Source organism: Oceanobacillus saliphilus, from assembly GCF_023522835.1.
GTDB lineage: Bacteria > Bacillota > Bacilli > Bacillales > Amphibacillaceae > Oceanobacillus > Oceanobacillus saliphilus.
The window spans coordinates 115343-173013 of sequence record NZ_JALCZU010000008.1 but is presented as its reverse complement, the minus strand read 5'-3'; the positions used below and the strand labels follow the sequence as shown (position 1 = coordinate 173013).

The window sequence follows — 57671 nt, the reverse complement described above, 5'->3', positions numbered from 1 at the left end:
CGGCTGGTTATTTACATAGATACTCATATCCCATATTTGCTTTAAAAAGTCATAATTCAATGTATCATAAGCCGTTTGGACAATCTTTGTTTTATCATCATCCACTATTTGTTCCAATGTTTTCAGACGATTATTAACATCCGGTAATCCGTCCTCACCTAACGGGTAGAAAGCATATCCGCGGGAAGACCCTGATGCAAGTAAAAATAATCGATTACAGTAAGACGGATAATCAGCACAAAACTGCTGACAGACCGTTCCTCCCAAAGACCAGCCAACCAAAGCGAAATTTTTTAATTGCAATTTATCAGCAAAGAGCTTCAAATCGTCGGAGAAATCTTTAATGGCCGAGATCGGGCTTTCATAGCTGGATTCACCAAACCCGCGTAAATCTACCGCATACACCTTATAATCCGGTGAAATGTTTTCAATTACTAAGTCCCAGTGAACGGATGAAGTCATATTTCCATGAACGAGTACAACAACATCCTGACCACCTTCACGTTCTCTATATGCAATTGATTCTCCATTGGATAAGGTTACTTTTTTTAAAACTACATCTCGCATTATATAGACCTCCTCTATTTACCCCATTTAATCACGTTAGCTCCCCACGCATAACCAATACCTGCAGAAACAAACACTACAATATCTCCCTCTTTCAATTTCCCTTGCTGTTCGGCAAGTTCCAGTGAAATGATTTGATCCATTTGGCCGATATGTCCATAGTTTTCGAGATAGATCGATTTATCATGGCTCACACCAAGTTGATCAAGTACGTAATGATGTGCAGATCGTTTCATATGAAGCATGGCAACATAATCTATATCTTCCTTCGTATACCCACTTTTTTCCAAGGCCTTTTCCACACATAATATAAAATTACCCATCGACTTCTCATCCAGTCGCAACTTCATACCAGATGGATCAGGAACATCAAATTGGTATAGACCTGCTGCCAATGTTTCTGTTGTAATCGGGTTTTTCGTGCCTCCGGTAGTCACGATAACATCTTCTGAGAAAGAACCGTCTGTAATCATATGGGTTTGTAATAACTGATTTTCAGAATGTCCTTTTTTTAGAATAATTGCAGCCCCACCTGCACCCAGATTGAACATAAACCTTGTATTGGCGTTATCATAATTGATAAAGTCACCATTTCGATACCCACCAGCCAAAAGCACTGTTTTAATTTCCTCATCGGCAGTCATCAAATCTTTTGCCAGTTTTAATGCCATAATTGTCGTCCCACATCTTAATGCTGTATCAAAGGCCCAAGCATTAACTGCACCAATGTCATGCTGCAATTTTATTCCAGCTGTCCAAATCGGATATTCTTTATGTTCCTCTCCGATATAAATAACCAGATCAATCTCTTTTGGATTAATTCCAGCCTTGGCAATAGCCTTCTCTGCAGCTCGCACCCCCATATGGGCAGTATGATCATCATCCCCAGGGATCGGTTTTTCCTTTATCCCTAGCTTTTGTTCGACAACCTCAACCGGAAGCCCTGCAAGTGAGGCCAATTCATTTGAACGCATTCTTTTTTCTGGCAGATATACTCCTGTACTGACTATTCCAATAGCATCCATTTTTTCATATCCTTCCTTTATTTCCCAACAGTTTTACGGTTATCCCGCAATCCTTTAACTGTACGGTTCGTAAACTTAGACTGGATGGTCCCGACGATTCCTAACGGGAAGAATATAACTACTAATACATAAACAGTTCCATAAAGAATGATCCAACGCTCAAATATCCAATGAACATTGGATAATCCAGATAACCAATGGTGGGCAAACTCTACCAAACCAGCACCAAGTATCGGCCCAACCAATGTTCCTACACCACCAATGATAGTCATTAGCAGAACATCAATTGTCAGGTCTGTGGCAAATACACCCGTATTGACAAAGCGAAGCGACAGCGCGTATAAAACCCCCGCTATACTAGCAACCACTCCTGCTACCACACTCGCAATAACCTTATAATGCAATACTTTATACCCGAGCGATTCTGTCCGGGCTTCATTCTCACGTATTGCCATTAATACTCTACCGAATGGTGATTTCGTAAAGCGCCTTAATCCGAAGAAAAACAGGATTAGGGCAATGAGACAAAGCATGTATAAATTATGCGATTCACGCAATATCTCTGGCAAGCGGAAGGTAAATCCATCATTCCCTCCTGTTAGCGAACGCCATTTTTCTGCTGCCACGAGAAACAGTCCCGCAAGTGCCAAGGTCAGCATGGCATAGAAATGACTTTTTAATCGAAGTGTTAGCGCTCCAACTATAAAACTAACAATCGAAGCAATAATAACTGCCACTAAAATCGCTACGAAAAAAGACAATACGGTAGCATCCATGTTGTTCATAATAATCGCCGTTGAATAAGCTCCAATTCCGAAAAACATCACATGGCCAAACGAGATAATCCCTGTATAACCTAGCAATATATCATAACTCATAGCGAAGATCGCAAAAATGAAAATCTGGATAATAATAAATTGCATGCTTCGCCCTGTAACGATAAATGGAACGATAAATAACAATAAACTGAAGATGATAAAAATCCATGTACTCTTCTCCACACTACGAATATTCATTCACTCCTCACCCCTTTCCGAATAAGCCTTGTGGCCTGAAAATCAGAACTACTGTCATCAGTAGCATATTAACCGCTAATGAAAGTGCGGGAACATAATAAGCCATAAAGGCTTGTGCCAACCCTACTAAAATTGCTGCAAACAGGGAACCGGAGAAACTGCCCATCCCACCGATAACAACTACAATAAAAGCAAGGATTGAAAATTCAAGACCCATTTCGGCATAGATCACACCTGAATACACGGCATGCATGATTCCGCTTAATGCCGCCATAGCAGCTCCAACCATAAACACAAGCATGAATACAAGTTTTATATTTATACCAAGAGATTGAACCATTTCTTTGTCCATAACTCCTGCACGAACGATTAACCCAATTCGTGTGCGCTTTAAGATAAATGAGGAAACGATAAAAATAAGTATACCTACCGCAATGATAAACAGTCTGTATTTAATAAGTACAATGTCTCCTACCAGGAAACTCCCCTGCAAAATCTCAGGAGGGAAAACAGCCTTCTGATCAGGTCCAAATACAACCTTAATAAATTCCTGCAAAACGAGCATAAAACCGAGTGTAATCAGAATCTGCTGAATATGATTGCCATAGACAGGCCGTATAATCAACCTTTCCGTCACGAGACCAAGCAATAAACCTGTTATGATTGCTGTAATAATTCCAACAACGAAACTCCCGGTCATCTGAAAGCTCCATACACCGGTATATGCTCCCCATATAAATAAGCCACCATGTGCAAAGTTCAGTACACTCATTAAACCGAATATCAATGTTAAACCTGCTGCAAGAAGGAAAATCAACATACCTGTCGCAAGTCCATTAACTGTTAAACTAATGATCAAATCCATAGGTTCATCCCCCTTCCTACGCTATACCAAGGTATTTTTTCATTAAGACTTTATCTTGCTTCAATTCTTCCATTTGACCATCATGTACTGTTTTACCATCATCAATAATGTAAAATTGATTACCTATTTTACTTGCCATCATAAAGTTTTGCTCGACTAGCAGAATGGTAGTATTCTCTTTCATCTGTAGAATCGATTCGGTAACCTTGTCTACAATAATTGGTGCAAGACCTTTACTTGGTTCATCAATCAGCAGCAGTTCATTTTCATTCACATACGCCCGTGCTATTGCAAGCATTTGTTTTTGCCCGCCACTCAATGCTCCCCCGGGCTTTTTCCAAAACTTTTTCAAATCGGGAAATAAGTCAAGTACCCACTCCATCCGCTTTGTTGTTGCTTCGTCCTCTTTCTTCATTGCAACCCGCATATTCTCGCCTACCGTTAAATCACCAAAAACACCTTGGTCTTCAGGCACATAACCAATACCTTTATTTGAAATTTGGTGGGTTGGCAAACTTCCAATGTTTTCGTCTTTAAATGTTACAGTACCTTTAGAAACTTGATTCAGACCCATTATCGTTCGTAATGTCGTTGTCTTGCCGGCACCATTTCTTCCAAGCAATACAGTCACGCCACCTTTTTTTACGTCAAAGGAGATTCCTTGTAAAATATGAAACTTCTGGATATGCGCTTCCACCTGATCTAATTTAAGTAAGCTGCTCATGGTAACTACCTCCTAAATAGGCCGACTGAACTGTCTCGTTTTCAACTATTTCTTCTGGAGTGCCTTGTGCAATCAATTCACCATGAAATAATACAAGGACCTCATCCGACATGTCCATAATCATATCCATTTTGTGTTCAATAAGAACAATGGTACGATCTCCCTGCCTCTTAATTTCTTTTATCACTTCGATAATTGCTGGAACTTCCTCCAGAGACATGCCTGCTGTTGGTTCATCTAGCAGCAACAGCTCGGTTTCTAGTGCGAGCAACATGGCAATCTCCAACTTCCTCTTCTCACCATGGGCCAAATTGACAGCGAGTGAGTTTGCCTTATCATTTAAATAAACCCGCTCAAGGAGTTCATGTGCCTTCTGTTCGAATCGCTTATAATGGAGAAAGTGAGCAATCATCTGATAACGGACCTTTGCTTGTGACTGCACTGCCAGCCGAACATTCTCCAGGACTGTTAAATTAGGAAATACATTGGTAATTTGAAATGATCTCCCAATGCCTATTCGTGTTCTCTCGGTAGTTCGGAGCTTCGTAATATCTTGGCCCTTAAAATAGACAGAACCCTTTGTTGGAGATAATTGTCCACTGAGCAGATTAAATAAAGTTGTCTTGCCGGCCCCATTCGGACCAATAATCGAGGTGAATTTCTTTTCGCTTATTTGAACAGACACGGAATCCACAGCCACATGTCCACCAAACGCAATCGATAAGTCTTTTGTTTCCAATATTGCTTCCATCATTCTCCTCCTCTTAACCGTGATAGAGAACATACCCTTACCTTCACTTGGAGGTAAGGGTAATGTTCCAAATCAATTGTTACTGATTCATTATTGGTGGTGCTGTTTCTTCTGGTGTTAGTACCCTATTTAATACTGGAACTGGATAATCGACTTCATCACTTTCTTCCAACGTGATGGAGTACATTTCCTGCAATGCCTGATGGTCTTCTGGACGGAAAGTCATTGTGCCTTTAGGCGTATCGAAACTCATTCCTTCCATCGTTTCAATCAAAGTGGCCGAATCTGCATCTCCGTCATTTTGTTTAAGCGCTTCCACAATTGCGATAGCTGCACTCATTCCACCCGGTGTGAATAAATCTGGAATAGCGCCATCAAATCGTTCCTTATGTTCTGCAACCAACCAATCATTCACTTCATTATCTGGTAATGTATGATAATAAACAGTAAATCCTTCCATACCTACTAACTGGCTCATCGTAGTAAGTGCTGCAATATCTGGAGCACCTGTTGTAATGGATATACCTTGTTCCTGCAATCTCATATCAGAAATCTGATTCCAAGGTGAGTTCGCTCCAGCCCAAACGACATATAAGTAATCTGGATCTGATTCGATTATTTTTTGGATATTTGCTGTGAAATCGGTCGCAGCCTGATCCGCATATTCCTCATGGACAATATCTGCTCCTAAGTTTTCTGCAGCTGCCACAAATGCTGCTACACCATCATGTCCAAATGAATAGTCAGGTGCAAGTGTTGCAATTTTGACACCTTCCCCTGCAATAGACGCTGCTGCTGCTACTGCATCCTGTGCCGAGTTCCTTGCTGTCCGGAAAATGTATTCATTGAACTCTGAACCTGTAATACTGTCAGCTGCCGCTGGTTCCACTACCATAATTTTCTCGTATTCTTCAGCCAAAGGAGTTACAGCCAGCGTATCTCCGGAACTGGATGAACCTACAAGGAAATCAACTTCTTTGTCTTCCAACAATCCAATTGCTTTCTGCCTTGCAACGGTAGGATCTGTTTCTGTATCTTCAAAGAATATTTCAATTTTCTTTCCTGCAACTTCCATCGTTCCATCTGTTGCGTATTCAATCCCTAATTCAAACCCTTTTTTTGTCTGATCACCGTATGCTTCCAATGCTCCTGTCAGTGAAGCCAGTACACCTATTTTGATTGTTTCCTGCGCCTCATCTGATGACTCTTCTCCTGATCCTTCTGCTGTATCTTCTGCTGGTTCTCCTGAACTGCCTGAAGCGTCATCACTATCATTACATGCTGCCAAAATACCAATAAAGAAAATAACTAGCAAAAGTGACCATAATCGATTAACTTTCATTTCTTTTCCCCCTTAGATTTAATCATTTTCCTACTTCTATAATAAAAAGAAGAAGTTACAAGTAAGTTACAAATAGCGGTTGGTCAAAAAGGTTGGTCATCCGAACCATCTTAGTGCAGTTGCTGCCCATGTATAACCGGTTCCCGCAGAAACGATGACCGCGATATCACCTTTTTTCAGTAAACCACGCTCCTCTGCCAGGTATAAACCGTAGCATGGATCAAGAGCAGACATATGCCCATGATGGGTTAGATAAATGGCTTGTTCCTCTCTTAATCCGACTTTATCAAGCATTTCCTTAAACATGGATTTCTTCGTGTGGAGTGGTAAGAGTACCTTTAAATCCTCCAATGCCAACCCACTTCTTTCTAATGATTGTTTAATGACATTTGTAAAATTGGGTATCGATACTGGGTCCAAGCGCTCTTTCATACTGGCTGGGTTTGGGACATCAATATAGTGCATTTTTTGCTGAACTACTTCTGAGCTTACTGGATTTACGGAACCACCTCCTGGAACAAAAACGTCTTTACTAAATGAACCATCTGTAATGATTGAGGAAGCAAGAATTTCGCTCTTAGTCGCATTTTTCGTTACGAGCGCTGCTGTACCACCATCTGCAAAATTAAACATAAACCTTGAACGAGGATTTTCATAGTTGATGGTCATTGATTCCTTCGACCCACCTACAAGCAAAATATTGTTAATAGTTTCATCAGAATTGAGCATATCCTTTGCAACTTTAACAGCTATCGGAAAACATGAACTAACATTCATCAGCTCAAAGGCATACGCATTGCTGGTTCCTAGTTCATGTTGTATTTTGGATGAAGCCGTCCAAATTTGATAATCTTTGAAAGGACTCCCAAAATAAATAACAACATCTATTGTTTTCGGATCTACATTTTCGAGAATCTTTTTCCCTGCAGCTACCGCTAAATCCGATACATGCATATGGTCTGGCGCTATTCTTTTTTCATATAGCCCAAACTTCTCTATAATTACCTGTTCTGGAATGGTAGTTTTATGTGATAGTTCTGCTGCAGTTTCTTTCCCTTCAGGTTCATAAATACTAGTTGCTTCAATACCAATCATTTGCCTCGCTCCTTCTTCGGCAGTTTCATTACTCCCTCACCATCCAGTACAATACTCCCATTTTGATTTTTACACGTTGTTTTTAACGTTATTAATCTATTATCCTCATCCAACTCCATCACTTCTGCACGAGCGGTTATCGTGTCACCTATATAAACAGGCTTCGTAAAATGCAACGTTTGCGATACATAGATTGAACCTGGTCCCGGTATATGCATTCCCAATAATCTAGACAGGAAACTCGCTGTCAGTAATCCATGGCTAATGCGTTCACGAAAAAATGTATTTTTGGCATATTCCTTGTCAACATGAATGGGATTATAATCACCACTTAATCCTGCAAACATGACAAAGTCTGTTTCTGTTACGGTTCTAGAAAAACTCGCTGAATCTCCAAGTGCAAAGTTCATAACAACATCACCTCGATAGTAAATTCTTATTTAATTCTTTCTTATCAATTTTCCCTGTGGCATTTTTAGGAATATCTTCCATTACGATCACCTTTTTAGGAACTTTGTATTTGGCTAGTTTCATGAGGCAATAGGATTTAATTTCCTGTTCACTTATTATTTCATCCTTATTTAAAGAGACAAAAGCAATTGGAATCTCCCCCCATTTTTCATCCTCTACTCCAATTACAGCGACTTCATTGATTTGTGGTAATTCATTCATTACCTGTTCGACTTCCAATGGATAAATATTTTCACCACCAGAAATAATCATGTCCTTTTTCCTTCCAGCTACGTAAATAAACCCTTCCTCATCTTGTCTCATCAAGTCACCTGAATAAAACCATCCACCCCTTATCGCTTCATTTGTTTGCTCTGGCAATCCCCAATACTCCTTCATAACATTTGGCCCTTTTATGAGAAGCTCACCTATCTCTCCATTTTTAACTTGATTGCCTTCATCATCTACAATTAAAATGTCACAAAACATGGCCGGCTTTCCTATAGAGCCCACTTTAGATTGGTAATCTTCCCTGGAAAGCATAAAAATCGTTGGTGCAGTTTCCGTCATTCCCATTCCCTGTCCAAAAGGCAACCCCCTTTCTAAATAGGCGTTTATGAGTTCTTTCGGGCATGGAGCACCACCACTGTAAAACCATCTTACGGATGAGAAATTTGCTGTTTCAAATAAGGGATGTTTCCGGATAGCGTCATGTATCGTAGGCACTCCCATTACGACTGTTACAGCCGTTTCTTCAATTGTTTGGATTGTGTTGCCAGGATCAAATTTTCCAGGGATAATAACTGTTCCGCCGGTAAGTAATGTTGGAAAGGCAAATAACCCAATTCCACCGATATGAAATAAAGGCAGAAGAACAATCACTTTATCCTTAGACGTAATGTCTATTGCATACTGGCAATTAATCGCATTCCAAAACATATTCTCCTGGGTTAATACAGCTCCTTTTGGTCTCCCTGTCGTTCCAGATGTATAGCAGATGATAAAGGGATCATTTGCAGCATCTATTTTTACATGTTTTACTGTTGTCTCGATTCTGCTTTCTTCATCTCCAAAACAGAAAGCGTTTTCAAATTTTACATGATTGCATATAGCTTGATATAGATCAGCTGTTTCCTCCTCGTAAATGATTGTTTTGGTTCCACTATCGTTTAATTGAAATGTTAATTCCTGGGCAGTCAGCCGAATATTTAATGGCACTGCAATCAACCCAAGCTGAGCAATTGCAAAATAGGAAATCAGATACTCTTCACGATTATTGGAAAGGATAGCTATTCGATCCCCTTTTTGAAGGAGATATTTTTTCTGAAACAAAGCAGCCATCAATTCCACTTTTTCCGAAAGCTCTTTATACGTGTACTCATTTTTATCACTGATTAATGCGGTACGTTCAGGTGTTATAAAAGCTCGTTTATGGATCCAGTAGGAAATAGGTTCCAATTAATTTACCTCCTCTCGTTTCAGACCATGAAAGATTACCTCCATAACCTCGTCCAATACTTCATCAGGGACTAATCTCTCCTCCCAAAAAACCCAACGCATTCCGATAAATTGGCCGATTCCCATGAAACAATAGGCAATTGTCTCTGGGTTCAACGCTTTACATTCATGACTATCAACAGCTTCCTCGACCGATTTAATAAATCCATCTGCAATCTTCTCGTAATACCAACGATATAGATTCTTATCCACTAATACGGACTGCTGTACAATGCTGTACAAATTACGATGATTAATTACCCATTCGAAAAATGCGAGAAAGCCGGCCCGTTGTCTTTCTTCAAATGTTTCTTTGCCTTCCATTGCTAATTTAATATGATGTCGAAAGCTTGAACTCAATTGATATACCAGTTCATCATATACGGACTTTTTGGTAGGAAAGTAATTATAAAATGTACCTTGTGCAATACCAGCCTCTACAGTAATGTCAACAATCGATGCTTCAAAATAACCTTTCTCACCGATAATCTGCTCTGCGGTTTCTAAAATCTTCTTTCTCGTTTTCATACCTTTTGATGTTAATTGGTTTTCCTTCGTTTCTGACATGTGAATCACCTCTCAGTTTTAAATTATAAGTAACTTTCAGATAAATTGCAATACTTTTTTAATAGTTTTTTAAATTACTTACTTTCTTTTCTCATAAAATAGGTTACAACGTCTTTAGCTTAACATCTATTCCTAGGTGCTTCCTCTTTAGCTTGTATGATTTTTCTACCCCGTTGTTGGTAGGAAGTCTTTCATAAAATGCAGCCTTACTCAACTTCTCTTGATATTTTTACATAAAAAAAAAAAGCCAATTAACGCCACGTTTAATAACATGGTGAAAATTAACTTTTTATATAGAATCTATTAAAAATAATAGGAGATGAGATGTCAAGATATACAGAGAATGCATTTTAGAGATTAAATTTAAAAAAGTATATTGGCCGGTATGAAGGCCTTTCTCTATGTCAGTACGTATTCAATTCTTCCGACTCCATAATCATCTCATACATTTCCCTTGTAGATTCCATTGGTTCCACGCCAAGCTCTGTATCCAATGCTTCGTAACATTTCTCATACCATTTCATTGCCTGTGGGCGATTATTGTTCTGATAATAGCTGTACATCATTAGGCGATAGGCTTCTTCCCATGTACGGTCAATTAGCAATATCTTTTCACACCAGCCCATACATACATTAAATTTCAGTAAACGTACTGCAACTTGAGCCATCTTCTCCGCGCCTCTTAGAAATAACTGCTGAAGACGTTCCCTTTCCGTGGAACACCAGGTTGTAAAACGGAGGTCTGACATGTAATCTCCCTGATAGAGTTTCAACCCCTTCTCCAACAGCTCCATTGCACGTTTTGGTTCCACCTCACCCAAGCCGGCCGTAATCAGGTCTTCAAACATAATAGAATCCAATTGATAGCCGGAATCAGGGTTTAATCCGTAGCCACTGCCTTCCCTTGTAATGAAAAATGATTCTTCCCTCGCTTTCCTGTGCGGTTCCAAAACTTTCAATAGAGCATTTAACGCTACTTTAAAGCTTTTATTCACATTCGCTTCATCTTGATCAGGCCATAAAAATTGAAAAATCTCTTCTTTTTGTAAAAGTTTATCGCGGTTCGTAATCAGCAATTCGAGCAATTCTTTTGCTTTTCCACGCTGCCAATCTTGAGGCTCTATTTGCTTCGTACCAAGCCATATTCGAAATTGACCGAGTGTGTTTATTCTCAGTGTATAGCCCGGATGATTTTTAATCGATTCATTCAGGTTAAGTTCATACATCAATCGGGAAACATATTGTTGTGAAATACCAAGCTCGTTTGCTTTTAATAGTAATGGTGCCATATTTTGCATATCTGTCGGTCCAAAAACTGTTTTCTTTTTCAGAAAGAACTCATACTCCTCTGTCTGTACTTCATGGAGGAACCGTTTCATCTCGTTCTTAAATTGATGTTCCTCATCCCTTTCAAATGAAATGTACGCGCCCCAAAAAGCTGTTACCATTATTCCGTACCGATCTCCGCACGATTTCATATCAGCCCTTACTTGTTCCTTTATTGTCCAGGCCTGTTCGAAATTTTGATTATAAACTTCTGTTATCACCATCCCGAGCTTGATAAGTGCACTCAACCACCGATCATTCACTTTTTCTGTTTCTTTCAATCCTTTCATCGCATTATCAATCGACCGGTTATATTCCTGCCTCTTGCCGTATAGAATGGAGAGGCCCATATATGGCTCAGCTTTGCCCCTTGAAATATTAATTTTTCCCATAATTTCGAGCGCTGTTTCATAACATTTAATTGCCAAATCCGTATCATAATAATCGGTCAATTGAACCGCATGCCCCAAACGCATCCATCCACAGGCTTCTACAAAAGGCGCCTGAATCGAAAGACCTAATTGAATCCCATCAGAAGCAAGCGTCCTACTCACTTCGGCATTTCCCATAAATGCTTCAATAATGGATAGAAGTATATCTGTCTCGCGGTGTGATTGTGGCAAATGTTTTTGATTATTATTGTTCCTGTACTTTTTTCTGTCCATGAGGGTTGCTCTTGCCTTAGCGAGTCTGCCGGTGCGAAGGTAAATTCTCGACTGCAAATTGCTCTCCTCCAACGGATTGAGCTGCTGTGCCCGCTCAAACCAAACTTCTGCTTTGGACGCTTTGCCAGCATTTAATAAATTTTCTGCCATTAACAGATACAGCTTTGCCATATCCTCCGAAAGTGCACCTGTTTTTTCCCTATAATAAATCGCCTGATTCACAAAACGTTCTGCTTTGTCAGGCTGAATGGTATCGAGATAAATACGCGCCATTCCCTCTAAAGCGAGACTGCGGAGATAATGATTTTCCTTTGTTGGCTCAGGCAGTGAATGAATAATGCGTTCATAATTAGCGATTGCCAATTCATATAATGAGCGGTACCGTTCGATCTCACCTTGATAAAAATATAAAACCGGATAGGTTGCTTTATACGTATCTGGTATTTCCACTAATAAATCATACAGCGTTTTGAGACTGCCTGATTGCAGGATGTTCAATCCGTTATCTTCCAATAGATGAGCAATCGACTCATATTCTTTTACTTTCTGGTAATGGGTTAGCGCGGATTCCATATCTTCCTGATTTTCAAAGTAGCTTGCTGCCCGCAAATGCAATTCTTTGTATTCGCTTTCATGTTTTTTTAAAAAAAGGTTTTCCAAAAATGCTTTAAACAGCGCATGATAGCGGAAATAATTTTTCTCACCTTCAACAATAAAGAGGTTTTGCTCAATAAGACCTGCTAAAATATCTTCAGAACCATTAATTCGCAACACTTCATCACATATCTCGGGAGTAAATACCTCAAAGATACTAGATTGCATAAGAAACTGCTGAATGATAAATGACTGCTTGGCTAACACTTCTGCAGCCAGATAGTCAAATAAATCCCTTAATGACCTCTTTTGGTTATGAAAGACAGTCTCCAAAGATGTACCTGCTTCAATTTGCTGGATAATCATATTAAATGCAATCGCCCATCCTTCGGTAAGCTGATAGATTTTCGTTACCTCTTGTTCGGTAACTTTCACATAATAGATGTCTTCAAGGATGTAGTGTATTTCCTCCGGAGAAAGAACGAGATCAAATTGGGTTATCTCGAGCAAGTCTCCTCTAACTTTTAATTTAGGAAGGATATCCCACCTCGGTTTCTTCCTGCTGGACAATATCATATGGAGATTGGATGGAATATGTTCCAATAAATAAAGCATCCAATTTTCAACTTCACTGGAATTAGCCGCATAATGGAAATCATCCAACACGAGAATAACTTCTTCCTCCAAATTAATAATTTCATTAATAAACATAGTTGCCAGTGAATAAATATGCGCTGATCCAACATAATTATCGAGGCTCTCGAGTTCCTGTGCAATCGAATCACCAAACGAGAAATGTTTTTGTTTGACCGATTGAACGAGTTTGCTCATAAATGGCACGATAGCAGCATCGTTTTGAGAAACAGAAAACCAGCATACTGCTTTATTTACCGTGTGGACAAAAAGTGATAATGCCGTGCTCTTTCCATAACCAGCACCTGCATACAATAATGTTAGGGGGTACTTCTCAATATTCATAAGTTTTTTATTTAAATTGCTGCGCTGCACATATCGTTCTCTGATTTGCGGCGGAGCAAGCTGACTTTGAATGATTGGTATCGTTCTCAAGTGACGTCCTCCCCCTTGTTATTTTATCTTAATCTTCTATCATTTTATCACAAAATTCCCCTTTTTGATTCATTCTACCCAATATTATTCCTATTAAATTCCAGTTATGATTTACCTATGATAATCTAGTTAGTTTGATACGAAGAAAAATGGCTGTCACCAATTCCGTGACAGCCTTCGTTGCACATATACAGAAAGGAAAGTTTTATACGATCCTTCTGCTTAAAGGTCCTTTTTCCCTGGCATCGTTTCCTGGTTCACTTCAGGTTCCTGTTTAACAATAGTTTCCGTCTCAGCTTCTGCTTCCTGTTTAACAATAGTTTCCGCTTCTGCTTCCTGTTTCAGCGGTGCGCTATCACCTGGAGGCTTTTTCTTTGGATTCATCAATCTGCCCTTCCGTACTTGTTTTACCCAGAATCCGCCGTGTATCTGTTTCGGTTCATAAGAGATTATAAATGCTTTCGGATCAATTTCCTTAATCATCTCATAAAGCTTAAGCTCATATTTTCTCGGCGTTAAAATTTGCATCGATAAACGATCCCCATCCATTCCATAGGAAGACCAGCTTGTCACGCCGTATCCCTTTTCCCGTATTTTCCGAGTGAATTTAAGATCTGGATTCGTTGAAACAACATTAACAGTTATATAGCCCAATGCCAGTTTTTCTTCGATTTTCGTTCCTACAATGACACCTGTTCCGAAACCAACAGCATAGGCAACCAGGTTCTGAATTTGATTTAAGTTATCCAGCACCAAACCTAGTCCTACAACATAAATGACCACTTCAAACATACTTACGAATGAAGCTATATATCGGCGTCCCTTCAATGTAAGAATCATACGCACAGTTGATAAAGATACATAGACGACATTGATAATGAAGATGATTGCTACCATAATGAATGCATTTTCCAACAACGATATCCCTCCTAACTGTCTATTCCATTTAGCATACATTAATTCGACAAGGTTGGAAATATTCTAGAAGCATATGCTTTTAATGGTTGTTATATATCCTGTTTATATACCCCTGTTTTTATTACGTCAATCATGATGGACAGGTTACCCATTTGGATTGTGTTTAAAAACCACGCAATCTTTTTTTTAGCGTCCTTCTCCAAATTCCACCCAGAAGTAAACAGGAGTAGAGTTCGTCTGCTGCGCGTAAATCGTCTTTGTGTAAAAACGTGACTTCCGTACATGCTGCAATCGACCATTGTGGATAAGGACGTTCGAGCAGTTCCAAATCGGTTCCCTCCTGTATATATCCCTCCTTGACTACACGGAAGTACCAGCCTGTACGCAGGCCGTTTTGCAGATGCTTTGCCGAAACAGGTCCAGGCTGTGAAACTTGAATAATGGCTTCACCCATTCGGAACGTATCCCCAATAAATACAGTAAATTCGTCCATCTCAAGTACTGAAAAATTTTCTCCAATCGCGCCAATGCGATCTGTTGCATCGCCGACATCTTCTTCTGGTGTCGGATAATGTTTAATTGGGTAAGCAAAAATTGCCTTATCCAGTGTGCTGTTATTCGCTCCAGTCATTTCGGTAACGTGCAGAAATCCTTGCTTTTTCAAAAAAATAGGATCACTCACTTCATTGTTTTCCGCGAAAATTTTATGTACATATGGTTCTTCCATCATGTCACCTGCTTTGCATATATGTTATATTAGCTTTATTCTACTAAAATTTAATCTTTTTATATAATAATTACAGTTTGGGGGAAAACAATGATGGCAATAAAAAAAGCGACTTTCGCTGGTGGCTGCTTTTGGTGTATGGTAAAACCTTTTGATCAATGGGATGGGGTCCATAGTGTCCTATCCGGATATACAGGCGGCCATGTTGAAAATCCTTCCTACGAGGAAGTGAAACAAGGCAATACAGGACATTATGAGGCTGTGGAAATCACCTATGACTCCGAAATAATATCCTATGAAACGATGGTAGATCTTTTCTGGAAACAAATTGACCCAACAGATGACGGAGGTCAATTTGACGATAGAGGCGACCAGTACCGAACTGCGATTTTTTACCACGATGAAGATCAAAAAAACCTGGCTGAAACTTCCAAGCAACAACTTGCTGCAAGTGGTAAATTTTCCAAGCCAATTGTAACAGAAATTATTCCGGCTGACATATTTTATACAGCTGAAGATTATCATCAGGACTTTTATAAGAAAAACAAGAAGGAATATGAAGAGGATCGGGCTGAGTCAGGCAGGGATGAATTTATCGATGCCGTTTGGAAATAATTTCTAAACACGCACTACTAATAGTCTAAAATCGGAGCCGTCATGAAAGGCTCCGATTTTATTGTTTTAGGTTGGAAGCAACATGGCTAAGCTTTGCGGGAGCCAACCAAGTTTTCTAATGCTCCCTGCAAGCTTTGATAAATCCTTGGTAGATTTTAAGTGATGGATCATCTCTTTCATTTATTAAAGCTTCCGGATGCCATTGCAGTCCAAGTACGAATGGATGAATTTTGCTTTCAATCGCCTCAATGATTCCGTCACTCGCTTTTCCACTGACCTGAAATCCGTCCGGCACAGCCCTGTTGGCTTGATGATGAAAGCTGTTTATCCGAAATTTGCTTTTTCCAGTTAAATGATGAAGCAATGTTCCTTCCTTCACCTCAACAAAATGAGAGCAATAATCAAAAGGAGCCTTTTGAGAATGCTGCAAAAGGTTTTTATTAATTTGGGAATAGATATCCTGGTACATATCACCGCCAGCCGCGATATTTAAAATTTGGCTCCCCCTACATACTCCTAAAATAGGTTTTTTCTTTTCAAGCATTATTTTCATCAATGCCAGTTCAGCTTGATCACGCTCTGGAATAATCGTACCAAGTTGAGGATGGGGCTCCTCACCAAAGAGGATTGGATCGATATCATATCCTCCTGTAGCATATAACCCATCTATTCGGTCCGAAATTTGATTTATTTCAGCTTGTTCCATATAATAAGGCAGAATTATAGGGATTCCTCCCGCTGCCAGGATAGCTTTTACATTCCTGTTTGCAACTGAATAATATGCTTTATCTGTTTCCATGGAGGCTGTAACACCAATAATTGGTTTCATTAGACTTCCCTCTTTTCTAATCATCTTTTATGAGAGGATATTCAAAAAGCGATCAAATGATAAGCATCGGATATCTTCGCTTGTTGCTTTTTTAGTTACACACGTCGAATAGCATACGTTCCTCTGCTCATACTACGCTAATCTTAACCATCTCGCTTGTGATTTGGAACTTTTAAACTCGCACTATCAGTTTAATTTATAATTTAAAAGAAAACCAGTTCCTTTGATTAATCTCTATTTGTTCTACCAAGCCACTCTTTTTATCTGTTAATAGTCGTGATATAGTTAGTAATAAAAATAATTTACTACGGTTGCTCTATTAGGTCCAAGCATCGTTTTAATTACTTAGGAGAGCTGAATGAAGTTGCCAAAACAAGAATCACTAATACCTTTAAAAACGCTAATTTTTAGCTATCATGCTTCAAATACAATTCTCATTAGTTTTTTGCCATTATATTTACAGTTTCGTGGATTGACTGGCGCCCAGATAGGCTGGGTACTTGCGGTCGAATCACTGGCCTCTATACTTGCACAGCCATTTTGGGGATATTTGAGTGATAAATATAAAACCGTTAAAAAGATTATATTTGTTTGCTTAATTGGACTACTGGTAGGAGGTACGCTCTTTTTCCAAATGGAGACATTACCTACCCTTCTTATTACGGGGGCAATATTCTACTTTTTCGCCACCCCTGTCGGAGCACTTACCGATAGTCTCGCACAACGTCGATCATCTGTATTAAATGTTTCTTTTGGCTCAATTCGTATGTGGGGATCGGTCGGTTTTGCTTTATCTTCCCTGCTCGTTGGAGTGGTTCTTGCCAGGTATGGTATTGAGTATATGGTATGGATCTATTTATTATTTGGATCAATGGCGTTACTAACACTGTTTCCGTTAAAGGATGTTAAGGTTAAATCCCAACCAATTAAAATAAAAGATTTAAGCAGAATCGTTAAAAATAAACCGTTCTTGATCTTTTTATCCGTTATCCTTTTCATCACCGTTACACACAGGACCAATGATTATTATATGGCATTGTATATAGCAGAGCTCGGTGGATCGGAAGACTTGGTTGGACAGGCATGGTTTGCTGGTGTAATCGCCGAAGCGGCAGTATTCGCTTTGGCAGGCTTTTGGTTTAAAAAGTACCATTCGATGATATTCATCATTGGAGCAGCGATTTTATATACGTTGCGCTGGTTCCTCTATGCGGCTGTGACTGATCCTATGCATATTGTAGCACTCCAATTTATGCACGGATTAACCTTTGGTGTATTTTACACGGCTGCATTTGATTATGTGACAAGATTAATTCCGAGTCTATTACAATCAACCGGACATCTTGTATTTTTCTCCGTATATTTTGGATTATCAGGAATTATTGGGTCCCTTACCGGTGGACCAATTATTGAAACGTTCGGTGGAGGTGCGATGTACATGTCCATGGGATGGATTGCAGCAGCCGGCACCATTCTACTAATAGCCTATCACCTGCTCCCTTACGGAAAAGAGCTCCGTGAATAGGTGCCTGTCACTCCCCGAATTTTGTCGAACAGGGAACGTTTTTTGCGTTCAAATCTGCATAAAAAAAGAGCTGAACCCAAACGGTTTCAGCTCTTTTTACATTCTAGCTTAAGAAAATGAAATATAAAACGAAGATCACGAACAACCCATACATAATGGGGTGTATTTCTTTTGCACGACCTTTTACTAACATCGTAATTGGATAGAAAATAAATCCAATAGCGATTCCTGTTGCGATGCTGTACGTTAGTGGCATCATCAATACAGTCAGGAATGCAGGTACTGCGATTTCAAATTCATCCCATTCAATTTTTTTCAATGATGTAGCCATCATGACACCTACGATAATCAATGCTGGTGCGGTTACTTCCGCGGTAACAACACTCAATAATGGTGAGAAGAATAGGGCCAGTAGGAAAAAACCTGCTGCAACGATTGCAGTGAAACCAGTACGTCCCCCAACACCAACACCTGCTGTAGATTCCACATAAGAAGTTGTAGTTGATGTACCAACCGTTGCACCTACTACGGTTGCTGCCGAATCTGCAAATAAAGCTCTGCCTGCACGCGGCAGTTTATTATCCTTCATCAGACCAGCCTGGGACGATACCGCAACGAGTGTCCCTGCAGTGTCAAAAAAGTCTACGAATAAGAAAGTTAAAATAACTACCAACATTTCAATTGTGAAAATATCACCAAGATGCAGAAAAGCCTGACCGAATGTCGGAGCCAAACTTGGAACACCACTTACAATACCACCAATTCCCGATGGAACGGGAATCAATCCAAAAATCATACCTGCGATGGCAGTTATAATCATTCCATAGAAGATACCTGCTTTTATACCGAATGTAAGCAATACAACAGAAATTACTACACCAAATATAGCCAATAATACCGTTGGAGAAGTAATATCACCGAGAGCAAGCATTGTAGCCGGATCAGCGGTAACGATACCTGCATTCTGAAGTCCGATAAACGCAATAAATAATCCAATACCCGCACCAACAGCCATTTTCAAACTTGCTGGAATAGCATTAATAACTTTTTCACGGATTCCGGTTAATGTTAACACAATAAATATTAGTCCCGATGCCAGAACACCTGCCAAAGCTGTTTCCCAGGGAATTCCGAACCCAATTACAACCGTATATGCAAAAAATGCATTCAATCCCATTCCCGGAGCAAGGACGATAGGATATTTAGCTATAAGCCCCATCAAAATAGAACCTACTGCTGCGGCAATAGCTGTTGCTGCAAACACAGCCCCTTCATCCATACCCGCTTCACCTAAAATGGCGGGATTCACAAATAAAATATAAGCCATTGCCAGGAATGTTGTTAACCCGGCCATAAATTCAGTTTTATAGCTTGTTCCAAGTTTTTCAAACTGAAAATAATTCTTCATTCGTATTTCCTCCTAAAAATAAAATAAATACAAAAAACGCTCCCTGGATAATTTCCAAGAGCGCTACCTTTACTTAAACAGATAAAGTAATCTATGCTGACAGATTATTTATAATCAAAATCATCATATACTTTTCTCTGCGTAGTCAGACCGTTTAAGGCAGTCTGGTAGAAACTCTGGGCCATATTCCCGAAATTATACGCATTTCTATTGAATTACAATACTATACTACTAGCACCAGAAAAATATGTCAATAAAATACGAACAATTTATAGGGTTTGCTTTCTATCGTTCGCTTTATCAGATATTTTCATGCGTAAAAATGAAAAAAACCTTCATGACTACAAAGTAAAGAAAAATTAATGAACGATTACTTACCATCAATTCTCCTTCAGTCTTTTTAATATATTCAACTACGGTTTGGCCAACCCAAATGAATCCTCATTTTTAAAACAAACGAATCACCTTAGTTTATTATCACTAATTATATTGTATAATATAATTAGTAAAACAATTAAGAAATGTAAGCAAAAACCATCTTAATGATAGGGGCGAAGAAACATTGACCATATTTAGAAAGGTAACAAATAGCGATATTTTGGCTAATGTTATGGATTTACCGGAAGATCTCAAAAATAAAGAAGTTGAAATACTTGTCTATCCGCATGAAAAAAATAACGATAGCGATAATGAAAATAAAAAAGCGAAGAATGTTAGAGGAACGTTAGAGAATTATAAGAATAAGGAACTTCATTACTTGGAAAGTGATGCATGGGCGGAAGCGGTGAAAGAAAAAAATGAAAATAGTTGATGCGAATATTGTCCTAAGATATCTCTTGAATGATAAACTTACCCTCGGCATACAGTTTCAATGCTTCATTTGCCAATTGTCCTTCATTGTAGCATATACAACTCTGTGAATTTCAACCCCATTAACTACAGAGAAAACAGCATAATTCTTAACTGCTAAAAGCCTATATTCATTTTTTATGTCCTTTATAGGTTGAAATAAACCTCACTTTCAAACAATTTCCCTTCGTACGCCTCAATTGCTCCTTACCACCATGTCACCATAACCATTCTTAGTCAAAAAAATGGGTTCTGAGGATTCATGTACCACCCTTGAAATATCTGCAAAACTATTCCGTAAATCTGAAATTGGTCTAATATGTGGCATATTAGCACCCCTTCATTAACTTCGTATAATTTTATCATCATTACGCTAACCCATCAATCAGGCTTAACTTACCGATAAAAATTGTACCTTTTCAAATAGTTGATGAATCAATCAGATAAAGCTTTCCAAGTGCTCTTTATCTGCCATTTCCGGTCCAAGCAGGTGGTGAAGTTTTTGAAATAGATGATGCAGGATAACCTTGAAAATCTCGGATGATATATCTCCATTTTTTCGAGAAAGCTGTGATTGACTAGTGCTTTCTAAGCCTACCAGTCTTTGGACAGTTTTCTTGCGTTTAATCATATCGTTGAAGATTATCTAAATGTTTCAATTGTGCATAAATAAATGTGTTCATAAACGTTAGTTCATCAAGCTTTTTGACATATTTATCAATATGAGCAGTATAAAAATATTGATCCTTTCTAGAAAGCAAATATAAGGAAATTAGCCTTGTAATATAGAGCCATTCTTTAATATTAACGGGTTTACTTCAGAGGTGCAAACAAGCCATTTACAAACAATATCGCAGTGATATTCACAATGGAATTCACTGCGATAATTTTATTGCTATATAAGGATTTGTCGCTCTTTTGCTTAATTTTCGCATTGTAAAACACACCGATTTTCGCAGATATAGAAATAAATATTTTCGTCTTGCGAATTTCTTGTGATTTATGATGTGAATTGCAGTGACAAACAAAGGTATTTGGATTTCTATATTAAAATGATAATAGAGATTATACAGGGATTGTGTTTTGATAAATAATTCAAAATAATTGAAACTAAATGAATTTAATAACGTATTAAAATTGATATTAAAATGTGGGGAATTATAAGTTTGATTCTCAGCGTTATAAAAGTAAATATGGCATCTATAAATCTATAACAAAAGGGGTTTGTTGATGAATGCTCTAGAGGTCGGCCTTGTTATTTTGATAGGAATTACCATTCTGGTTTGGCATACAAATAAATATCATGTTTTGCGATTACTTTTATTTACCCAATGGATTGTATTATTTTTTCAGATGATCTTATTTGATTGGCGATGGCCAATGATACCCTTTTATTTATTTACGATTTATCAAAGCATAAAACTATTGATGAAAAAAGGTACATACAGTTTTAAATATAAATTACTTTCGTTATTTTTTCTATTACTTTTCTTCTTGTTACCTAGTTTTTTATTTCCTTGGAATACACTAAGTATGCCAACTGGAGCCTATAAGGTAGGGACACAATCATTTGAAGTGGTTGATACTAGTCGTGATGAGCGCTGGTCAAATGATGAAGAGCATAGAAGGCTAATGGTCCAAGTTTGGTATCCGACTGATGAAACCGCGAATCGGAGAAAAGCTCGATATCATGACCACCCTGATTTGTTTATGAAGGAGTTTACTGAATTAAATGGAATACCTGGTTTTTTGTTACAATCTTTTGTTAAACAAAAGATACCTGCTTATGCAAAAGCGCCATTATTAAATCGTAATCAACCATTTCCAGTTGTATTTTTTTCTCATGGATTTGGCAGTAATAGAAGCCAAAATCATTTTCAAGTATTAGAGTTAGCTAGCCATGGTTATATAGTGATAGGGATTGATCATACCTACTACTCACCTGGTACGCTTTTTCCAGATAGTACAAATCCGGGAGTAATTAACATAGAGTTTAGCGAAAATACAGAAGTGATGGATGAATATCTTTATGAATGGAGTAATGATGCTCAAAGTGTATTGAATTGGGTTGAAAGATTAAATAATGGGGGTCTTCAAGATTTAGAGTGCTTAGAACAGTTTGTAGGACAGATAGATTTAAATAAGGTTGCATATATTGGTCATTCGTTTGGCGGAGCGTCTGCGAGTCATACATTAGCGGTTGATCAACGTTTTCAAGTAGGGATTAATATGGACGGCTTTCCATATGGAAGAGCAGCGGAATTAGGTATTGAACAACCATTTTTAACAATTATAAGTGATACAGATTTACTTGTGGATGAATCAGATGGGGATTATTTAGCTGAATATTATAGAAGAATTACGGATATAAGTGGAGCAGATAATATAATATCTATAAAAGGTACGTCCCATCTGGATTTCAGCGATTTCCCCTTACTCTCACCAATTACTTCTTGGTTAGGGATGACAGGGAAAATACCTCCGTGGAAGATACATCGTATGATTAATCAAATCACCTTAGAATTTTTAAATGACCATTTAAAGTAGATTACGCGCGGGTAGATAAGGGAGGAGAACCTAACGAATGGAATTTAATTCCTTTAATCAAGGATATAGAAGCAATTATGGTGTAATTTATAATTTTTACCTCACAAGTAAACCCGTTATTTTAATAACAGTAGCTTTTTTGGTCTAAACAAAGTTTAACAAAATAAGGAGATTCCGTATTTTTTTATTTCTTTACCGAGGCATTGTAAAAAAGGTATCACTTTTATATCAGTGATACCTCTTTGTTATTCATAAGTCTAACACCTAGTGAATTATTCCCACTCAATCGTTGCAGGTGGCTTACTCGTAATATCATAAACGACACGGTTAATGTGCTCGACATCGTTTACCAATCTTGTTGATATTTTTTCAAGAACATCCCATGGAATACGTGCCCAATCAGATGTCATCCCATCAATTGATGTAACCGCGCGAATGCCGATTGTATGGTCATAGGTTCTTGCATCGCCCATGACACCAACACTTTTGATGTTTGGCAGGACGGTGAAATATTGCCAGATGTCACGGTCGAGACCGGCTTTCGCAATTTCTTCACGCAATACAGCATCTGATTCACGAACAATTTCAAGCCTATCTTCTGTGACTTCCCCTAAAATACGAATTGCAAGACCTGGGCCTGGGAATGGTTGACGCCATACAATATGTTCAGGAATTCCTAGCTGAGATCCCAATTCACGAACTTCATCTTTGAATAATGTATTCAAAGGCTCAATCAGCTCGAATTGCATATCTTCCGGCAAGCCACCAACATTATGATGTGATTTGATTGTTTGTGCTGTCTCTGTACCACTTTCGATAACATCTGTATAAAGCGTACCTTGCGCAAGGAAATCAATATCTTTTAACTTTGCTGCTTCATCATCAAACACATAGATGAATTCATTACCGATGATTTTACGTTTTTTCTCCGGATCAACCACTCCAGCCAGTTTAGAAAGGAAACGGTCTTTGGCGTCGACTTTAATAATGTTCATGTTGAAATCTTCAGCAAACACCGCCATCACATCATCCGCTTCATTTTTACGAAGCAAGCCATGGTCAACGAAAATACATGTAAGCTGATCACCAATTGCTTTATGAATTAATGCCGCTACAACAGAGGAATCCACGCCACCACTTAGTGCACAAAGTACTTTGCGATCACCGACTTTATTTTGGATATTTGCCACTTCCATGTCAATAAAGTTTTCAATACTCCAATCTCCTGAGCAATGACAGACATCAAAAACAAAATTATTCAATACATCATTTCCATATTCTGAATGTCGCACTTCTGGATGAAATTGCACCCCATATAGATTTCTTTCCGTATCACTCATCGCCGCAATCGGGGTTGAAGGGCTTGTTGCATCTACTTTGAATGAAGGTGGAGCTGCAGTCACTTTATCTCCATGGCTCATCCAAACAGATTGCTTCGTTGGCGTATCCTTAAATAATGTTGGTTCCTGGTTCAGTTCAATAAGCGCTTTTCCATATTCGCGATTTTTTGATTTTTCTACGGTGCCATTGTAGTGCAGTGCCATGAGTTGCATTCCATAACATATTCCCAGAATTGGAATTCCCAAATCGAAAATTGCCGGATCACATCTGAAACTATTCTCATCATATACACTGTGAGGACCGCCAGATAAAATGATTCCTTTAGGATTCATTTCCTTAATTTCCTCAGCTGTCAATTTATGTGAGTGTAATTCACTGTAAACCCCAAACTCTCTAATACGGCGTGTGATCAGCTGATTATATTGACTGCCAAAATCTAATACGAGTATTAATTCATTATTTTCCATCGTTGATCTCCTATCTGCTTTTTGATGTTCGTTTAGCTGTACCGGCTAGTTAGCTTTACGTACAGTATTCCCCACATCGTGATATCTTTATGAACGGCTGTTTTCTAAAAGATTGGAAGGCGGTTATTCATCGTGTTCGTGACACAAAATTACTAACTTCCCTGTTAATGAAAACAAGTTACTTCGGCAACCGCAGCCCGTGCATACTCACGGTTCGCGTCGCCAAAGTTGCTTATCTTATGTAGCACTTTATTTCAACTGCGATGCTTGAAACAAAACTTACGAAATTGCCTTATTAAAAAACCTGGATTCCCTTCTTGCATTCTATCTAGGATAACATATAGATAGGTGCAAAAAGGCAGAAATCCAGGTATTCAAACCAGATTCTGCCTTCATAGTCAGAGCATTTACGGTGCTCCGGTAGATACTTTCGACCCCTATTGTCGAGGATATACGAATGGCATAATTATTTACTTCTAGTTGTATGTTGAGATGCATCAAGCATGTATCTGCCTGTCCTTGCTTTTGTTCATCGATTACTTTTTTTACATGTCTTATTCTACTAACCAAGCTGCGGCAGGTCAACCCATTATGCGGTAAATTAAATTTTTCCATAATTGAGTCACTTCATTTAATCTGGAATGATTTGCTTCATTTTTATACAGCAATCGTTCATAATAACTTGTCAGTTCGCCCATTTCATCTGTGGAATATCCTGAATCGACCCGTTTTGCAAATTCACGTAGCGTTTGATCCGGGTCCTTTGTATAGCCATGATGATCGAGTAGTTTCATTAAATAATGATACGCATCCTGAAACGTTTCTGCGTCTCCATTTCTATTCAGTTTCACCATAAAAGCCCTTGTCTGCCATTTATATCTTGTTTTATATATAATGAAGCCCACTAAGATAATGACTGCAACTATTGACACGATATGCCACCATTTAACAGAAACTCCACCAGCATGATTGGTATCCGGTTCTGCGGTATCCATTGCTTCTCCTTCTGGCAATTCAGGCTGTTCTGGAGTTCTTACTTCCGGCGCTTCCAAAATATCATCTTCAGCGTCTTCAGTAGTACGATCTAAATCTACATGGAAGTCAGTTAAATTGGAAAATCCTTGAGTGGGCTCAAATGGCACCCAACCTGTCTCAGGGAAATATACTTCAACCCAAGAGTGTGCATTGGCATTCGTTATTTCATATATATTATTCTCACCGTCATTACCAATCACTTCCCCACTTGTAAATCCTTTTGCCCACCTTGCTGGTATATCGATGCTACGAAGCATAACGACCATCGCTGAGGAAAAGTTATCACAATAACCTACTTGTGAATCAAACAGAAATTGATCAACATAATCCACATTCCCTGTAGGTACAGGAACATCTGTTGTCTGATAAACGAATCCACTGCTGGCAAAATATCGTTCGATTGCTTTTGTTTTATCATATCTTGATTCATGGCCATTCGTAATTTCCTCAGCTAGATTCCCTACACGTTCGGGAAGTGTGTCAGGGAGCTGTGTGTACTGATCGATTATATCGGCAGGGTATTCCTCCGTACTAGTGCGCAATGCATTCAGCTCATAGGATGGATGATCATATCGTAATTGATATCCTGCCAAGTCAGCAATCTCTCCATTCTCCCTTGCCTCTAAAGCTTCGGAGTGGGTATCCAGAAAGATTTTCACTGCACCGCCACTGTATACTTCATCAATTCCATAAGGATAAACTAATTTATTAATCATCTCATTTTCGTAAAACTCAACAAACGCGTCCAGCCTCTCTGTTTCCACACTATCTCCAAACGTCTCCAATGCAATCAAACCGTTTTCCTGCTCGATATAATTGGGTTCATCAGAAGAAACCCAGCCTTTACCTGTATAAACATCTTTCGTTTCGATTCGCCAATAATGCCTCTCTGATGTGTATGCATTAAAAACGGGGCTATCATCTTGAATAAAAGAGCCTCCAAGCCTGGAATCATCTTCCCCATAGCCAACCTTTTGAATAGCTGAACTGCCACCTCCGGAATTTTCGGCTGCACTTTGAATAAATGGTACAGGATCAGGCCATTGCGGCTCTGCCTTTGGTGCTGTGAAACCAATCATGGCCGAGAAAAACACCATCGCAATCAGTGGCATTAACCAAACAAGTGAATTTTTGAACCACCCAAATCGAATAAATTCGCTATCCATTTCTTTTATTAAACTAGCAATTCCCAATGCCATAAATGAAATGACAAATGTCCTGATAATGGACACGGATGCATCATACACAGTGAACGTATCAAGGATTGTCAAATAGATGAACGTAAGCATTACAAAAAGGAAGACCCGCTTCATTTGCACAAACCAGTAATGCAACAAGTAACTCATAAGCCAGATCAAAACGAGGAATAGAAAGCTGCGAAACATTGGTGTCAAATAGTACCATTCTCTGTAAAGCAACGCCTGAAAATTAAAAGTTAGCTCCATCCTTACTTGTTCGATCCACAATGGACTTAAGATGGCTTCTGCAAAGTATAACCCGTTCAAGATAAACAACAATGCAAAACCTTTCAAAATAAACCCAATCCACCATTTCATTTGAAACAGAGAAATGAAGAAACAAAAGAATGTATATAGCACAAAAATCATACTATTCGTTGTGTCAGAAATCTTCTCCAGTGGATATAGCCACTCTAGAAACAGAAAAAAGCCACAAAGATATAAAATAGTGGTAAATAAGATTGTCGTATAATTTCTCTCTTTGGTCATCCTATTTCCACCTCTATCCTATTCTCTCCCAGCTGTTTCTCCGTCAGCAGCTGTATCCCCACGTTAGCATACCGGAGTTGTTGGATTAAATGATGTTCTTCATCGGAAATCAATTCACTGGACTGTATGAAAATAACTGCTACATATTTCGTCCGCTGTTTAAACTGTTGGATGGTCTGCTTTAAAAATTCATCAAGATGAGTGGTTATAAAAATGACAAAATCACCTTTGTCCATTCGCATGATCTCTTGTTTCACTTTTACGGAAAAGGGGAGATCACCACTAGGCTGCAGGCGAGTCAAATGCTGGTTAACCGGAGAGCTTTTTTCTGTACGATGCTCGGGCGTGAAATATACTGTTTTTTCTCCAATGGAAAGCAGACCCGCCTGATTATCCTGTTTACGGAATGCTTCCATTAAAGAAACACAGACTTCTATAGTAGCCTCAAATGCAAGGGGATTTATCCCTTCAAAATGACAACTATCATGCACAATCAAGATGTCCGTTCTTTTCTCCTGTTCGAACTCTTTCGTCATCATCGTATTTTTTCTAGCTGTCTGTTTCCAGTCTATCCAGGAAAACCGATCCCCAGGTGCATATTCACGAATTCCTACGGCTATATTCGTATTGCTTAAATTCTGGGAGTTGGAAGCAACAGAACCTTGTTCATAGCTACTGAAACTATCTACCAGTTTTAATTTGCGTCTGTTCGGGTATGCAATAATTTCATCAGACACTTCAAATAAATGCTCCTTGATGAGGAAACCGAATATATCTCCAGTTCTTATCCGGATTCTTTGTAGACGATGTTCTCCTCTTGGTACGTGCTGAATAGCGTACGGGATTTTCAGTGTCCGTTTAAAAAGTGGAAAAATCACTTTTTTGATTCTACGGTCCACATTTAATTTATAAGGCTGATTCATATATTGGTATTTATCCTTGCGATTGTCTACTGTCATCAATGTGGGAGGAAAAACCTCTTCAATAATACAGTAGTAAAGTGGAAAAGGAAGTGATCTTTCTATCTTTATTGTTGCGGAGATGCTATCACCGGCCTCGATAATATGATGTGAGATATCCCTTGTAACCTTCCATTTTTTTAATGGATACATAAGAAATCCGATATGGTAGATAAAGATAGGCAAAAAGCTAAAAAACAGAAACCAGCTGACAAAGCCACCCTGAAACATCGCATAGGAAAATAATACTACAAATAGCGCAAAAACAAACACAACATTTCCAATCACTCTGAGCGATCCTTTCATCAACTGAATTCCTTTCGTATTGGAATGTGCGTTGATTTAACAATGGAAGTAATTATATCTCCATTTGTAATACCCTCGTATCTTGCTTCCGAGGTTAATATAATTCTATGGGAAAGCACAAAAGGTGCGAGAAATTTCACATCATCCGGAAGAACGTAATCTCTCCCATATATATATGCATATGCCTTGGCCGCCTTCATTAAAGCAATAGATCCCCTCGGACTTACACCAAGATAGATTTCACGATGCTCTCTGGTTCTTGTAACTAGATTTACAATGTATTGCTGAACATTCCTATCAATATATACTTCTTTTACTCTTTCCTGGATTTCAACCAATTCATCTTTGCTCATAACCGCCTCAATCGTCTCAATAGGGTGATTTCCTGAGGTTTTTTCAAGCATTTTAAGTTCATCCGAAAATGAAGGATACCCCATTTTTAATTTCAAAATAAAACGGTCGAGCTGCGCTTCCGGAAGTGGATATGTTCCTTCATATTCTATTGGATTTTGGGTAGCCATAACAAAAAAAGGTTTTCCGAGATGTTTGGTTGACCCATCCACTGTTACGTTTTTCTCCTCCATTGCTTCAAGAAGTGATGATTGCGTCTTCGGTGACGTCCGATTTATCTCATCTGCGAGAATAACATTTCCAAAGATTGGTCCACCACGGAATTCAAATTGCATTTCCTTAGGGTTGTAAATGGAAACACCCGTGACATCGGAAGGCAAAAGATCGGGAGTAAACTGAATTCGTTTAAAGTCACAATCTAGTGATTTAGCAAGGGTCCGAACAAGCATGGTCTTCCCTACACCAGGGACATCCTCAAGCAGTACATGCCCCTCGGCCAATAAAGCTACCAGACTGAGTGTCGCAACATCCTCTTTGCCGATCATTACTTTATTTATATTATTCAATACTCTTTCAATCTTTTCATTATATAATTTAGTACCATGTATCAATTTCGTCGCCCCTCTCCCATAAACGCTTAAACGTTCTCTATCTCCTTTAACTATACAAGAAATAAGTGTGAAGTTAAAGATAATTGAAAGATATTTAAAACTATTATAAACATATAATAACTTTCTTATACGAAGCATTTTAAAAGTACAATAGATTAACTGACAGACAAAAGGAGAGGGATTCCCTGAAATCCCTCTCCTTTGATATGCTCTATTTTAAAGTTCATTTATGAATTGTTGTTGTTGCGTCGATTTCCGCCTTGTTGACCAATCTCTCTGTAGAAATCTTTGTCATGATTTTTGGATGTGGCTTCTCCACCTTTTTGGCCGATTTCTTCATAGAATTCCTGGTCATGGTTTCTTGAAGTGGTTTCTCCGCCCTTTTGACCTATTTCCTCAAAGAATTCCTGATCATGGTTTCGTGCTGTTTGATTGCCGCCTTTTTGACCTGCTTCTTCACGAGACATTTTGTTGTTATTATTATTTCTAGCCATTCTTAACATCTCCCTTTAGAATTAGTTAGCATGCACTCACAATTTAGAAATCTTACACACATATCCATTTACACAAATACACTCTATTGAATTTTCATTTTAATTAGGAATTGTTTCTCCCTTGGCCACCGTTGCTTTGTTTACCGCCTTTGCGTCCAATTTCTTCATAAAAATCCTGATCATGGTTTCTTGAAGTGGCTTTTCCGCCTTTTTGGCCGATTTCCTCAAAAAATTCCTGATCATGATTTCTTGCTGTTTTGTTGCCACCTTTTTTTCCAGCTTCTTCACGAGACATCTTACGATTATTGTTGTTAGCCATTCTAAATAACAGCTCCTTTCAATATTTTTAAGCGTCATCGCTTACGTTTTTTGTTTTCCACCTCATCATTTTACTAAACATAATAAAGGTATTTTAATCATTTTGTAATATATTTGATAATATAGGAGACCTATCTGCGAAAAAACCGCAAGCGAAATCAGTTGTGATTTCACTTGCGATTCATACCGTTTATATTGTACTCAACATCAGAACCTGTTAGGTACAGGCTTCTTATTTATTATACTTTTCATTTAACTTCTCAAATACTTTCTTTGCTGCCTGGTCTTTTTCTGCTTTCTCTTCTTCTTCCAAATCGAAATCTAGTTTATCATCCTTTGACAGGTTAAAGTACTCTTTTTTAGGCTTGTCTTCTTTAAGAGCCATTTCCTTCATCCCTTTCAGATCATTTAAAGTCGGTCGTTTATCACGGGGTCAATATAATTCTTCCGTTTCATCCAAACAAACCCATCTCCTTTCGTAATTACAGCCACATCTATTGGAGGTCCTACTGATTCGGTAGTCCTTGAAACCCTTCTCTTAAAGGACGTCAGGTTAACAAGTGCCTCAGCCATCTCCGCTAAATCTTCTTTTGGCAAGGAACGGACGATGCCCAATAAAGGATCAATATAGTTTTTTTCCTGATATTCCTCTACTGCGTCTTCAATCGATTGATACATTTCATTACCCATATTTTCAATATCTTTAACCTGCACATCCGTAAAATTAATATTTAAATATTTTTGAAGCTGTAAATGGTAACCGGCCAATACTTCTTTGATTATATTAAATACTGTTTCTTCCATATTAGGTTCTATCCCACCGATAAAGGAATCTACCATTTCTCTTTGTGCAAAAGCAGTAATCGCTGCAGTACCATCCTCTTGATCACTCGTATAGCTGATTTTCTTTTCCTTCAGCTTCTTATATTTCAATTGACCGAAGACAAACCCTTCCAATCGATAGTTCAGCAGGTGAGGAAATATTTCTTTCTCACCATAGCCTGCGAGAACAATTCCTGTACTACCCTGACTGAAATAATCCTTTCTTGTTGCTTCATATGCCAATTCATAAAGTTTCTTGTTAAGTTCATCAGGAAGTTCAAAAGAAATCAATTCCTCTTTGATTTCTTTAACTACCGTGGAGAATCTATCTTTAAACTTTTGATAATCCAAGCTTAAAAATAAATCCTTTTTACTCCTGTATAAAGACAAATTACTGTTAACACAGCCGTCTAGCCAATTGGTTACGATATCATTGTTCACGTCATGACCGTTGTTTTTATCATTTTCAATCTCTTCTTCCACTTCTCTGACAATACGTTTCAAAATATCGGAAAAAGTGCGATAAACAATAATCTCTTCTACTTCGGCATTCATAAATCTTTCATCCTGTCGTAAAAAATGAAGAAAATCCTCCAAATAATAGTTGAGATCATCAAATTTCCGTTCTCCAAGATATACCCGGTAAGACTTAATGATGACATCCCACGGTACCTCCATAAAGGAAGCAGCACCATATACCATAATGCCAACGGGATGATTACTGGACAATGAAAACAGCTTGTTTGCTGAATTATACACTTTTTGGACACCATCCCGACCACTAGTAATTGCGCTATCCGAAGCCAATGACATTCCAAGCTTATTCATAATCGCTACTTCTGCAGTCATATAATCCACCTTCCCATCATCACTCTACATATCTCCTTTCCCGAAACAGGTACCTGTCACTCCTCGATTTTTATCGAATAAAAAATAGCACCACTCGTGCGAGGAGTGATGCTACCTTCATTATTTACGATTATTAATATAATAGTGGTCCACCAGGTCCTAGTGGAATTCCGGCTATCATCCAAATAATAAGCATGATAGTCCATCCAATCAGGAAGAAAATCGAATATGGAACCATGACTGAAACCAATGTACCAATTCCCATTTTCTTATCATACTTCTGAGCAAACGCAATAATAATTGCAAAGTATGTCATTAGCGGCGAAATGATATTTGTTGTTGAATCTGCTATACGATAAGCCATTTGTGTTAGTTCCGGTGAATAGCCCAATTGCATCATAATCGGCACAAAAATCGGAGCCATCATTGCCCACTTAGCTGATGCACTTCCAATAAACAAGTTAATAAATGCTGTTATTAAAATAAACAATAGAATAAGTGGAATGCCTGTCAGGTTTACACTATCGAGGAACTCCGCACCATATACCCCAAGAACCAATCCCATGTTTGACTCATTGAAATACGCCACAAACTGACCAGCAGTAAATGCAAGCACAATAAACATCCCCATCGATGCCATTGTATCAGACATTTGGCCGGCGACATCCTTGTCACTGCGTATCGTCTTGGTAACGATTCCATACACCAGTCCTGGTACAAAGAAGAGGATTGCAATGATTGGAACTAATGAGCTCATAAACGGAGACTGAATGATTTGAGTCATCGTATCTCCTTCAGTTCCACGTAGAGGAGCACCTTCGGGAACAATCAGCAATGCCGTTAAAATCAAAGCTGCAGCCAAAGCCACTCCAGACCAAATAAGACCTTTTTTCTCAATCGGCCCAATACCTTCCAAACTTTCTTTCTGTTCGCCTTTGTATGCACCGAGGCGTGGTTCAACAACACGTTCTGTCACCCATGCACCTATAAATGTAAGCACAAAAACAGAAACCGCAATAAAGTACCAGTTCATTGCAATATTCATCGTTTCGGCATATGCAGGATCGATGATGGAAGCTGCTGCAATTGTGAGTTCTCCTAGCATAGCATCTGTTCCGGACAGGAATAAGTTTGCACTGAATCCTGCAGAAACACCGGCAAACGCCGCCGCCAGACCTGCGAGCGGATGGCGGCCAAGTGCTGCAAAGATTAATGCACCAAGCGGCGGCAATACAACATAACCTGCATCTGAAGCCACACTGGACATAATCCCCGCAAAAACCAACCCTAATGTAATAAACCTATTTGGTACGGATAATACAAAACCTCTTAATAATGCACTAATCAATCCAGTGCGCTCTGCGACTCCAATACCAAGCATTGTTACAAGTACAACCCCCAATGGAGCAAAACCTATGAAATTATCAGTCATACTTTCAAAGATATATTGAATGCCTTCTGTACTGAGCAGATTATCTATCTCCACCATCGTACCTTCTTCACCTGGATGTTCTACACGGATTCCAAGTGGCTGCAATGCTGCTGAAAGCAAGAGGACAAGCAAAGCTAAAATCGCGAATAATGTGACCGGGTGAGGCAATTTATTTCCAATTAGCTCCACTCCGTCAAGTGAACGTTGAAATAAACCCTTTCTTCCCTTTGCCATAAAATAGCTCCTTTCTTCTATTTATAACAAGTCCCAGAACACTTGTGACCTAAGTCATGAGTGATTCAGTTCGCCAGTATTCTGAAAATCGCAGCGTGAAATCAAACACGTTTTCCATTATACTTTTCTTGGTATCAGATTTAAATCACTGGAGAACAATTACTAATAATAATAGTTTTCCTTGGGTAAGATTATTTTAGTAGTGAAGAAAGCATAAAAACTTTCTTAACTGCCAACGTGAAGCTAAGCTGTCACTGAAAGACTAACAATCTATTAAATATCCAAATGAAAATTGCCATGTTAAAGACAAAACGATCTTCTCTACCGAAAGGATTCAGATTTTACATTTATTGCAATGCTTCGAAAAACGGATTCCCTTTCATCCCAATCCATAAACCTGATTGTTCCAATTTAGAAGCCAATTGCAGTAGCCGATGATCCTCCCCTTTTTGTGCCATAACCTGGACACCTAATGGCAAACCATCCTCTGACACGTGCAGTGGTACGGAAATCGCTGGCTGCCCTGTCAAATTGGCAAGTTGGGTGAAAGGTGTATACGTTAAGCTTGGTAGAAACATATCGTACACGAGTTCCTGCTGTTCGTTCTTCGTTACTTCTTTCACTCTCATTCGCAATTGTTCCTGCTCCTGATGGCTTAATGTCAGTTCTCCTATTTTAGGAGCAGTATAAGCAGTCGCAGGTGTAATGTAAAAATCATACGTCCGGTGGAATTGCGCCATTTGTGCCGCGGCTACGTCCCAAGAAGCAAGGCTCTCCGAATACGCAGCTGCAGAAACGGATTTTCCGGCTTCATGCAATATCCACGATTCAATTTCTACATCATCAGCAGTGATTGCTCGTCCAATTGCTTTTTCCAAGCCGCGAATCGTCGCGTTCATTTCCCCAGAATTCATCAAGTAGTAATCTTTCATCAATTGGATTCCATTCACATCATTTTCCTTTTCCTCTACATAATGACCCTGTTGCTCCAGCCACTTCACCGTTTTCTCGACAGCCATTTTTGCATCTGCAGAAACAGGAGTCCCTACTGGCGACTTCACAGAAAACGCGATATGTAAAGGTTTCTCGATATCTTCCAATATGAAATCCTTATAACTTCCTGGAAACAATGGCGTCTGAAAAGCAGCCTCCGGTTGTACGACTTGAAGTATATCGAGCATTGCAGCACTGTCCCGTACAGTTCGACTTAAAGCAAAATTAATGGATGCACCTTGCCACTGTCGACCAACCCCAGGACCTACCGGTGTACGCCCTCGTGTTGGTTTTAATCCAAATAGCCCTGTAAATGAAGCCGGAATCCGAATGGAACCCCCTCCATCACTTGCACCTGCCATCGGAACAATTCCTGCTGCAATTGCCGATGCCGAACCACCACTTGATCCTCCCGGTGAATATGCTGCATTCCACGGATTTCTGGTCGGTCCGTACAATTCTGACTCTGTAATATTTTTCAATCCGAATTCGGGTGCAGTCGTATGTCCCATAAAATGAAAACCGGCATCACGGAACTTTTTTACGAAATAGGAATCATGTTGGGAGATATTCCCTTTCAAAAGCTTGGACCCAGAAGTCATTGGCTCCCCTTCCACACTCTGGGAAATGTCTTTCATTAAAATGGGGACACCATTAAATGGAGCATCATCCATTGAGGTTTTCTCCGCTTCCTCCAATGCTTTTTCCCTTCTTGAATACGTAGTGATGTTTAAGCTGGGATCGACTTTTTCGAGTTGCTCGAAAGCCATTTCCAATAATTCTTTCGAGGTTACTTCTTTCTTTCGTACCAAATCCGCCATTTCAGTCGCATCTAATTTAGAGTATGTTTCCAAATTCATCTGTATTTCCCTCCACTGGACCTTTTACCATTCAGTCTAACACGAAGGTAAAATAGTTTCATTGGAACCACACTTTCAGGGAAGACCGCGTTCCATTATAAAAAATCCAATTAAAGATAATTAATTGGATGGTTGCTTTTGGATGGTTTGATTTCCCTTCTCTTTATTCAATGATTGCTTTTGTTTCATTTGATTCCTTTCTTCCACTTTCCATGGAGGATCACCATCCTTATGCAGCTTCGTATTTATCTTATATATCATATATGGCACAAAAAAAGCAATGAAGGTGAAGAACATCCCTCTAGCATCTGGTAATCCTTCCTTGATCATCTCCCACATACTATTTATCTCCTTTTGTTTGAATCTTAATGGTATTTCCTGGTTCTCTTACAATTGCTTCCACATTAAAGGTTGCATCACTTTTGGAAAAATAGTTTTTCCCATGATCCCAATCGTCCTTAATCTCTTCCCATAATTCATAATGATGCATACGAAGATGATTACCGAAAGTCAGTACATCTGCCTGCAATTCATCTTTAACTTTTTTTAATGCATCCTCTGACATTTTTTTAATTGCATCCTCTATCGACTTCTCAAATTTCTCCAAATTTTCTTGTTTGTAAAAATCGAGAGTTCCCTCATACTGCGACAATTGAGTTTCCACATCGATATCTACCTGAAATTTTAGATTTTCTTTGTTTTTATTCGTAAGTTTAATTTTGCTTCCCCCTTTCAATATTACGAATTCCGCCTTTTCTCCTTCAATATCAGCTACGATATTTCCCAATTGATCTTTACCAATAATAAAGTTCAACCCTTTAACTTCACCCCCGGTTAGTGTACCAACCATTTTGGTCTTGTCTCCCTCAAAAATTGAAACCCCTTCATAATTGACTCTGTCATCCGAAAAAAAGGCTAATTGAGGTATTTTAAAACTAGCATTCGCTAAAAGGTGCTCCTGTATTTCCCCTACTCGAACTTGTTCAATTGTTTCTGTGTTTCTAGGATTCTCCATCAGTTCACTAATGTATTGTGCAGGTATTTTCACATGTTCAGGTTCAACCTCCAGAAGGTCTTTTGCCTTCCCATCGACTATCCCAAGCAACATGCCTCTTCTCATGTCCGATTGACGTAGAAAAACATTAATGACATTACCAAACAGCTCTTCTTGTTCCACAATATCGGTTGATATCAATATCAACTTTAAATGCTCTGTATTTGTTGACCGATTTTCCTGTCTTGCTATATCCGCGTTAATCTCATATAAGCTCTCTCCAGTTTGGCTTAAATTACGAAACGCCTTTCCTCCACCGGCTTCTGTTGCTGTACCAAGGCCACCAGGAACAACAAACTGAAGCGTCATTTCAAAGGTCATGTTTTCCCCTTGTTCCTCAGCCAAATCAATAGCAACCCCGGATAGAAATCCCTTATCTTCTACTTCGATGGCATCCCAGCAAGCCGAAAGAACAACAGATAGAAACGCATATATACATATTAGCAATATTTTTTTACTTTTCATTTTGTTTGGCTCCTTTTATTTTAAACATGACCCATAGAATGATTAAAATCACCCCTACAAATCCCCAACCAAAATAACTCACATATCTTCCGAATAACCCTATTTCCAAATATGTATTTGGGATCATTGCAAGAAAAAATACGATTGGAGACAGCACAAAAATAATTTTTAATTTATCCACTTTTGGAAAGATGGAATTCAATGCCATGACAGAAACATCGAACGCCAGCGCCGTTGTATTGAAAATTGCCATGATCCATATGACAAAGAAAACTGAATCCAGACGTTCGAAAAAGCCTCCAGGGATTTCTATCGTTTTTGCCAGCTCGATAAGTGGAAAACGAATATTCGCTGTTGTATTTTCCCCAAACACAGCGATACACGTTAGATAGACTACTATGTATAAACCCACTACCCAGGACATTCCAAAAGCAGCCATTGCAGGTGCTTTTTCAGGCTTTTTTACCAATGATATATAGAAAAAGAAGATGCCAATTCCAACTCCGGAAAATGATATCGTACTCTCTATTGTACCTTGTACGTATCCTTGTGCATCTGTTTTAAAAACGGGTAATAGATGGTCTGTATTGATAAATACAATGGAAAAAAAAACCAACAAAGTTGTTATCAGAAATATAATCGGTAGGAACATCGAATTCAGGCGAAACAATCCAGCCCTCGACCCGGAAACAGCATAAACGACCACAAGTAAAAAGGATAATGCTACAACCTCTATTGGTGTTTGATCAAACAGATACTGATGTGAAATATCAGAAATGGCACGGACTTCAAAAGCAGAAAGTAAAATACCTTGAACGGAAAATAAAAACGTTATCACAATCGCGACAGGCTTTGTCACCAGATAGGAAGCATAGGAAAGAAAGGATTGATTAGGAAAGCTTGCAGCCAATTTAGTCACCAGCCAAACGGCAAGAATCGCTATCATCCCCCCAAATAGAATCGAAACCCAGCCATCAGCTGCTATCGTTTTGTCAGCAAGTTCTCTCGGAAAGATAATGATTCCAATAGCTATTAACATGGAAGGAACAGCAATCATAATATCGCGGGTTCTAATTTGTTCATCGCCGTATTTAAATGTACGCATATGCCATTCCTTCCTTTATTCCGGTTTTGTATCTTTTGATTGCTCATCTGTTGGTTTGAGATAAATTGGTCTTTGAATCAATTTAGTGATAGGAGCACGGATGATCAAATCTCTCCAGTCACTGACGAAGCTTGGAGCAAAAGGTGCAGTATAGGGAACGCCAATACTTTTCATGTTGACAAGATGAATATTGACCATAATGTAGACAATGATAATGCCATACAATCCGAGTAAGGCGGCTGCTATCATTAAAGAAAATCTTAGTATACGAAAGGTAATGGCGATACTATAAGAAGGGACACTGAAAGTTGCAATCGCCGTCAGAGCCGTCACAATAACCATAATTGGACTAACAATCCCTGCGCTTACTGCCGCTTCCCCTATTACCAATCCTCCTACGATGCCAACCGTCTGACCGATGACCTTTGGCAGCCTGATCCCTGCTTCATGCAGGATTTCAAAGGTCGCGGCCATTAATACTGCTTCAACGGCAGCCGGAAAAGGCACCCCTTCCCGTGATGCAGCAATAGAGAAAACAAGTGTACTCGGAATCATTCCCGGATGATAGGAAACGAGCGCAATATAGAGACCAGGCAGGAATACAGCAATGAATGCGGAAAAATAACGCAGCGTTCTCTGCAATGTTGCGGCCACCCACCTCTGGTTATAGTCCTCCATTGATTGCAGTGTTTCAGAGAGAGCGGTTGGAGCAAGCAGTACAAAAGGAGTCCCCTCAACTAAAATCGCCACCTTCCCTTGCGTTAACGCTGTAGATACCCTATCTGGCCGTTCTGTATTCGCTATTTGTGGGAATATAGATAGGAAACTATCCTCTATCCATTGTTCTACATAAGCTGAATCGGCTACAATATCGACATCAATCGTTTTCAGTCTACGATCTATTTCATCGACAATTTCCTGGTTGACGATTCCCTCAACATAACTGACAACTAATTTTTGCTTGGAACGTTTCCCAACTTCATGCTGCTTAAAGCGCAGATTAGGGTCTCTAATATCACGACGTATAAGGGCAATATTTGTTTCAATACTCTCCACAAATCCATCTTTTGGGCCGCGTATCAAACTTTCCGTGCTGGGCTCCTCGATGGAGCGGGTTTCTCCACCTGATGTTCCCATTAGTAAAACAGTGTCCATCTCATCCAAATAGAATGCTGTGCTTCCGTTTAAAATGGCTGAAGAGACCTCATCCATTGTGGTCGACTTTTTAATATCTGTAATTGCGATTACTTCCTGATAAATTTTTTCAAGTACATTCGATTCAAATTGTTTCATATTTAGTTGAATCGTCTTTAGAATATTATCGTTAATCAGGTCTTTATCTGTTAATCCATTTATGTATATAATCGCAGCTCTTGTTTCCAAACCACCTATCATCAGTTCACGAGTCACCAGATCACTTGGGTTTCCAAGCAATTTCTTTATCTCTTCCAGATTAGAATCGAGATTTTTCGTAATATTTTTCCCCGCTGCCGCTTGAGGTTGCTGTTTGTTCTGGCTAGCTTGCGTATTCTGTTTCTTTCGATTAAAAAGAGATCTCGCCATCTAATCCCCCTCGATTCCATAATGTTTCTCCCCCTTTTCTTTCCCATATCGGCCTTTTTTTATACAGTTCGTTTATTGGAGCAAGACCTTTTTGTCCGCTAACATGTACGATGCATATTTTAGTTAGATTCGGGGTAGAGACCTTACATAACTAGAAAAGAGGAGTGTTAGTCTTGGAAAACCTAAAAGCCTTAGTACTGAATTGTTCATTAAAAAAGTCCGATGAACTATCGAACACAGATGCACTGTTAAAAGATTTTATTAAAATTTTTGACAGTAAACATATTAAGTCCGAGGTAATTCGTGTAGTCGATTATAATGTCGCTTATGGCATTGCAGATGATATGGGCGATGGGGATGAGTGGCCAAAAATACTAGAAAAAGTCAAACAGGCAGATATTCTCATACTTGCATCTCCCGTGTGGCTCGGTGAAAAAAGCAGTGTTTCCAAAAAGGTGCTGGAACGATTAAATGGTTCCAGCAGTGAAACAAATGAAAAGGGGCAGCCTATTTTTTATAATAAAGTAGCCGGGGCTGTTGTTACCGGAAATGAAGATGGAGCCAAGCATGCAGCTGGTGATCTCATTTTTGGACTTGCACAGCTAGGATTTGCCATTCCACCAAATCCGATTGCATACTGGGTTGGAGAAGCAGGTCCCGGACCTTCTTATATTGAAGCTGAAGGATATAAAAGTGAATTCACACAATCAACTATTGAAACCGCAAGTCACAACCTTGTTCATTTGGCAAAAATCTTCCAGGAGCATCCAATTCCCGCTGAAGGAAATGTCTCCGAATAACAGCCCATTCTAAAAATGCGCCTCCTCATGTTAGTTGGACCTGACATTTGGGGGCGTATTGCTCGAATTCGGCTAAATGCCAATGTTTATTGGATATTAGCCAATGTTTTTTAAATAAAGCCATAGTTCACAAATAAAATGCCATTGTTCACATATTCAGAACTCCTGCCTCCTTTTCATTATGTTCCCTGATAAAAGTATTGATCTGGCCGATGAAGAAAGTAGAATAAAAAGCTTCCACTACCATTAAGGCGAGGAAGCTTTTTATGCTTATACTGTGGAATAAATTTGTGGCATCGCGCTAATCAAGCGACCTTTCGAGTCCAAGCAGTCTTTCCTTCATCGGTATACCCCCACGATAACCGGCCATCCTTCCACTTTTGGCGATAACTCTGTGACAAGGCACAACGATCAATACAGGATTAGAGCCGATTGCCGTCCCAACAGCCCTGACTGAAGCTGGTCTTCTGATTTGTTCTGCAATATCGGAATATGTAGCGGTTTTTCCAAATGGTATTTTTTGCAGTTCATTCCATACAGCCGTTTGAAAATCCGTCCCAATTGAATCAATCGGCAAATGGAAATGCTCTCTTGCGCCTGTCAGATACTCTAGTAACTGTTCCTTATAATCTGATAATCTATTCAAATCTTCAATTAATACTGCATTGGATCTGCGTATCGCAAACCAGCTTTTCATTTCCTCGTAACCTTCATCATGTGACCCTACAAAGCAAAGTCCTTTTTCTGTTGCAGCAATATAAAGAGACCAATCATTCGATACGATTCGTACGTAATACACGTTTTCCTGCACATTACTTTTCAAATTCACGACCTCACTTTCGTTTTTTTAAATATAAGAAAGTGTAAGATTTTCGCAGCAATTAATTCTTACACATAAACGGGCACTTACGCTTTTGTTCTTGCTAAATAGATCTATAGTCACCGTATTAAATAAATAGTAAACCATTTAATGAAAAGAATAAAACTATTTATCTATTGCTTTAGTTTTAATGATAAGAATCCGGGGTAAAAACTTATAAATTGTAGTAAATAGTAAAGGAGCAGGAAAATGACCCCAAATGAGATTGGATTCGCGTTATTATATCTTGGATTGTTTCTTCTGATTGGGAAATGGATAAGAGTTCGGGTAAAATGGCTGCAAAATTTATTTCTGCCATCATCTGTCATAGGTGGCTTTTTAGCTTTAATACTAGGTCCACAAGTTCTTGGTAGAATATTGGAACCTTATGTAGGAGAAGCGTCTTTTTGGGCGACTGGATTGATGTCACCTGAAGTAATGGATGTCTGGAGTGAATTACCGGGATTAATGATCAACGTTGTTTTTGCTACTCTATTTTTAGGAACCGTACTTCCAAGTTTATCAAAAATATGGCGGGTTGGTGGACCGCAACTTGCTTTTGGCTGGACACTTGGCTGGGGGCAGTATGTCGTTGGGATTCTATTGACATTACTCGTATTAACCCCGTTTTTTGGCATTCCACCAATGGTTGGCGCGCTTATTGAAGTATCCTTTGAAGGTGGACATGGTACTGCTGCCGGTCTTCGGGGAACATTTGAAGAAATGGGATTTCCAGAAGCTTATGACCTTGCTATCGGGCTTGCAACAATAGGTATTTTATCTGGTGTTATTATCGGAATCATCATTATTAACTGGGGTATCCGCACAAATAAAACAGCCGTTATCAAAGATGTTAAGAGTTTTTCCAGCTTAAAAAAGGCTGGGATTGTGGAGTTTGAAAATAGAGAACCTGCGGCGAAAATGACCGTACGGCCTGAATCAATAGAACCGCTTTCTTTACATTTCGCGGTAATTGGTCTGGCAATTCTTGTAGGTTATGTTTTACTGCAAACATTAATTTGGGCGGAAGGGACAATAATTGGTTCGGATTTCATGACATATGTACCGTTATTCCCGATTGCAATGATTGGGGGAATACTCGTACAACTATTTTTCAATAAAATTGATAATACGAATATTCTAGATCGGCAAATGGTTGGTCGTATTCAAGGGTTTTCTCTTGATGTATTAATATTGGCTGCAATCGGAACGGTTTCACTCGATGTGATTGGTGACCATATTATTCCATTCCTGTTGCTTGCAGTTGTCGGCATTGCTTGGAATGTAATTGGATTCTTTGTTCTCGCACCGAGAATCATACCTACCTATTGGCTTGAAAGAGGGATTGGTGATTTTGGACAATCCATGGGAATTACAGCGACAGGACTGCTCTTAATGCGTGTTGCAGATCCCGAAGCAAAATCTCCTGCTTTTGAAGGGTTTGGCTATAAACAGCTTATCTTTGAACCGTTTCTAGGTGGCGGACTTGTAACCGCACTGTCGGTACCCTTAATCTTTCAATTCGGTCCATGGCCATTTCTAATTTTCGCAACCATCATGTGCGTTTTAGGTTTATTGGTAGGACTTCTTTATTTCGGTAAAAAGACAACCTAATATTAAAATTAGTTAACCCCCATCCTGACATAGATGTTGGGTTGGGGGTTCTATTTAGTTCTCTGACATTACCGATAACAACGGATCACAAACATCTTTAACTCCTACGAGCCCAAGGATTAGCATCACACTTTTTTGAACAGCCATATAACCATTTTCAGGATCATACCACTCTGCAAGTGTATGCGCTCCCCCTGCTCTTCCACCTGTTCCAGTGGTGATTGCAGGAATTCCCAGACTCATCGGATAATTGGCATCTGTACTACTTGGGCCTGCCAGACGAGGAGTACCACCTGCTGATTCGATTGCAGCCCAGGCTGTTTGAACAATACTATCATTTTCTGATTGGTGTGCAGATGGACGATTTCCAAAGCGCTCGATTTCCACCGTAAGCTGATCACTTCCCCACCGATTATTTTCATCCCTACAGGCTTTTTTTACGATATCTAAAAATAGTTGATCAAGATCCGCAAGTTCCTGTTGGTTATTGGAGCGCAGATCTACCGTCATACTCGCTTCCTCGGCGATTGCATTTACCGAACTGCCGCCTTTCACTTCTCCAACAGAGAATGTCGTTTTCGGATATTCTTTCGTTTGCAGTTCAGCAATTTCTGCAATTGCTCTTCCTAAACCGTGTATTGCACTTGGGGAACCAAAGTCTGCAAAACTATGGCCACCTGGTCCTTTATAAGTAATTTTATAACGGTAGCTTCCAGTACCTAAATAAGTAATTGCATTCATATTAGGACCGTCTATCGAAATATAACCATCTACTTTATGGTTATGGAAGAAGGCTTTAACACCACGCAAATTACCTGCACCCTCTTCACCAACCGTTCCTCCGATTATAATATCTCCTATGTTCGGAACCTGGGAACTCTTCAGCGCGCGAATAATAGATAATACTTCAGCTAACCCCCTTGTATCATCCCCTATTCCGGGAGCATAGAGAATTCCATCTTTTTCTTTAACCGTAGTATCCGTTCCTTCTGGGAAAACGGTGTCCAGATGAGCAGAAACGAATAATTTCGGTCCGGTCCCTGTGCCCGGAATTATTCCGAATACATTTCCTTCCGCATCCATTTGTACATCTTCCAGGTCCAAATCTATTAGACGCTGCCTATAATATTCCGCACGGGTACTTTCCTTAAAAGGCGGAGCTGGTATTTCTGTGATTGTTATTTGATCTGCAACCGTTTTCTCGTGATCGGATTTCATCATTTCGAAAGCATATTTGATTCGCTCGTCATCCATCAGTTTTTTATACGTCTCTTTAACTATCGGCAATCGCATTTTGTCCTCCCCGTACTTCTACTTTTATATACTGTAAGAAATACTATTGTTTATATATTTTATTATATACTTTTATATTAACTATTCGTAATCTAACAAATGAATTAAATCATTCGACATCAGAATCTTGGGTATACAAATAGTGAAATTATCTGGGGAAATAGTTATATTTAGAATGTGAAGATAGTAATAAATACATTTTTACGTTTTAATTTGATTTGATACAATTAAAATTATTCTTTAGGAAATCGATCAAGGAGACATTAAATGAACTACTTGGAAATCGCACAGAAACATAACCTTAACCTTATTGAGGTAAGCATCCTGATTCAGCTTGAGCAAAGGTACCCGCAGGCAGTAGCAATAGAGGAAATTGCAGACGATGAAAATCTATATTGGAAAGTTAAAAAAAATGTGAATGGATTAGTTGAAAAAGATATTATTGAAAAAACAGAACAGAAGTACAAGTTTAAGAGGAGATAATCTGGACAATAGCTATAAATTGATGATTTTTTCAAACTCCAATATGTATGCAAACTTTGAGATATTAGTCTAAAAGTAATTATCTTAGAAATGAAAATTTACATATGCAAAAAAGTGCTTTGCTTGAACGCAAGGGAGATGCCTCGTCTGAGTTTTTGGGCGGCTCTCCCGAGTTGGCATGTAATGGACTGTTTTCAAAGTAGTGAGAGAGGGAAAAGAGAGGGTTTCGTTTTAGAAGATAAAATACTATTAGCAACGTAAAATGACTAGTTCGTGTTTTTGTCACTATTTAATCCCAACCTTTGCTTGGGTCAATACCATAAAAGATTTCAGCACTTCTCTCGTTTATATCCGTTGTATTCGAAACCTTTAAATATTACTTTATGACCGGTTATATCAGGTTTAGTACCAAGTAACACATTCGTTTTATCATAAACATCATTAATAGTAGTTTTTGCATACTTTATATTTTGTGCAAGGTCAATTACAACATCAGGATTCCAAATAATTTCGTACGTTTGATTACTTGGCATTTTCATTAGCCTCTTTTGCTAATTTTAAAAAATCTTCTTTATTTCTAATATAAGATGGAAATCCAGGTTTTCTTTTTTCACGTGCTTTTTTTACTTTTCTTATTAATTCATCATTTTCAGATAACTCTTTTGTTATTCGTTCTAGTTCATTATTTTTTTCTATTTTAACTACTACTCCAAATTGCTCTTCAATCACTTGAGTAAGATCTTCTAAATGTACGTTAGATTTGTCTCCTAAATACTTGTCAAGCGTTTCTTTACTAATAAACTCCATAGAATCACCTCACTTTAATTATAACAAATTCTAAAGTGCGAATTTTAATTTATCCAAACAATACATAATTTGATTATGGTTAAAGGACCATAGGGACAGGAACACTGGTCCCACGTCTCCCGACTTCCGAGCTGCCTCTCCCGAGTTACCGCGTGCCTCTCCCGAGTTACCGCGTGCCTCTCCCGAGTTCTAGTGGAGTTACAATCCGGGTTGTGCCATCATTTTTCACTTTTCCCTACTAACTAGTTAACGCTTCTAACCTCCCAAGGAACAAAAGCGCAAGCGCCCGGTTAGGGACGAACGGACTGCGCCCCGAACTGTGGGGTGGTTCAACTTGTTGAACATTCCTACGTAGGAGATAAAGGAAACATGCCCCTTGCAATGTAGGGGTATGCCGGCGTTGGGCGTAGCCCGTTCTTAGTCGGCCTTCTTTAAGCACCAGAACCGATGTTGATTTAGATTGTCATGAGGTGAGGGAAGTCTCGCTAGTCCCTGGTCCGCTTGCGCTAGACGTGGCTGTTTCGGTAACTAAGTTATCCACATCGTTAAAATTTTATAGTTTCCCAAGCAAAAAAGGGGTTACCAATATAATTGGTTAACCCTTTTTAACATTATCGTCACTTTACACCAGGGAACCAGCCTGATACTGACGTGATTACATTCCAGAAAGCATCTGGAATGACTAAAGCTTCTTTTGCATTTAAATCTAACTTTGTTTGAATATCCGCTTCGTTTCCAGCTTCTATTTTCTGCACCCAGTCTGGATCAATAACCAGTTCCCTTCCAAGAGCTAAAAATTCAATTCCCGTCTCTATGGCCGCCGCTGCATCATCAGCTGTATATAATGAACCTACACCGATTAGTGGAACCCGATTGCCGATTGTTTCTTGAAGCAACTCCACACGGGTTTTTGTAGTGTCGGCTTCTCTTCTTGCTTTCGACCAAAAATCCATTAATGAAACATGAAGATAATCCAGCCCCTTATTTGCAAGCACATCCACAAGCTTAAGTGTATCTCTCATCGTAATTCCAGGTGTTTCTGGCTCTTCCGGTGTAAAACGATAACCAACAATGAATGGTTCCTTTGCATATTCTTTTACGGTATGTTGGACTTTATCAACTACTGCCAGCGGGAAGTTCATTCGTTTTTCTAGATTGCCACCAAATTGATCGTCCCGACGATTGGAATGAGGTGAGAAAAATTGCTGAATGAGATATCCATTCGCTCCATGTATTTCAACTCCATCAAATCCCGCTTCAATCGCCCGGCGTGTAGCCTGGCCAAAAGCCTCTATAATTTCTTCGATTTCTTCAACAGATAACACTCTTGGCTCTATTTCCGGTGTTGCTCCTCTTACAGCAGGAATACTGCTTGGGGCTACTACATCACCATCTGGAATAAGATCTGGAGGACACATCCTCCCACCATGGAAAATCTGCAAAATTGCTTTTGCTCCCTGACTTTTTATTCCATCTGCCACCTTTGCCAAACTGGGAATTAACTCATCCCGATCGCAGCCAATTTCTCCTTTAAAGCCCTTGCCACCAGGAGTGATGTTCGCTACAGCAGTAATGACTGCACCAACTCCTTTTGAACGGCGGATATAATAGTTCACCTCTTCGTCGGTAACTGACCCATCCGGATTAGAAGAGTAGTTTGTCATCGGCGCCATCATCATTCTATTCTTCATTTCGATACCATTTGGTAATTGATAAGGCTCCAAAAGAGCTGCGTATTTACGATTCATGCTTTCCCTCCATTTTAATAAGTTAAATAGTCTCTTTTTTCGTGTGTCTACTCAGAATAACACTTTTTTTAATTGTATGGTAATTAGACGTATCACCTTCTATATTTACCATTCCTTTCACTACCATGAGGGATTTTTTAGAATCAACTTTTGATTATAAAATAGGAAATAGCTTTGATAAATATCATAAGAAAAATCTGTTTGTACTGGCAAGCGCCCTGTCGAGTAAAGGGAAGGGCACATATATTAATCTGAAAACACTATAGGGAAAATTTTAAAGGAGGGATAAAACATGTCTCATGGAGGATATGGTTATGGAGGCGGTTTTGCGTTAGTTATTGTTCTGTTTATTTTGTTAATTATTATTGGAGCATCATACGGCGGTTATGGATACTAAAAAATAGCGTTTTTTTTGAGGCTGGCCAAAGGTCGTTTTTCACGACTTTTTGAGTCAGTCTTTCTCAATTAGAAAACTTGGTTGTCACCAAGCCTTTCGGTGACAGCCTTAGTTGCACTTATGCAGATAGAAAAGTTTTATGGTTTTCTATCTGCTAAATAAAAAAGCATCATACTTTGCCCATCGATATGTAGCGCTGCGATTTCATTCACCTAGGAAATATCTGCTGAAGGAACGTTCTTACAGCATCCTTAGAATAATTTTCCTATAATGGCTTGGCTTAAAGTAAATAACAGAAATAGATACCCGAACTGTGGTAATGCATTTAAAATCCTTGTGGGGGCCCTTGCCCTTTGGGATACATTGTTGCCCAGTAGGCTCTAGTAAAAAAGTAGATGAGCACCCTGGATCACAGTGCTCATCTCTTTTAATCAAATCTTATTGATTTCCTTGTTCCAGTCGCATTTCAATCTCTGCCATAATTTCGCCTGCTTCCTCCCAATTGCCATTAGAAAGAGCATCCTGATAAGCACCAAATAGCTCAGAGAATTCCAGTAATAATTGATCTGCATCTCCGGATGGTACTGGCGCAGTTGTTACGTCTTCTTCCGGTTCTCCTTCGATATCTTCTGTTGATGGTCCTTCAGGCTGCAGGTCACTCTCATCGATTTCCCCAGCGGCTAATTCAAGTATACGTTCTAAAGCTTTATCAAACGTTGCTTCCATGACGATATAATCCTGATAAGCAACGACAACTTGTTTTACTTCCGGCAATGATGTTTCATTGGAGGATTCAATATATATTGGTTCTACATATAGCATTGTATCGTTAATCGGAATGGACAACAGGTTTCCGCGAATAACTTGCGAACCACCTTGCGACCAAAGGTTTAACTCTTGAGAAATAACGCTGTCTTGGTTGATCCGATTTTCAATTTGCTGCGGACCATAGACATTTTCCTGTTTTGGAAAACGGTAGACAAATTTTTCTCCATAATGTTCCCCATCATTCCGTACACCAATCCAACCAATCATATTTTGCCGGTTTCTAGGTGTATATGGCATCATTAAAATAAATTCTTCTTCCTCATATTCTGGAAGCTTCATCGTTACATAATAAGGTTCCATTTCAATATCTTCATTATAATAATGCTCAGTTGGGAATTCCCAACGGTCTTCCCGATTATAGAAAATTTCCAGATTGGTCATATGGTACGTACCATATTTTTCTGCTTGAACCTTAAATAGTCCTTCTGGATAACGGAAATGGCTTTGCACATCTTCGGGTATTTCCGTTGTAAACAAATCAGGGAAGATATTTTGATACGTCTGAAGTAGTGGATCATCCGGTTCGACAATAAAGAAATCAACTTCCCCGGTGTACGCATCAACCATCACTTTCGCTGCGTTTTTAATATAGTTTTTATTGTCTTCATAATTTTCCGCATATGGATAGCCTTGTTCTACTAGATAAGCGTCAATAATCCAGGCTAATGTTCCGTCATCGCGTACAAAGATATATGGATCCTCATCATATTCGAAAAATGGTGCGATCCGATTCACTCGATCTACAATATTTCGGGTATCGAGCAGTTGACTATCACCGGAAACTTGATCTGATACGAGCATGCGGAAGGATCCTTCCGTAATAGAAAATAACAAACGGTTCCAGCCGCTAAGCGAAATCCCCTTATCCGCTTCGTAGCGATTGGTCATATTTTCATCACCAGACGGATAGTCAAATTCATCGACTTCTGAATTTACGATGACATTTGGATAATCCATTTCACCAAAATAAATTTGTGGACGTGTAACATCAACTATCCCTTCTGGCGGGAGATTTTTTACAATATATTCTGGCTGTCCTTGGGAAGTAATCTCATTGACTTGACTCATCGCAATCCCGTATCCATGTGTATAACGCAATGTCCGGTTTACCCAGGTTTGGGCTTGTTGCGGCAGGTCAGCTGTGTTTAATTCCCTTGCACCAAGAAACACTTGCTGATACTCCCCGTCAATTTCGTACCGATCAACATCAATATCATTAAATTGATAATAGGTTCGGAACGTCTGTAATTGATTGTAAATATCAAGCAGTGGTCGTGCATCATTTATCCGCACATTATTAATGGTTAACTCGTTATTCTCAATCATATCTTCATCCAGTGTATCCTGGTTTCCAGGATGTTCTGATATATTAATATTTTCGAGGTCGTACGCTTGCCTTGTGTAATTCAGATTATGCTGTAGATATGGCTGTTCACGTTGAAATTCATTTGGCTCTACAAGATAGTTTTGCACCAGTACGGATGCGCCTTGCCCAAGAATTACGACGGCAATATAAGCTACAACCGGGATTAGCATCGAATTGAAATTACCTTTTCTTAATGCAATAATAACCCAAACGGCACAGATAATCGCTACTGCAGCTAAGATATAGGAAACAGGAATATTAATGATGCGATCGGTATAACTTAGGCCGTGCACCACACTCCCCTGAAAAATATTCACTTGATTCGACAGCAGCGTTTTAAATGGTGACAGCAAATGAGTGCCAGCCAACAACACACCGATCATAACAATCGTTAGTCCAAGGTGAGTTTGTGCCGAACGGTTCATCCGGTAAATATTAAAAACGGAATACGCAGCAATCACAACTACTAACATGAAGAAACCGAGTCCTAGTAAAATATTAATAATCATTTCTAAAAATGGCAAAACAAACATATAGAAAGAAATATCTCTGTTAAAAATGGGATCGGTTTCTCCAAATGTTTCATAGTTTAGGATTTTTAAAAGTGGTTCCCAGCCTACACCTTGCACAATCGTACTGCCAATAAGTCCTGCAATAACAGCGATTGCGATGATAATCCCATTCATGACCATTTTCTTTTGATAGAAAAATGCCGGAAGTTGATTCGGGTCAAAATGGCTTAAATACGATCGTCGCACCCAAAATACGGTCAGCCAGGTTACAAAACCAAAGATCACAAAACCAGCAGCACCAAGCATAAGTTTGCTGCCCAAAACCTTCGTGAAAACGGCACTAAAACCAACAGAATCCATCCAAATATATTCGGTGGTCCACTGGAAAGCAACAGTACCTAAAATGAAAAGAAGTAACACAGTCCCAATAATTACCCCAGTCCAACTGCCGAGCTTTTGTAACTTTTTCATTTGATTATGGTTTAGATTTATATTTCCTTTAAAGTCCATATATCCTCCTTATATCGGTTTTAGTATAATAGATTTCTAGCTTCTTCTTAAGTATACAGGCAAAAAGAAACGAGACCGAGATTTAAATATTAGTATCTATCTCATTATTTTAACAATAATACATCCATAAGTCATTTGTGACCGCGGTGTTTTATTATAAGAGTTACATTCGGAAAGTAGATTTTATAATTATAAGAATATACCAGTTTTAAAAAGTCCAATCTCTAATTAAGGGAATGAATAGATTCTCCATTCATATTTTGAAACTGGCTCAGCCTGAAAAAAGTTCTGTCCCCCAGCGCTTAACAGGATTAAGGCGCTGGGGGACAGGCATTGAATTGAGTTTTATGTTACTATTTCGTGTCTTAAACATTTCTATGATTTGTTGACTTCTTCTTTATCATATTAATTATTTTAATGCTCGCTCATGCTAAGCTTATGAAAATTATAAAATAAGATTATATTGTTATAACAAAGGAAAACAGGAAAAATAATAAACTGTTTCCCTCTGTACAGTTTGATTACTATCTTTTAGGTTGGTCCGAAAACGATTACTTTTACAGCTATATTATGCCGGCTTCACAATATCATCTGATGCAGCTTTCATTTTTGCAGGCGCTGTTTCTTTAATAAAGAACGAGAAAGCAAAGGAAAACAGTGCCGCAATTGAGCTGATTATTAATGGAGCTGGTAATCCCCAAGCATCGGCGGCCATTCCACTCAATATTGGATTTAAAAGCCCGCCAAAGATTTCTCCAATTCCTATCGTCAAACCTACAGCTATTCCGGCATATTGAATCGGAACTGCTTCTGCAGGCAGTGTTGTCATTGCAAGGCCACCCGCCCCCATACCAGCTGCAAATATAAATACGAGAATCGACATTAAAACAATGTTATTGACAAATAGAATAGTTAATGGTGTAAAAACTGAAAACAAACTAAAGAAAATCGTAGTTGGTTTGCGCCCAATCCGATCAGATATGGCTGGAACGATAAAACCAAAAAGCGCCATACCTAAACCAAATGAAGCGAACACGATACTCATTGCACCTTCAGAGAAGTTTTTGACATTAACGAGGAAAACAGGTGTAAACACTTGAAATGCAATCAGATATATCATGAAAAAGCTAAAGATAAAGATAGAAAGGATTATATTTCGATTTCCTATAATTTGTTTAAAACTTAGCTTTATATCCGGATCCTCAGTAGTTCCCGTTTGTTCTGGCTCGATTTTGGGGTTTCTCATTACTTTCAAAATAAAGTAAGCCAGAATTACCCCTGGAACAATCGTTAAGTAGAAGGCGGTCCGCCACCCAAAAGCACTTGCCAAAGCAACGATAACTAGTGGTGCTAATATGCTTCCAAATATCGCATTTCCTGTGTTCATTGTTAGTCCCATATTGAAAGCACGACGAGATTTAGATGACTCTGCCACTAAGACCGACTGTGTGATTGGGATAACCGGACCCTCAGCAAGACCCATCAACATACGTAATAGAATCAACATACCAAATGTTGCAGCCAGGCCATGCATTAAAGAAATCAATGAGAATGCCAAGATAAATATTGCTAGTACAGCTTTTTTACTTTTAGCTTTATCAGAAAGATATCCTCCTAGTGGTCCAGCGATAGCCCATGTAAGTGCTAATGCAGAGGCAAGCATACCAATTTGAGCGTTTGTTAAACCAAAGTCATCTTGCATGAATGGGATTAAGAAGTTTATCGCTAGCCTATCAAAAAATACAAATCCGATTGAAAAGAAAAATAATGTTACAACCTTATTTTCATAACTCCAAAATTTCTTTTTTTCCATCTAAAACACCCATCTCTCTTTGTTTTATTTTTTACCAATTTAATCTTCTTGCAATGGGACTTAATTTATTTCATCATTTCCTGATTATGCTATAATGACTTTCCTTTCATAACGTCGATCCCTTAATACTTCTGTTATCAATTCCACGCCCGTTTTTAATTTAAAATGAGTTAATGTCAGATGAATAGTATAACTGTTGATTAATTTAGTAATATTCAGATAATAAATTTCAAAATTATATGTTTTTACAGTACATTTACTGATTCTATTCATGATCTCAATTAAATTTCCTTCCTCCTAAATTGAACTTAAATTATATTCAAATTTGCTAGTTAAATAGACTGTCGAGGCTCTCGACAGTCTTGCCGCGGCATTTTCCACTTATATAATAAGCCGCCATATTATTCTAGTTGTATATTCAAGTTGAATGTGAATTCTATAAATCTATTACTGTCCTATAGATTTTTTATAAAACATTACTATCCAAGCTTACAGATCTTTCTTTAGAAAATTCCCTGTGAGTTCATAAACACCTGCATATTCTTCGAGATGCGTCCATTTTGCTAAGAAACCGTGCACCACACCATCATATCGTTTCTTCTCCACTCTGATGCCTGCTTTCTTAAGTTTTTCAGCGTATAGCTCCCCTTCGTCGCGTAGAGGATCATGCTCTGCCGTAATTACAAGTGCTACGGGAAGGTTTTCCAGGTTCTCTTCAAAAATTGGTGAAAGCAGTGGGTCTCTTGGATCAGCTCCTCCAGATAAATAAAACGAATTAAATGCTGGAAGTGCATCTGTTTCTAAACCATAGCCCTTTCTGTTTTCTGATAGTGATGGATAACGACTAATATCGCCGAAATCCAAATCAAGAGATGGATAGAAAAGCACCTGCTTTGTAAGTGGAAATTCCTTTTTCTGGCGAGCGAGCAGTGAAACAGCTGCTGCTATGTTACCGCCAGAGCTGTCCCCGGCAACGGCAAGATTCTCGCCATCCCAATCTAATTCCTTGTGATTCTCCGACACCCATTTCGCAACATTGTAGCAATCCTCTAGTGCTGCAGGATATGGGTGCTCTGGAGCTAGGCGAAAATCGACTGCGATTACTTTATATCCGGACTCTATCGTAATTGGACGAACAATTTCATCATGACTTTCTAGATTGCCAGAGAAGAAAGCTCCACCATGGAAGTATAGTAGAATCGGATAAACATCCTTTTTCACCGGTGTATAGATCCGAATCGGTACATTCCCCTCTGCAGTCGGAACCAATCTGTCTTCCACCTCATGAACCTGTACACGCTTTTCTAAGGGCATTACTGGCGCATTCATGAATTTCCGCTGTTCTTCAGGAATGAGTTTCTGATTAGGGTCTGACTCTGGAAGTGATTCGAAAAACTTTTTTAAATCTGGATGTAGTGCCATTTATTGGAATCCTCCTTATTGCAATAAGTACATATTTATATTACATGGAACTTCTTCTGGTCTGAAGAAACTTCATTATGACTATTCTGCGACTTTCTCAAATGTTGCCTTTTCAGGGAATGCTGTTTGTGACTCCTGTGTTGGCTCTTGTCGAGATAGGCGCTGATAAACATCGGTGATTGGTTTTCTTTCTGCTTGATATTTTTGTAATGCTTCCATAATGGAATCAGAATCTCTTAAAGCTTCAGCAAGTGCTCCTGCATCTTGAATTGCCATATTTGCACCTGAACCTTGATGGTGAAGCATCGCATGTGCTGCATCTCCAAGCAATGTAATACGGTTTGTGCTCCAGTTCTCAAGTGGTTCGATATCAAATAGGGATCGACATGTATAATCTTCAATTGTTAATGATTCTGCTATCTTTCTAACCCTAGGCTCAAAGTTTTTTACTAGGTCTAAGATCTCTTCGTTTGTTATATCTGGTCTCCAAGAGGTATCCTCTGATTTGACTGTAACATCGAAGGAAATCTGATTTCTATGCGGAAGTGGCAATAAATAGACCATCACATCTCCATCAACATATACTCTAAATGTTTCATCTGTTGCAAAACCGTACTTATCCATGCCGTCTACTACTGCTCGATAAGCGTGTGCTTTTGCAGGAACTGGCTCACAGTCACTAATAAACTCCTTACGAATATTTGAGCGAATTCCGTCTGCTCCAACTACTAAGTCCACTTCTACTTTTTGGCCATTTTCAAAATGCACCTCTACCAGATCATCATGTTCAATGATTTTTACCGCTTTGTAACCTAAATGAACATTCTCTGCCGGAATATGATCCATGAACGTTTCAATAAAGTCTGCACGATGGATTAATCTTGACCATCTTTCATTTTCATCATCCGTTAATAGCGGCCACTGTTCTCGAATAATTACATCCCCATTGGCTTTCAGGATTTCCATGTAGTAACTTTCAGTGGTCTTGTTCATAATTGCATCGTAAATACCCCATTGCTTAAAGTAACGACAAGTCGGAGGACGCATACCAATTCCAGCACCGACCTCTTTAATTGATGTTGCCTGCTCATAAAGATCTGCTTTAATTCCTACACTTTGCAAAGCTACTGCCGCAGCTGCTCCACCGAACCCTCCACCAATAATAGCAACAGTTAAACTTGAATTCGCTTTTCCTTGTAACCTCATAAAATTCCCTCCTTATGTTTTTTGTGTTTATTTTGGTCCACGTATTCTATCAACCAAAATAAATAAAGTATTTCAAACAGAAGTTAATATTCTGTTATTAACAATATTCAGTCTTTAATCGATGGAAAAAGTTACTTCCTTCATAATCTGTTGTAATTGCTTTGGTAAGCGTTTACAAATATATCGAGTTGATCGATAATGGTGGAAGACAAACTCCCTGTCCGTTTCATCTAAAGAGTCTGTCATACGCAGCCGTTTCATAATAAAATGTATGTTTACAACTAGCTGCTCCACGTATACCCAGTTATCATTTCCTACCATTGAATTAATTTCATATTGCTATCGACTCACAGTAAGAGAATATTTGTAGTCATCGCCCTTGTGAACAGCCCTTCTCCAACCAATTAAAGTGCCATTTTTATTAAATAATTTCGTTTCCATTACGAGAATCGGATCACCAACTTCTACACTTAATGTACGTGCCTCTTCTTCTTTTGCACCAGTTGCCCAAATTTGATGTTCTCCTTGAGTTACAGATATATCTGCATCACGCTCAAGCGTAACGAAAACACTGGCACCATCTTCCAGTTCCTCTATATCCGGATTATAATCTTTTGGCACATGAATATAGGTTTGAGTCCATATAAGCGGGATATCCTCGTACAAAATGAGACGGGATACTTTTAGAACCCTTTCATCATCTTTTAGCTCCAATAGTTTCCTTAGCCCCTCAACAGGCTGAATTTTCTCTATTTCAAGAACGATAGATTCTGATTCCATTCCCTGTTCGCGTAAATATTTGAGCAGTCCACCCAGTTCAAGACCTGGAGGCCGGACTGGAAGACTTTTTACAGGGAATGTCCCTTTTGCTCTTTCCCGATAAACATAACCTTCATTTTCCAGCTCTCTTAATGCTTGACGAATGGGAGCTCGGCTGACTCGGAAACGTTCAACCAGTTCATGCTCGGTACTGAATGGTCTGCTTGGATCTATTTCCCCAGCTTTCAGTTCATCGATTAAAATTTCCTTAATCTGTCTATAAAGCGGGATTGGGGAATTTCGATCAATTGTTCGGCTCTTTACTTGCTTACTCATGTTTGAACACCTGTACTTTCTATTTCAGAAGTAACGGCTTCACCTTTTTTCAGAGGTGCTGCTGTCCGTTCCTGGACATAATCAAATGTTACACCAGGAGCTAATTGGCGAACGACCAGGCCATTTTGGGTAACATCTACAATGGCAAGATCGGTATAAATTCGGTCTACACAATGCTTAGCTGTCAGCGGGTATTCACATTTTTCTACAATCTTTGCCTCACCAGTTTTTGTACAATGCTTCATGAAAAGATAAACTCGTTTGCTGCCAACGGTTAGATCCATTGCTCCGCCAACTCTGCCCAACAGCTTATCAGGGAGCTTCCAGCTTGCAAGATCTCCATACTGAGATACTTGGAAGGCACCAAGTACTGCTGCATCCAGATGTCCACCACGAATCATCGCAAATGATTCCGACTGTGAGAAATAACTGCCACCCGGTTCAAGGGTAATTGGTTCTTTCCCTGCGTTCACAAGATCCATGTCTTCTTCGCCTGGTGCTGGTTTCGGACCTAGTCCAAGTAAGCCATTTTCACTGTGAAGAATGATTTCCTTTCCCTCTGGAATGAAGTCAGCCACTAGCGTCGGCAATCCGATACCAAGATTCACGCACCATCCATCTTCCAAATCATTAGCTACATGAGCAGCTAATACAGGCATTGTCCAGCCTATTGACTTCTCTTGCTGTTTACTCATTGATTAACACCCTCCCTTCCCTAACCCCATCAAGTAAAACCAGGCGATGTACGTAAACACTTTGCGTTATAATTTCTTCTGGGTCAAGCTCACCCACCTCAACTATTCGATTCACTTCTGCAATCGTGGTTTTAGCAGCAGTTGCCATTACAGGGTTAAAGTTCCGCTGCGTTTTTCGGTAAACAAGGTTTCCCCAACGGTCAGCAGTATCAGCTTTAACGAAAGCATAGTCACCAACAATTGCCTCTTCTAGTAAATATTCGCGAT

Annotated in this window: 49 protein-coding genes, 2 pseudogenes and 2 riboswitches (2 of these 53 running past the window's edge); of the genes and pseudogenes, 8 read left to right on the top strand and 43 right to left on the bottom strand. The window is 39.1% G+C overall.

The features are described 5' to 3' along the window. From phaZ to MN204_RS14130, 14 genes are all read right to left on the bottom strand, one after another. Positions 1-567, bottom strand: the 5' portion of a protein-coding gene (phaZ, locus tag MN204_RS14195) for an intracellular short-chain-length polyhydroxyalkanoate depolymerase (RefSeq protein WP_249871741.1). The gene continues 354 nt to the left of window position 1, outside the view; only the first 567 of its 921 coding nucleotides appear in the window; it begins with the start codon at positions 565-567; its stop codon lies beyond the left edge, outside the window. 14 nt (positions 568-581) lie between these two features. After that, positions 582-1592, bottom strand: coding sequence for a 3-oxoacyl-ACP synthase (locus tag MN204_RS14190; RefSeq protein WP_249871740.1), 1011 nt, complete (start codon positions 1590-1592; stop codon positions 582-584). Between the two features lie 17 nt (positions 1593-1609). After that, entirely contained in the window at positions 1610-2608 is a 999-nt protein-coding gene (locus tag MN204_RS14185) for a branched-chain amino acid ABC transporter permease (protein ID WP_249871739.1), read from the bottom strand. 7 nt (positions 2609-2615) lie between these two features. After that, positions 2616-3473 (bottom strand): branched-chain amino acid ABC transporter permease, encoded by an 858-nt coding sequence (locus MN204_RS14180; RefSeq protein WP_249871738.1) that lies wholly within the window; start codon positions 3471-3473, stop codon positions 2616-2618. Between the two features lie 16 nt (positions 3474-3489). Next, on the bottom strand, positions 3490-4197 hold the full coding sequence (locus tag MN204_RS14175) for an ABC transporter ATP-binding protein (RefSeq protein ID WP_249871737.1): 708 nt from the start codon (positions 4195-4197) through the stop codon (positions 3490-3492). Further along, positions 4181-4948: an ABC transporter ATP-binding protein gene (locus MN204_RS14170; RefSeq protein WP_249871736.1), complete on the bottom strand. Its 768-nt coding sequence runs from the start codon at positions 4946-4948 to the stop codon at positions 4181-4183. Before MN204_RS14170 ends, MN204_RS14175 begins: the two co-directional genes overlap by 17 nt. A 79-nt stretch (positions 4949-5027) precedes the next feature. Beyond that, positions 5028-6290, bottom strand: coding sequence for a substrate-binding domain-containing protein (locus tag MN204_RS14165; RefSeq protein ID WP_249871735.1), 1263 nt, complete (start codon positions 6288-6290; stop codon positions 5028-5030). Positions 6291-6386: 96 nt separating this feature from the next. Then, entirely contained in the window at positions 6387-7385 is a 999-nt protein-coding gene (locus MN204_RS14160) for a 3-oxoacyl-ACP synthase (protein WP_249871734.1), read from the bottom strand. Beyond that, positions 7382-7795: a MaoC family dehydratase gene (locus MN204_RS14155; RefSeq protein ID WP_249871733.1), complete on the bottom strand. Its 414-nt coding sequence runs from the start codon at positions 7793-7795 to the stop codon at positions 7382-7384. The genes MN204_RS14160 and MN204_RS14155 overlap by 4 nt, the downstream gene beginning before the upstream one ends. Before the next feature lie 7 nt (positions 7796-7802). Then, a complete protein-coding gene (gene menE, locus MN204_RS14150; RefSeq protein WP_249871732.1) occupies positions 7803-9293 on the bottom strand; it encodes an o-succinylbenzoate--CoA ligase in 1491 nt (496 codons plus the stop codon). Continuing rightward, a complete protein-coding gene (locus MN204_RS14145) occupies positions 9294-9899 on the bottom strand; it encodes a TetR/AcrR family transcriptional regulator (protein ID WP_249871731.1) in 606 nt (201 codons plus the stop codon). A gap of 404 nt (positions 9900-10303) precedes the next feature. Next, positions 10304-13552 carry an AfsR/SARP family transcriptional regulator gene (locus MN204_RS14140; RefSeq protein WP_249871730.1) on the bottom strand — a complete coding sequence of 1083 codons (3249 nt, stop codon included), beginning with the start codon at positions 13550-13552 and terminating at the stop codon, positions 10304-10306. A gap of 222 nt (positions 13553-13774) precedes the next feature. Then, the gene (locus MN204_RS14135; protein WP_249871729.1) at positions 13775-14470 is read right to left on the bottom strand and encodes a DUF2179 domain-containing protein; all 696 of its coding nucleotides are present in this window, start codon (positions 14468-14470) and stop codon (positions 13775-13777) included. A 163-nt stretch (positions 14471-14633) separates the two neighbouring features. Further along, the gene (locus tag MN204_RS14130; RefSeq protein ID WP_249871728.1) at positions 14634-15197 is read right to left on the bottom strand and encodes an MOSC domain-containing protein; all 564 of its coding nucleotides are present in this window, start codon (positions 15195-15197) and stop codon (positions 14634-14636) included. A gap of 90 nt (positions 15198-15287) precedes the next feature. Here MN204_RS14130 and msrA point away from each other — a divergent pair, with 90 nt between their 5' ends. Continuing rightward, positions 15288-15812 carry a peptide-methionine (S)-S-oxide reductase MsrA gene (msrA, locus tag MN204_RS14125; RefSeq protein WP_249871727.1) on the top strand — a complete coding sequence of 175 codons (525 nt, stop codon included), beginning with the start codon at positions 15288-15290 and terminating at the stop codon, positions 15810-15812. A 115-nt stretch (positions 15813-15927) separates the two neighbouring features. Here the strand turns inward: msrA and MN204_RS14120 are convergent, their stop codons facing one another. After that, a complete protein-coding gene (locus MN204_RS14120; protein ID WP_249871726.1) occupies positions 15928-16641 on the bottom strand; it encodes a gamma-glutamyl-gamma-aminobutyrate hydrolase family protein in 714 nt (237 codons plus the stop codon). Between the two features lie 364 nt (positions 16642-17005). Between MN204_RS14120 and MN204_RS14115 the strand changes: the two genes are divergently transcribed. Further along, positions 17006-18166 carry an MFS transporter gene (locus MN204_RS14115; RefSeq protein ID WP_249871793.1) on the top strand — a complete coding sequence of 387 codons (1161 nt, stop codon included), beginning with the start codon at positions 17006-17008 and terminating at the stop codon, positions 18164-18166. A gap of 103 nt (positions 18167-18269) precedes the next feature. Here the strand turns inward: MN204_RS14115 and MN204_RS14110 are convergent, their stop codons facing one another. Beyond that, positions 18270-19574 carry an NCS2 family permease gene (locus MN204_RS14110; RefSeq protein WP_249871725.1) on the bottom strand — a complete coding sequence of 435 codons (1305 nt, stop codon included), beginning with the start codon at positions 19572-19574 and terminating at the stop codon, positions 18270-18272. A 122-nt stretch (positions 19575-19696) separates the two neighbouring features. Beyond that, positions 19697-19797, bottom strand: a riboswitch (purine riboswitch). A 339-nt stretch (positions 19798-20136) separates the two neighbouring features. Here MN204_RS14110 and MN204_RS14105 point away from each other — a divergent pair. Beyond that, a complete protein-coding gene (locus tag MN204_RS14105) occupies positions 20137-20385 on the top strand; it encodes a hypothetical protein (protein ID WP_249871724.1) in 249 nt (82 codons plus the stop codon). 1268 nt (positions 20386-21653) lie between these two features. Continuing rightward, positions 21654-22970 (top strand): alpha/beta hydrolase, encoded by a 1317-nt coding sequence (locus MN204_RS14100; RefSeq protein WP_249871723.1) that lies wholly within the window; start codon positions 21654-21656, stop codon positions 22968-22970. Positions 22971-23242: 272 nt separating this feature from the next. Here MN204_RS14100 and guaA read toward each other — a convergent pair whose 3' ends face one another. From guaA to MN204_RS14030, 14 genes and pseudogenes are all read right to left on the bottom strand, one after another. After that, positions 23243-24778, bottom strand: coding sequence for a glutamine-hydrolyzing GMP synthase (guaA, locus tag MN204_RS14095; RefSeq protein ID WP_249871722.1), 1536 nt, complete (start codon positions 24776-24778; stop codon positions 23243-23245). 375 nt (positions 24779-25153) lie between these two features. Next, positions 25154-25255, bottom strand: a riboswitch (purine riboswitch). Positions 25256-25359: 104 nt separating this feature from the next. Beyond that, positions 25360-27540: a transglutaminase TgpA family protein gene (locus MN204_RS14090; RefSeq protein ID WP_249871721.1), complete on the bottom strand. Its 2181-nt coding sequence runs from the start codon at positions 27538-27540 to the stop codon at positions 25360-25362. Next, positions 27537-28805, bottom strand: a complete 1269-nt coding sequence (locus MN204_RS14085; protein ID WP_249871720.1) for a DUF58 domain-containing protein — start codon at positions 28803-28805, stop codon at positions 27537-27539. The genes MN204_RS14090 and MN204_RS14085 overlap by 4 nt, the downstream gene beginning before the upstream one ends. After that, a complete protein-coding gene (locus tag MN204_RS14080; protein WP_249871719.1) occupies positions 28805-29767 on the bottom strand; it encodes an AAA family ATPase in 963 nt (320 codons plus the stop codon). Before MN204_RS14080 ends, MN204_RS14085 begins: the two co-directional genes overlap by 1 nt. 233 nt (positions 29768-30000) lie before the next feature. Then, a pseudogene (locus tag MN204_RS14075) lies at positions 30001-30261 on the bottom strand (KGG domain-containing protein); the annotation flags it as partial. Positions 30262-30391: 130 nt separating this feature from the next. Beyond that, positions 30392-30580, bottom strand: a pseudogene (locus MN204_RS14070) (KGG domain-containing protein); the annotation flags it as partial. A 231-nt stretch (positions 30581-30811) separates the two neighbouring features. Continuing rightward, the gene (locus MN204_RS14065) at positions 30812-30964 is read right to left on the bottom strand and encodes a hypothetical protein (RefSeq protein WP_249871717.1); all 153 of its coding nucleotides are present in this window, start codon (positions 30962-30964) and stop codon (positions 30812-30814) included. A 23-nt stretch (positions 30965-30987) separates the two neighbouring features. Further along, complete coding sequence (locus MN204_RS14060; protein WP_249871716.1) at positions 30988-32250, bottom strand: hypothetical protein; 1263 nt, start codon at positions 32248-32250, stop codon at positions 30988-30990. Positions 32251-32383: 133 nt separating this feature from the next. After that, positions 32384-33916: an AbgT family transporter gene (locus MN204_RS14055; protein WP_249871715.1), complete on the bottom strand. Its 1533-nt coding sequence runs from the start codon at positions 33914-33916 to the stop codon at positions 32384-32386. A gap of 347 nt (positions 33917-34263) precedes the next feature. Next, positions 34264-35769, bottom strand: a complete 1506-nt coding sequence (locus MN204_RS14050; protein ID WP_249871714.1) for an amidase — start codon at positions 35767-35769, stop codon at positions 34264-34266. Positions 35770-35889: 120 nt separating this feature from the next. After that, positions 35890-36108 (bottom strand): hypothetical protein, encoded by a 219-nt coding sequence (locus MN204_RS14045; RefSeq protein ID WP_249871713.1) that lies wholly within the window; start codon positions 36106-36108, stop codon positions 35890-35892. 1 nt (position 36109) lies between these two features. Beyond that, entirely contained in the window at positions 36110-37288 is a 1179-nt protein-coding gene (locus tag MN204_RS14040) for a Ger(x)C family spore germination protein (protein WP_249871712.1), read from the bottom strand. Then, a complete protein-coding gene (locus MN204_RS14035; protein WP_249871711.1) occupies positions 37278-38393 on the bottom strand; it encodes a GerAB/ArcD/ProY family transporter in 1116 nt (371 codons plus the stop codon). The genes MN204_RS14040 and MN204_RS14035 overlap by 11 nt, the downstream gene beginning before the upstream one ends. A gap of 15 nt (positions 38394-38408) precedes the next feature. Next, positions 38409-39956 (bottom strand): spore germination protein, encoded by a 1548-nt coding sequence (locus MN204_RS14030; protein WP_249871710.1) that lies wholly within the window; start codon positions 39954-39956, stop codon positions 38409-38411. A 173-nt stretch (positions 39957-40129) separates the two neighbouring features. On the opposite strand from MN204_RS14030, the gene MN204_RS14025 reads away from it, so the two are divergent. Then, the gene (locus MN204_RS14025; RefSeq protein WP_249871709.1) at positions 40130-40756 is read left to right on the top strand and encodes a flavodoxin family protein; all 627 of its coding nucleotides are present in this window, start codon (positions 40130-40132) and stop codon (positions 40754-40756) included. Positions 40757-41057: 301 nt separating this feature from the next. Here the strand turns inward: MN204_RS14025 and MN204_RS14020 are convergent, their stop codons facing one another. After that, positions 41058-41579, bottom strand: coding sequence for a methylated-DNA--[protein]-cysteine S-methyltransferase (locus MN204_RS14020; protein WP_249871708.1), 522 nt, complete (start codon positions 41577-41579; stop codon positions 41058-41060). Between the two features lie 246 nt (positions 41580-41825). Here MN204_RS14020 and MN204_RS14015 point away from each other — a divergent pair, with 246 nt between their 5' ends. Continuing rightward, on the top strand, positions 41826-43229 hold the full coding sequence (locus MN204_RS14015) for a sodium/glutamate symporter (protein ID WP_249871707.1): 1404 nt from the start codon (positions 41826-41828) through the stop codon (positions 43227-43229). 54 nt (positions 43230-43283) lie between these two features. Here MN204_RS14015 and MN204_RS14010 read toward each other — a convergent pair whose 3' ends face one another. Further along, positions 43284-44522: a M20/M25/M40 family metallo-hydrolase gene (locus MN204_RS14010; RefSeq protein ID WP_249871706.1), complete on the bottom strand. Its 1239-nt coding sequence runs from the start codon at positions 44520-44522 to the stop codon at positions 43284-43286. A 267-nt stretch (positions 44523-44789) separates the two neighbouring features. On the opposite strand from MN204_RS14010, the gene MN204_RS14005 reads away from it, so the two are divergent. Beyond that, complete coding sequence (locus tag MN204_RS14005; protein ID WP_249871705.1) at positions 44790-45005, top strand: hypothetical protein; 216 nt, start codon at positions 44790-44792, stop codon at positions 45003-45005. Positions 45006-45334: 329 nt separating this feature from the next. On the opposite strand, the gene MN204_RS14000 is transcribed toward MN204_RS14005, so the two are convergent. The 3 genes from MN204_RS14000 to MN204_RS13990 form a co-directional block, all read right to left on the bottom strand. Further along, on the bottom strand, positions 45335-45538 hold the full coding sequence (locus MN204_RS14000; protein ID WP_249871704.1) for a hypothetical protein: 204 nt from the start codon (positions 45536-45538) through the stop codon (positions 45335-45337). After that, the gene (locus MN204_RS13995) at positions 45528-45812 is read right to left on the bottom strand and encodes a hypothetical protein (RefSeq protein WP_249871703.1); all 285 of its coding nucleotides are present in this window, start codon (positions 45810-45812) and stop codon (positions 45528-45530) included. The genes MN204_RS14000 and MN204_RS13995 overlap by 11 nt, the downstream gene beginning before the upstream one ends. Before the next feature lie 617 nt (positions 45813-46429). Then, complete coding sequence (locus MN204_RS13990) at positions 46430-47560, bottom strand: NADH-dependent flavin oxidoreductase (RefSeq protein WP_249871702.1); 1131 nt, start codon at positions 47558-47560, stop codon at positions 46430-46432. A gap of 292 nt (positions 47561-47852) precedes the next feature. On the opposite strand from MN204_RS13990, the gene MN204_RS13985 reads away from it, so the two are divergent. Continuing rightward, positions 47853-47957: a YjcZ family sporulation protein gene (locus MN204_RS13985; RefSeq protein WP_249871701.1), complete on the top strand. Its 105-nt coding sequence runs from the start codon at positions 47853-47855 to the stop codon at positions 47955-47957. 438 nt (positions 47958-48395) lie between these two features. On the opposite strand, the gene MN204_RS13980 is transcribed toward MN204_RS13985, so the two are convergent. The 8 genes from MN204_RS13980 to MN204_RS13945 form a co-directional block, all read right to left on the bottom strand. Then, positions 48396-51173, bottom strand: coding sequence for a UPF0182 family membrane protein (locus MN204_RS13980; protein WP_249871700.1), 2778 nt, complete (start codon positions 51171-51173; stop codon positions 48396-48398). Between the two features lie 568 nt (positions 51174-51741). After that, positions 51742-52986, bottom strand: a complete 1245-nt coding sequence (locus tag MN204_RS13975) for an MFS transporter (RefSeq protein ID WP_249871699.1) — start codon at positions 52984-52986, stop codon at positions 51742-51744. A gap of 489 nt (positions 52987-53475) precedes the next feature. Next, positions 53476-54408: an alpha/beta hydrolase gene (locus MN204_RS13970; protein ID WP_249871698.1), complete on the bottom strand. Its 933-nt coding sequence runs from the start codon at positions 54406-54408 to the stop codon at positions 53476-53478. An 81-nt stretch (positions 54409-54489) separates the two neighbouring features. Then, a complete protein-coding gene (locus MN204_RS13965) occupies positions 54490-55614 on the bottom strand; it encodes an FAD-dependent oxidoreductase (RefSeq protein ID WP_249871697.1) in 1125 nt (374 codons plus the stop codon). 114 nt (positions 55615-55728) lie between these two features. Further along, positions 55729-55935: a hypothetical protein gene (locus MN204_RS13960; RefSeq protein ID WP_249871696.1), complete on the bottom strand. Its 207-nt coding sequence runs from the start codon at positions 55933-55935 to the stop codon at positions 55729-55731. A gap of 18 nt (positions 55936-55953) precedes the next feature. Further along, positions 55954-56709: a GntR family transcriptional regulator gene (locus MN204_RS13955; protein WP_249871695.1), complete on the bottom strand. Its 756-nt coding sequence runs from the start codon at positions 56707-56709 to the stop codon at positions 55954-55956. After that, the gene (locus tag MN204_RS13950; protein WP_249871694.1) at positions 56706-57404 is read right to left on the bottom strand and encodes a 3-oxoacid CoA-transferase subunit B; all 699 of its coding nucleotides are present in this window, start codon (positions 57402-57404) and stop codon (positions 56706-56708) included. Before MN204_RS13950 ends, MN204_RS13955 begins: the two co-directional genes overlap by 4 nt. Further along, on the bottom strand, positions 57397-57671 hold the end of the coding sequence (locus tag MN204_RS13945; RefSeq protein ID WP_249871693.1) for a 3-oxoacid CoA-transferase subunit A. It continues 421 nt past the right edge of the window; only the last 275 of its 696 coding nucleotides appear in the window; its start codon lies beyond the right edge, outside the window; the stop codon is at positions 57397-57399. Before MN204_RS13945 ends, MN204_RS13950 begins: the two co-directional genes overlap by 8 nt.

Bases quoted from the DNA above. Each gene is read 5' to 3' on its own strand.
- MN204_RS14190 (WP_249871740.1), bottom strand. From the start codon at position 1,592: ATGGATGCTATTGGAATAGTCAGTACAGGAGTATATCTGCCAGAAAAA.
- MN204_RS14185 (WP_249871739.1), bottom strand. From the start codon at position 2,608: ATGAATATTCGTAGTGTGGAGAAGAGTACATGGATTTTTATCATCTTC.
- MN204_RS14180 (WP_249871738.1), bottom strand. From the start codon at position 3,473: ATGGATTTGATCATTAGTTTAACAGTTAATGGACTTGCGACAGGTATG.
- MN204_RS14175 (WP_249871737.1), bottom strand. From the start codon at position 4,197: ATGAGCAGCTTACTTAAATTAGATCAGGTGGAAGCGCATATCCAGAAG.
- MN204_RS14170 (WP_249871736.1), bottom strand. From the start codon at position 4,948: ATGGAAGCAATATTGGAAACAAAAGACTTATCGATTGCGTTTGGTGGA.
- MN204_RS14165 (WP_249871735.1), bottom strand. From the start codon at position 6,290: ATGAAAGTTAATCGATTATGGTCACTTTTGCTAGTTATTTTCTTTATT.
- MN204_RS14160 (WP_249871734.1), bottom strand. From the start codon at position 7,385: ATGATTGGTATTGAAGCAACTAGTATTTATGAACCTGAAGGGAAAGAA.
- MN204_RS14155 (WP_249871733.1), bottom strand. From the start codon at position 7,795: ATGAACTTTGCACTTGGAGATTCAGCGAGTTTTTCTAGAACCGTAACA.
- MN204_RS14145 (WP_249871731.1), bottom strand. From the start codon at position 9,899: ATGTCAGAAACGAAGGAAAACCAATTAACATCAAAAGGTATGAAAACG.
- MN204_RS14130 (WP_249871728.1), bottom strand. From the start codon at position 15,197: ATGGAAGAACCATATGTACATAAAATTTTCGCGGAAAACAATGAAGTG.
- msrA (WP_249871727.1), top strand. From the start codon at position 15,288: ATGATGGCAATAAAAAAAGCGACTTTCGCTGGTGGCTGCTTTTGGTGT.
- MN204_RS14120 (WP_249871726.1), bottom strand. From the start codon at position 16,641: ATGAAACCAATTATTGGTGTTACAGCCTCCATGGAAACAGATAAAGCA.
- MN204_RS14110 (WP_249871725.1), bottom strand. From the start codon at position 19,574: ATGAAGAATTATTTTCAGTTTGAAAAACTTGGAACAAGCTATAAAACT.
- MN204_RS14100 (WP_249871723.1), top strand. From the start codon at position 21,654: ATGAATGCTCTAGAGGTCGGCCTTGTTATTTTGATAGGAATTACCATT.
- guaA (WP_249871722.1), bottom strand. From the start codon at position 24,778: ATGGAAAATAATGAATTAATACTCGTATTAGATTTTGGCAGTCAATAT.
- MN204_RS14090 (WP_249871721.1), bottom strand. From the start codon at position 27,540: ATGACCAAAGAGAGAAATTATACGACAATCTTATTTACCACTATTTTA.
- MN204_RS14085 (WP_249871720.1), bottom strand. From the start codon at position 28,805: ATGAAAGGATCGCTCAGAGTGATTGGAAATGTTGTGTTTGTTTTTGCG.
- MN204_RS14065 (WP_249871717.1), bottom strand. From the start codon at position 30,964: ATGGCTCTTAAAGAAGACAAGCCTAAAAAAGAGTACTTTAACCTGTCA.
- MN204_RS14060 (WP_249871716.1), bottom strand. From the start codon at position 32,250: ATGACTGCAGAAGTAGCGATTATGAATAAGCTTGGAATGTCATTGGCT.
- MN204_RS14055 (WP_249871715.1), bottom strand. From the start codon at position 33,916: ATGGCAAAGGGAAGAAAGGGTTTATTTCAACGTTCACTTGACGGAGTG.
- MN204_RS14050 (WP_249871714.1), bottom strand. From the start codon at position 35,769: ATGAATTTGGAAACATACTCTAAATTAGATGCGACTGAAATGGCGGAT.
- MN204_RS14045 (WP_249871713.1), bottom strand. From the start codon at position 36,108: ATGTGGGAGATGATCAAGGAAGGATTACCAGATGCTAGAGGGATGTTC.
- MN204_RS14040 (WP_249871712.1), bottom strand. From the start codon at position 37,288: ATGAAAAGTAAAAAAATATTGCTAATATGTATATATGCGTTTCTATCT.
- MN204_RS14035 (WP_249871711.1), bottom strand. From the start codon at position 38,393: ATGCGTACATTTAAATACGGCGATGAACAAATTAGAACCCGCGATATT.
- MN204_RS14030 (WP_249871710.1), bottom strand. From the start codon at position 39,956: ATGGCGAGATCTCTTTTTAATCGAAAGAAACAGAATACGCAAGCTAGC.
- MN204_RS14015 (WP_249871707.1), top strand. From the start codon at position 41,826: ATGACCCCAAATGAGATTGGATTCGCGTTATTATATCTTGGATTGTTT.
- MN204_RS14010 (WP_249871706.1), bottom strand. From the start codon at position 44,522: ATGCGATTGCCGATAGTTAAAGAGACGTATAAAAAACTGATGGATGAC.
- MN204_RS14005 (WP_249871705.1), top strand. From the start codon at position 44,790: ATGAACTACTTGGAAATCGCACAGAAACATAACCTTAACCTTATTGAG.
- MN204_RS14000 (WP_249871704.1), bottom strand. From the start codon at position 45,538: ATGCCAAGTAATCAAACGTACGAAATTATTTGGAATCCTGATGTTGTA.
- MN204_RS13995 (WP_249871703.1), bottom strand. From the start codon at position 45,812: ATGGAGTTTATTAGTAAAGAAACGCTTGACAAGTATTTAGGAGACAAA.
- MN204_RS13990 (WP_249871702.1), bottom strand. From the start codon at position 47,560: ATGAATCGTAAATACGCAGCTCTTTTGGAGCCTTATCAATTACCAAAT.
- MN204_RS13985 (WP_249871701.1), top strand. From the start codon at position 47,853: ATGTCTCATGGAGGATATGGTTATGGAGGCGGTTTTGCGTTAGTTATT.
- MN204_RS13980 (WP_249871700.1), bottom strand. From the start codon at position 51,173: ATGGACTTTAAAGGAAATATAAATCTAAACCATAATCAAATGAAAAAG.
- MN204_RS13975 (WP_249871699.1), bottom strand. From the start codon at position 52,986: ATGGAAAAAAAGAAATTTTGGAGTTATGAAAATAAGGTTGTAACATTA.
- MN204_RS13970 (WP_249871698.1), bottom strand. From the start codon at position 54,408: ATGGCACTACATCCAGATTTAAAAAAGTTTTTCGAATCACTTCCAGAG.
- MN204_RS13965 (WP_249871697.1), bottom strand. From the start codon at position 55,614: ATGAGGTTACAAGGAAAAGCGAATTCAAGTTTAACTGTTGCTATTATT.
- MN204_RS13960 (WP_249871696.1), bottom strand. From the start codon at position 55,935: ATGGTAGGAAATGATAACTGGGTATACGTGGAGCAGCTAGTTGTAAAC.
- MN204_RS13955 (WP_249871695.1), bottom strand. From the start codon at position 56,709: ATGAGTAAGCAAGTAAAGAGCCGAACAATTGATCGAAATTCCCCAATC.
- MN204_RS13950 (WP_249871694.1), bottom strand. From the start codon at position 57,404: ATGAGTAAACAGCAAGAGAAGTCAATAGGCTGGACAATGCCTGTATTA.